This window comes from Hymenobacter latericoloratus, from assembly GCF_014199535.1.
GTDB classification, from domain to species: domain Bacteria; phylum Bacteroidota; class Bacteroidia; order Cytophagales; family Hymenobacteraceae; genus Hymenobacter; species Hymenobacter latericoloratus.
Genome location: NZ_JACHNV010000002.1, coordinates 1,029,882 through 1,086,598, shown reverse-complemented (window position 1 = coordinate 1,086,598; position 56,717 = coordinate 1,029,882). Strand labels below are relative to the sequence as shown.

Sequence of the window (56,717 nt, the reverse complement as noted above, 5' to 3'; positions counted from 1 at the left end):
GGGCTGCTGGTGCTTATCGTAGCCGGTGGCGTAACGCTGGTGCTCGGTGGCCGACAGAACGCGTTTCGTGTCCGTCATGCCAAACCGAGTCCGGACGTACTTGGTCACGAGCTGCTCATAGGGTTGCTGGTACACGCGCTCCAGCAGCAACTGCAGCACCAGCATGGCTACCCCGTTGTAGCGGTAGGTAGTGCCGGGCTTTGTAGCGAGTTGAAACTGATGCATATCACGCAGCAGGCTGTCGGCGGAATACTGGTTGTAGTAGGCCGTTCTTTCTACTAGGCTCAGCTTGCTTTGCCACTCCTTTCGGGCTGGGCTGTACACCTGGGCCGTGGTGGGCATGCCGGAGGTGTGGTTGGCCAGGTGCAGCACCCGGATAGGCTCACCTTCGAAGGCCAGGTTGGGGTAGGAACCCGGCAGGTACTTCCGGATATCATCCTCGAGCTTCAGCTTTTTATCCAGCACGGCCTGCGCCAGCAGCGTCCCCACAAAGGTTTTCGCCACGGAACCCAGGTCGTAGTAGGTAGCGGCGGTAGGCCGGCGGCCCGAGCCTTTCTCTACCTCGCCGTAGTTGTAAACCGACATCTTGCCTCCCTGATAGATACCAATGGAAAGGCCGGCCGCATCGGGGTGCTGCATGTAGAGCGTGGCGGCGCGGTGCACCACTTGGTCCAAGGGGCTTTGCTGGCGGTTATCCGTCAGGGCCGGGGTAGCACGGGCAGTGGGCTGGGCAATAAAATCTGAAATAATATAGTCATCCAGCACGCCGGGGGTCGAGGACACCAGCATTACGCGCAGGTTTTGCTTTTCGCCCTTCCACTCAAACTCATGGTGCTTGCCTTGGTCACTCAGGGCCGCGGTGGACGTAACTCGGCCGGTTTTGGCTTTTAGATCCGTCAGGAACTTGGTCATGCTGCCAGCAGCCTCTAGTTGGCGTAGGGCCGCGCTGCTGTAGGCTTCGCTGGCCTTAAAATCGCCCCGGTTAAACTGGGCAATCAGCGAGTCGTTGAACTGTTGGTAAGAAGTAAAAGCGGGCGCCTGCGCCTGAGCAGACCAGCCGCATAGAGCAGAAACAGAGAAAGCCAGGGCGGTTGTCAGGGAGCGAAGGGGTAGCATGGGATAGAAAGGAGTATGAGTTTGGATGGATCGGCTGGGCGGAAGAATTAGTCGTGAATGGCCAGCTCGGGAGTCTCGGCGTGGTCCTTCATATCGGACACAATGATTTCCTCCCCGGCCCCGAGGCCCCCGGTTATCTGCACGTAGTCGAAGTTGCTTTCCCCGAACTGCACGGTGCGGCGCACAGCCTTGCCGTCCTGCACCACAAACACGGGCTGCTCTTTGCCGCCCTGATAAAAGGGGCCATTCTTGACGCGCACCACGTTGTGCAGGGACTTGGTCACCACAAATACATCGGCCCGCAGGTTGGCGCGCAGGGCAGGGTGGTGGTCCTGGGTTAGGGTAGCGTAGAACGTGACTACCCCCTTCTCCACGGCCGGGCTGATGGTGCTGATGACGCCGCGCAAATCGGTGCCGTTCACCCGAATGACTACCGGGTCCTGGAGGTGGAGGGCGTCGGCGTAGGTATCGGAAATGGTGGCCCGCACCCGGAAGCGGCTCAGGTCGGCCACGCGGGCCAGGGGGTCGCCGGCCTGCACGGTGGTGCCCAGGTCCTCGTTTACCCAGGTGAGCACGCCGGGCTGCTGGCTGCTGATGTTGGCCTGCTGCAGCTTGCCGGCCAGCTCGGCAATGCTACGGTCCTGAATCTGCATCGTGAAGCCCAGCTCGCGCACATCGGCGGCGTTGGCGGCGCGCTGGTTCCGGATTTGTTCCCCAAGGCGCTGCAGCTCCAACTGGGCCACCCGCAGGTTTAGCTCGGCCTGGCGCACGCTCTCGGCGGTGCCGCCCCCAATCTTGAGCAGGTATTGCTCGTCGCGCAGGGCCGACTGCAGGCTGCGCACTTTCACTTGCTGCACCTGCTCCTGGGAGCGAAGGTCGTTGAGGGCTTTTTCGAGGCTGAGCTGGAGTTGGCCGTTTTTGTTGCGGTTCTGCTGCTGCTCGTCCTGGAGCTTGGCCAGCGCCGTGTTGGTCAGCTCCTTGTCCAGCTCCAGAATGGTTTGGCCCGGCTCCACCTTGCTGCCCACCGGCACCGCCACCCGCCGGATGGTGCTTTGAATAGGGCTGGTAATGACCGCCTCATGAGCCGGGATAATGATGCCGGCGGCCGTGAGCGAGGCTTCCACGTCGCCGGTTTCAGTGCGGGCCGTCAGGATGCTGCTGCGGTTCAGGCTGGGCTTGAGTACGCTGCGAAAAGCCAGCAGGCTGGTTGCCAGCGCCACCAGAATACCTATCCCCACCAACCAGCGGCGGCGCTGGTGGCGAGACTGAGTAGTAGAAGATATAGCTCTGTCCATTTTCGTACAGGAAGGAAAGGAGTTCCTGTACTGTCAGCCAAGGGCCGTGCCATTTACATATATTTCTTATTATCAACTATTTACATCACAAACAATTATCTATCCCTTCAAGAAATATGTCCATAAATGGACACGCTGTTCGGAAACGCTTTGAGAGCAGGAAACCGGCGAACAAACAATGCCGTAGCGGGAAGCCCTTATCAAGTCGCTTGGAGGTATCCCGTGTGCTGTAGCTGAACTTCATCTCGGCCTTCTCTTATTGGAGAGGGGTAGCAAATCAGGTGGCAAGGTCAGCAGGTTAAATGTTCCGGCAAGCCCGCCCGGCTGGTATAGACTCCTACCCCCTCTGCGCCACCGGAAGGGGTAGCAAAAGAGCAGGAACAGAACGTATTGATAGGAGAAAATTGCGCGCGGCGGTCTTAGGAAATGGCCGTTTCAGCACCCCATCTGCTTAGCCCCCTAAGCACCTCGAAAAGCTACCCAAGTTTGTCTTCTATCCGGTTTCGAAAATCAAGGACTCATTATCTTCGCCTACATTGGTTTCCTGAGGGAAATAGCAATGATTTTCGGTTACACCCGCGCCCTTTCCTTCTACCTGCACCTGCAAACCGCCGCCGGGCAGGCCTACGGATGCGCAGAGGTAACCCAGGCAAAGTATCGTCCGTGAAGGAACGCCCCGCCCTCTTCTTCCTGGTCAGGTTGGTAACGGGATTCCAGGATAAAGACCTCGCCAAGGAAGTTCTTTCCGGAGCGCAGGCGGCGAAGACCTTTTGCTTGCAACTGAATAAAATGGTAGCCGAAATAGGCCCGCCGCTCGGATTAGGCCCACTGGCGGCCTTGCTACGCTTACCTGAACTGTCGGTAGAGAATTATTTTCAATAATAGAGCCACCGCCAGAGCATCTTTGTGCAACAACATCCCGGCTGACCGGTCTCATGCCTAGATGAGCAACCTGCCTACCTCCCCCGCAACCGACCAGCAGCTTGTGGCGCAAGTGCTGGGAGGAAACACTGCGGCTTTTGGGCGACTTGTGCAGCGCACGGAAGGGCTCGTCACGCAGATGGTATTCAAAATGATTCGACATTCCGCTGACCGCCCGGATGTCGCGCAGGAGATTTACCTGAAGGTTTTTAAAAATTTAGCAGGGTTCAAATTTCAGGCGAAGCTCTCAACGTGGGTGGGACAAATTGCCTACAATACCTGCCTGCACTACCTAGAGAAGAAAAAGCTGGTGCTGGTGGACTTGTCGGAACAACGACCGGACGATTTATCGGAAGAAGGCCGCAGCCCTCCCGTCAGCCTGGTAGCCGGGTCGGGCTACGACCCAGAAACGGCCTTGTTTGACCAGGACCTGGCCGCTATTCTGAGCACCGCCATCGAGCAACTGCCGCCCCTCTACCGCACCTTAATTGCCTTGTACCATCAGCAGGAACTGAGCTACGAGGAAATTGCCCAGATAACCTCCCTGCCGGACGGAACCGTGAAAAACTACCTTTTCCGGGCGCGCAAACGGTTAAAGGAATACCTACTGGCCAGCTATCAACGCGACGACTTATGACGAGCCCCCATCTTTCCGAGCGCGCCCAGCAAGAGGCCGCCGAATCGACTTCCCTACTACCCCTTGCCCAAGCAACCCACCTGCGCGGCTGCCCCCTGTGCCAGAGCCGGGTAGCTACCTACCGGCACCTACTGACGGCCGTGGCGCACCAGGCACACCCCACCTTTGCATTCGACTTGTCGGCGAGCGTTCTGGCGCAGCTGCCCCGGGCCAAACCCGGTTTTCCTTGGGTGCTGGCGGGCGTGGCCACACTTGTACTGGGGGTAGTTATCTCATTTCTAGCCTTGTTTGGTAGCCTGCTGACACCAATTTTCTACAGCTTATCGACTGGCCTGGGAGCTGGGCTGCTAACCGTGGCGGGCCTGTTCGTGGCCGGGCAGTGCCTGGAGCTGCTGGCCCAGCATCGTCGGCAGATGCGCCAGCTCGCTTTTTCTTAAAAACTTTTGCAACATGATGGGCGGTGGCCGGTCTCATCCGGCACCGTCCCTCCCCCGGCTCAACTTATGAAACGTTTTTGGCTGCTCCTGCTTTTTTGCCTCGCTACTTGGGAGGCTTCAGCCCAAGGTCCTGATGCGTTGGCTCCCGTCCTGGATGGTAGTGCATTGGAATTGGCCCGCCGGGTGTTTATGCCTCTGGCAGGACTTTTCCTGCTCTGCAATTTCGTGTTGGCCGCCGTCAGAATGGTGTTGAACTACCTGCTGAAAAAGCAGATTGTGACAGCCGCTACTTCGGAAAGCATTGTCGAGCGCCTGCTGCCCCGCCCGCAGGATGAGCAAAACAAGGTGGTGAAGTGGGTCGTGTTGCTGCTGAGTACGGGCACGGGGCTCGCGCTTTGCAACCGGTACTTGCCTTGGGGCCTGCACTCGGTCATCATTCTGCTCTTCAGCACCGCCGTTGGCTTCCTGGCCTACTACCTCTTCCTGCGCCGCCAAACAAAGTAAGCCCTCTTCCATCCAGCACAATTCCCTTTCTTCCTGCTACCCCAAAGGTAGTTAGCCGACCCCCTTATGCTCTTTGTATGTCCTCCCTGACCGTCCTTTTTCGCGTCCTTTCCGTGGCAGCCCTGTGCGCTGGCGCCACCTTCGCCCGGGCCCAAACAACCGGGGCCATTAGTCTTACCCAAGTAGCCCCCGCCGCCCTGCGCCTGCGCATCGAAAATCCTGGCGCCCAGGCCGGAAGCGTACAGGTCGTGCGCCTGCGTAGCGGGCAAACTCTCTTTACTGAAACCTACACCATTCCGGCATACGGCCATCGGTTTGACTTCAGCCAAGTGCCCAGTGGCCGCTACCTCGTGTGGGTGCAGGCGAGTGGCACTGTGCACCGCGGCCTGGTGCGGGTACATACCTGGAACTATGGCTCATCCATCCGGAGGATTAAGCTGATTTCCTCCACGATGCCAGCCTTCGGCAGTAAGGCTACAGCATCCGCTACGGCCCTTGGCTCAACCAATTTACTTCAGGTTCCACAGCAGGGTTCACCGAACCAGTAATCATTCCGCACGCAACCAGCTTCCCTAACTGTTTCCGTAAAGCGTCATGAAAAAGCCCGCTTCTTGCATACTAACTAGCATGTATTACAAGGTAACATGCATTGCAAACAATTTTACTAATCAAGTTCTTGCGTCATTATGGCCCCGAGTTGCTGGCTGCCTCCGGGGGCTAAGATGCCTCGGCTGGTTTGGGCTGGTGGCGGCGGGACTGTTGCCCGGTAGGTTGTTGGCCCAGGGGCTGGGGGAAGTGTCGGGTACCCTGCTGGACCAGCGCACGCGCCAGCCCCTGCCCTTCGCCAACGTGGTATTGTTGCGCCTGTCTGACTCGACCCTGGTCGCCCACACCCAAACCGCGGAGAATGGCAGCTTCGCCCTGAACAACCTCGCGCTGGGCCGATACGTCGTGCGGGCCGAGGCGTTGGGCTACCAGGTCGTCCGCCGCTCGGCCACGCTGGAGGCTGCCGCTCCGGTTGTTCGCGTGGGCGAGTGGCTGGCACTCCCAACCGTCGTGCAGCTCGGCAGCGTGGTTGTGCAGGGCGAAAAAGCGGCCGTAGTCAACGAACTGGGTAAAATCACTCTCCACGTGGACAAGGACCTTACCAGCGCGGGCGGTACGGCGGCGGATGTACTCCAGAAAGTACCTTCGGTGGCTGTGGATGACAACGGGCAAATCAGCCTGCGGGGCAATGCAAGCGTCACGCTCTACCTGGACGGCCGACCCGCCCCCCCTAACCTGCGCCTAGACCAGCTACCTGCCAGCCGCCTCGAAACCATTGAGGTTATCACCAATCCCGGCGCTCAGTACGCGGCCCAGGGCACCGGAGGTATCATCAACTTGGTGCAGAAAAAGCAGGATAAACCCGGCTGGAACGGCGACGCCCTGGTTACCATAGGCACTCGGGATAAATACACTGCGTCGCTCAGCGGCAACCGGCAGGTCGGCAAACTCAATGTTTCTGGCAGTGCCGACGGGTTGAGCAACCGATTCTACGGCAGTTCGTCCCTGCGGCAAGTTGCTACGGTGAATGGCCGCACCATTCGTACCGACCAGACGGGAGCCAGCACCCGCCTTCAAACCAGTCACAGCCTGCGCCTGGGCGTTGAGTACACCTTCAGCGATGAGCAGCGCGTTGGCCTGACAGCCCAGTACTATGCCCAAGACTTTCGCACCACGCAGGACTTTGCTACCCGGCTTGCCCAGGACTCCTACCCCTCGTATCTGCTGCGCAACCAAAACGCGGAGGCCGATAACCTGTACGGCAGTCGTTTCTCGGGTACGTACCGGCGCACTTGGGCGGCGGCCCCGGGCCGGGCGTTAACCGCCAGTGCCTCGTATTACCTGGATGGCGGCACCGTCATGCCCCAGCAGCGCGTTCTGGAGGGGCCGGCGGGCTACCCGCTTGGCGCCCGTCAGCAATTGCTCGACGTTACTATTCAGATGCCTTCGGTGCAGGTAGACTACGTGCATCCCCTGGACAAGCAGCGGCGCTGGGAGGCGGGCGTCAAGACCGACGCCCTGGTAACGGCTGGTACGAGCGACTATGCGGTGCAATCGACCCCGGGGGGTGAATTTTTCCGGCAGGACGCGGGCTCGTACCGCTATACCTACCGGCAACTTATTCCGCAGGCCTACGGGGCCTACCAACATAAATCGGAAATGTGGGAATATCAGGCCGGATTGCGGGCCGAGTTCACGGGGCTCTCCGCCCAGGTGCTGCCCACGGGCTCGGCACGCCAACGGATACTCAACGTCTTTCCCTCAGCCACCGTAGCCCGTACGCTACCCCACGACCAGCGCCTGCAGCTTAGCTACTCGCGCCGCGTGAACCGCCCCAATTTTTTGCAGATCATTCCGCTGCCTATCTACTCTGATGCCCGCAACTACGTAGTGGGCAACACTAACTTACGACCCGAGTACGTGCACGTTGGGGAGTTGGGACATCAGTTGACCTGGCGCGCCATGACGCTCAGCACAACTTTGTTTGGACGCTTGGCCAGCCAGTCCATCCAGAGCCTGCGCACCATCGATACGGTGGCGACCCGCCGCAGCGGCCAGCCTGGTTTTATTACCCGCACCAGCTACGCCAATTTCGGCCGCACGGCCAGCTACGGGGTGGAGCTCTCGTTGACTCAGCCCGTGACCAAGTGGTGGAAACTGACGGCCAACGGCTCCTGCTACCGCAATCAAGTAGCCAGCTTTACCGGCAGCGGCACCCGCGCCGGCTTCACTGGCTCGGCCTACCTGCTCAACCAGTTTAGCCCGACCAAGACCCTGGCTTTGCAGCTTAGCGGTCACTACCGAGCCCCACTGGTGGTGCCCCAGGGCCGAATTCTGGCCGTGTACGGGGTGGACGTAGCCCTGCGCCAGCGCCTGTTTCACGACCGGGCGGCGCTGACCCTGCGCGTGAGCGACGTATTCAATACACGCCGCCAGTACACGCAGCTCGCGGCCGACGGACTTGTCACCGACATTCGAACCAAATACGAAACGCACGTGGGCTACTTAGGATTCTCCTGGTTTTTGGGGACCAGAAAGGCCGCCAGCACCATCGAGGACCAGCCGCAGGGCGATAAGGGTGGTATCGGTGGCTAGCCCTTTCAGTTCCCATTTAGCGGATCTTTCCGACCACGGTTTGGGCGCTGCAGTAAGGAAGATGGTTACAGTTTTCTCAGCAAATTAAGCCGGCCCGTCGTCAGCACCCGGCTCATTAGCAACCATTGGGAGGATATGCTGCGGCGGAGTGGCTCCCTCAAACTGGGCCGGGTGAATAAAGCGCTCTACTGCTAGCCTACGTCCACGACGAGGACTATCGGCGGCGCATTCTGGACCAGCTTAACTGCGGCGCGGGCCCCTATGCGCGGGCCCGCGCCGTTTTTCTATAGTACCAAAAGAGAACTGCGCCAGCATCACCGCGAGAGCAGAAAGGATCAACCAAGAGCGTTGGGTAGCACTTGGTGAATTGGCTTGCGATGTTGCTTGCCCCTACCCCTGTGCTGCCCCTGAAAGTGCCTGTAGCTATCGGTTCCCTACCCCCTGCTACCTGCCAAAGCGGCCAGCTTTAAAGCCCTTTGCAGCTATATATCAGATTGATAAGATATTTTCTGCTTCTCAGGCAACGGGTGTTTCCTACTCTGCATCTATTCCCCTGACAGCTAGTTAGTACTGCAGGTCGCCCCCTCCTACCCCTGGTTAGCAGGCGGAGCCCCGACAGCCTAATTCCTGCAGAACACAACGTTTTCATCGAATTGAAAAATAAATTCTGCTAGTACCTTGCGTTGCATAGTACCTTCGCTTACCTTTGGACCATTGATTAGCTGAACTCTTTGCCGCGGCGCTCCTCCTGACCCGAGCCGCCCGCGGCAGATGCCAGACACCACCGCAGGCCAGTCGGGCCGGGTGCTGGGCAGCCTGCCGGAAACGCTGTTTCCCGCCGCTGCGCTCGTGTTCTGGCCGCTTGGCAGCCCGCATTTAGTGCGGCGCGTGTCCCTGCTTTTCGTGTCTGAATTTCTGGCAACCATGCCAGCCCAGCGGAACCGCGGCCGCCGGGCACGGCCTCTCCTTGCCTGATTCGTCCTCCAACCACTCCCTTTTATGACTTCCTCCCTGTCTTCCGGCCGGGCCCTGCGGGGCCTGGGGTTCCTTGCTATGCTCTTTCCGCTGGCCGCCGCGGCCCAGCAGCAACCCGCCGGTTCCGTCAGCGGCACCCTGCTCGACCAGGCCAATGGTCAGCCCCTGCCTTTCACCAACGTAGTCCTGCTCCGCGCCCAGGATTCCAGCTTTGTGGCCGGCGCCGAAACCCTGGAAAACGGCCGTTTTGAGCTGGAAAAGCTGGGGTTGGGCAACTACCTGCTGAAGGCTTCGGCCGTGGGCTATAAGGGTTTCCGGCGTTCCGTGAGCCTGACCAGCGCTACCCCTTCGCTGCAACTGGGCACTATGAAGCTAACGCCCACTGCCACCCAGCTGGCCGGCGTAACGGTGCAGGGCGAGCGGGCCGCCGTGCAGGAAAGCCTGGATAAGAAAGTCATTAACGTAGAAAAAGACCTGAGCAGCGTGGGCGGCACGGCCGTGAATGTGCTCCAGAACGTGCCCTCCGTAACGGTAGCCGCCGATGGCACCGTGAGCATGCGGGGTTCCTCCAACATCACCATTTTGATTGACGGCAAGCCCAGCAACTCCGCTAACAGTGGGGCCGGCGGCAACCGCCTGGAGCAGATTCCGGCCAGCGCCATTGAGCGGGTAGAAGTAGTAACCAACCCCTCGGCCCGCTACGACGCGGCCGGGGCCGGCGGGGTGCTCAACATCATCCTGAAAAAGCAGAAAAAAGACGGCTGGAACGGCCAGGCGGTGCTGAACGTGGGCACCCGCGACAAATACAACACCAGCCTGAGCCTGAACCGCCGCACGGGCAAGCTCAACGCGTTTGGCTCGTTTGACCTGCGCGACGACCACTACCGCAGCCGCATGTGGAGCGACCAGTTCACGACCCGGGAGGGCCGGGAGCTGCGCACTTATCAGCAGGGCAACAACCTGCGCCACCAGCAAAACTACAGCGGCCGCCTGGGCTTCGACTACACCCTACCCGCAGGCCAGACGCTGACCTTCACGGTGGAGCCCAACTTCAACCGGGGCAATAACACCGGCACCCAGCTGGCCACCCTCTCGGGGGCCACCGATGCCCGCATTGGCAGCACCTTCGGGGTCACGGAAAAGGTAGATAACATTGATAACTCGGTGGACTACCGCCGCACCTGGGAGGCCCACAAGGGTCGGGAGCTGACGGCCAGCGCCGGCTACACCTACCTGAACGCCGATGTGATAGTGGCCCAGCGCAACACCGAAGGCACCGAGGATTTGCGCGAGTGGAAGCAGGACCTGCACGTGAATCTGCACGCCCTGAACGGCCAGGTGGATTACGTGCACCCCCTGGGTGAAAAGGCCCGCCTGGATGCCGGCCTCAAAACCCAGTACCAAACCAACGAGGGCACCGACGACTTCCTGCGCCAGCAAACCGATGGCCCCGGCTTCGACCGCCTCGCGGACCGCTCGTACCAGTACACGTTCCAGGAGTACCAGCAGGCCGGCTACCTCACCTATCAGCAGGAAATAGGCAAGTGGCGCATGCAGGGCGGCCTGCGGGCCGAGTACACCAACACCAGCGGCGAGGTACTCAACGGCAACGGCCCCTTCCGGCTCAGCTACCTCAACCTGTTCCCATCGGCCACCGTGGAGCGCACCCTCCCTACCGCCGACCAGCGCGTGAAGGTGAGCTACTCGCGCCGCCTGAACCGGCCCAACTTCATGCAGCTGCTGGCTTTCCCGCTTTACCAGGACCAGCGCACCTACCGCATCGGCGACCCTTCCTTGCGGCCGGAGTACATCAACGCCTTTGAATTGGGCCACCAGATTACCATGGGCCAGGCCTCACTGACCTCGACCCTGTTCTTCCGCCACACCGACAACACCATTCAGCGCCTGGTCCGGGTTGATGAGGAAGCCACCCGCCTGTACGGGGCCGGCGCGGTGATTACGGCTCAGTACGTCGATAACTTTGGGCAGGCCACGAGCTACGGGGCCGAGGTTTCGCTGAATCAGCCCCTGGCGAAGTGGTGGCGCCTGACGGCCAGCGGCTCGCTGTTCCAGAACACCGTAACGGCCGCCACGGGCAACGAGGCCAACCGCCGGGTGGTATCGGGCACGGCCCGCGTGATGAATTCCTTCACGCCTACCCCCAAGCTCGACCTGCAGCTGACGGGCAACTACCGCGCCGCCGCCGTCACGGCCCAGGGCCGCATTGCTCCGGTGGGCTCCGTGGATATTGCGCTGCGCCAGCGCCTGCTCCACGACCGCGCCGCCCTCACCCTACGCGTTTCGGACATCTTTAACACCCAGCGCAACCGCACCGAGTCGTACACCGAGAAATTCCGGGCTGAGTACTACAACAAGTGGGAGTCGCGGGTGGGCTACCTGGGCCTGAGCTGGTACCTGGGCTCCAACAAGCCGCCCAAGAAGATTGAAAACCAGCCCCAGGGCGGGGGCGGGGGCTTCGGGGGTTAATGCAGGCTGGCTCCTGAAAATAAATTGTTGAATTGCTGTAACGCCCGGGCACACGGTCAGTTTCCACAACAGCAGCTACCGCTCAGGCCATCATTCCAATCTCGCACTCCCCACCCACCTTATCATCTGATATACAAGTATTTATTGTTGATCAGGCATCCTCCCTGCTTAGTTTATCATCTATTCATCAGTTGCGCATCTTACCGGCAGACAGGTAGCTACTTCTGCTGATTTTCGCTCCTGCCTCGGTCCGCGGCGACTTGCCTCCGCCAAGTCATGGCCACCCGCCCACCGAAGCTGCTCTGCCCCCGGGCGGGGCGTTGTCCTCCACCGTGCCGCAGTAGTTGCTGAAGCGCACCTCGGGGACCTACTGCTCACATTTTCTTCTTGCTGCTCTTGATTTCTCGGCCGGCCCGCGGGTGTGGGTAGCCGGAGAGTGGCTTCTTACATCCCTTTCTTTCCTGCAAAAATCATGAAAACCTCCCTGCTTTCCCGCCTCAGCCTGCTCGGCCTGACCCTGGCCCTCTCTTCTACCCTGGCCCAGGCCCAGACTACCTTCTACAGCGAAGCGCCCATCATCGCCAAATCGGGCTACTGGACCCTGGAAACTAACCCCAGACAGCAGGATTATACCATCATCCGCTTCTACAACGACGACCACTCGGTGCTGTACGAGGAGCGGCTGAACGGCATCTGCCTGAACCCCTTGAAGAACCAGGCTACCCACCGCCGCATGGCCCGAATGCTGGGCACCGCCCTGGACCAGGTGCAGCGCCTGCAGGCTAACTCCGTGGTAGCTACCAATGTGCTGGCCCTGAACCGCCGCTACACCCAGCGCGCCTACGCCTCGCTCCAGTAAGCTGCCCTGCTCTGCCAGGTAGTAGCGCCTTTATCCTTATTGGTATTCTTACTAGCCCGGCTACCTGCTTCTGTAGCAGTCCCCCCGCTGCCCCGCCTTGCGCTGGGGCGCCGCCCCACTGGTGCCTGGCCCACTGCCACCCACCGCGCTGGGCTCGATGCTACCCTCTCGTTTCCTGCCGACGTGTTTCCGCTCCGGAATGGCTTACGCCCTTCCCCGGCCCTGCGCATGCCGGCACCCCCTTCTTTTCCACTGTATCTGCCATGAAAACTTCCTTTGCTTCCGCTGCCCTGGTGGCTATGTCCGTTCTGGTTGCCGCTCCTCAACTGCCCGCCCAGGCTACCCCTCCCCCCGCCCGCGGCACCGTATCGGGGCGCCTGTTCGATGGGCAAACCCAGGAGCCCATTCCCCATTCTTACGTAGTGGTGCTGCGCGCCTCCGACGGGCGGTTTATGAAAGCCGTGGAAACCGACGCCAACGGCCGGTTCCGGGCCTCCGGGCTGCCGCTGGGCCGCTACACGGTGCGCACTACAGTGCTGGGCTACCACGGCCTGCAGGCGGGGGTGGCCCTGCACCCGGCCCGGCCCCAGCACGCGCTGGGTACCGTAGTGATGGTGCCCCTGGGCATGCAGGTAGCCAGCGCCGACAAGCAGGCCTGGGCGGCCCGCAGCAAAGCCATAGCCGCCGTGGAGCCCCGCCGGCCCGTGGTGCGCGTCCGGTCCTAGCTGCTCCGAGGCCGCGCTGAAGCGCCGGTATTTCTGCCGCCCGTTAGCTTTCCTGGGAGAGTTAGCGGGGGGCAGTGGCGTTAGCCAGCTAGTCAGGCACGGATCAGAAAACTGCCCGCATGGCAGGGGTTACGCCCGCGCAGAATCCGGTATCAATGTCCAGCCTTACCGCTTGCCGCGCCTGATGCCCCTACCTTCGCTACGTTTTGTTATCCACCTGCTTATGTCGGCCCTTGCTGCCCTTCTCCTGTTTCTGCTGACCGGCACGCTGGTGCCCGTAAACCACAGGTTTCAGCAAACTCCCGGCGGAATACCTGTTTACGTGGTATCCAATGGATTTCATACGGATGTAGTCCTACCCCTGCGCGACGCCCAAACCGGCCAGGACTGGCTCCGGACGTTACACCAGCCGGCCCTGACGGCCCGTTTTGCGCGCTACTCCTACGTGGCGTTCGGGTGGGGCAACGAAGGGTTTTACCTGGGCTCCATGGGCGGCAAATTTCCAGGTCCGAAGGCCGTGGCCGGCGCTTTGTTTCCGTCCCGTACCCTCATGCACGTCGATTTCTACCGGGCCGCGCCCGACTCCGGAGCGCGGGTGGTGCCCCTGCGCATTTCGCCCGCGCAGTACCGCCGGCTCACGGCCTACGTGCAGCAGTCTTTCCGCCCCGACAGCCTGGGCCGGCTGCAGCTGCGGCAGCCCGCAGGCTACACGCCCGAGGATTTTTTCTTTGTGGGCCAGGGCCGCTACCACGCCCTGCGCACCTGCAACGACTGGACCAACCGGGGCCTGCGCCGGGCGGGGCTGCGGGCCGCCCTCAAGGCGCCGCTGGCCGGCTCGGTGCTCTTTCAGGTCCGGCGGGCCCGCTGAGGCCTTCGCGGCCACTGGTTGAGCTTAAGTACAATCCGCTCCGCAGTTAACCCAAATTAAACGCAGTAGAGGCGGTTTTTCGGTCACAAAGTTCTATTTATTCCCCTTTTCTCGCAGAACTTTCCACCGTTCTATCGCGCTAATAGAGGATACGTTAACTATGCAATGCTGCGTTTTGGCTATGCTGGATGTCCACCGCGAGCTGTTACCCAACGGTTTCCTGCTTATTCTTTCGCCTGATACGTCTTCTCCCGACGAAGTAAAACTTACCCGGGCCCTGCACCGGGCCAGCCGTAGCGACAAAGGCGCTATTCTGGTGGACCTGAGCCTGGTGGATTCCCTTTCCGATGAGGCCATTGAGTTACTGCTGGCGTATGCCTTCATGCTGCACGCCCAGGAGCGGCGCCTGATTTTGTGCCACGTTCCTCAGCACGCCCAGCATCATTTCCTCTACCTCGACGCGGCTTCTCAGCCGCTGCTGGTTCCTTCTCTGCTAGATGCCATGCAGGAAATAGATTTTACCGCGGGCTTTGACCACGCACAGGGTAGGCGTAGCAGCCATAACCTGCAGTAGCGCGCCCTCTTTCCGAAGGCTTCAGGAAATACGGCCGCGAAATTCGATGTAAACCCCGAATTTCGCGGCCGTATTTCCGCATCCCGATTTTCCTGATGAGCGCTCAGAAACCCAGCATCCCCCGCGGCACCCGCGACTTTGGCCCCGCCGTAGTAGCGCGCCGTACCTACATTTTCGGCGTTATTCGCCGCGTGTTCGAGAAGTTCGGCTACGCTCCGCTCGAAACCCCTACCCTCGAAAACCTATCGGTACTGACGGGCAAGTACGGCGAGGAAGGCGACCAGCTGCTGTTCAAAGTGCTGAACTCCGGCGACTTTGCCAAGGACGTAACGCCCGAGGACCTGGCGGCGGAAAACCGCAGCAAGCGCCTGCTGCCCAAAGTAGCCGAGAAAGGCCTGCGCTACGACCTGACGGTGCCCTTCGCCCGCTACGTGGTCATGAACCGCAACACGCTCACCTTCCCCTTCAAACGCTACCAGATTCAGCCGGTGTGGCGCGCCGACCGGCCCCAGCGTGGCCGCTACCGCGAGTTTTACCAGTGCGACGCCGATGTGGTGGGGACTGATTCTTTGCTCTGCGAGGCGGAAATTGTGCTGATGATGTCGGAGGTACTCACCACGCTGGGCCTGACGGAGCACACCATTAAAATCAACCACCGCCGCGTGCTGGGCGCCTTTTACCAGGCCCTGGGCGGCGAAGGCACCGAGGTAGATCTGTTCACGGCCATTGATAAGCTCGACAAGATTGGGCGCGAGGGCGTGGAGAAAGAGCTGGCGGAGCGCGGCTTCTCGGCAGCGGCCATTGAGCGGCTGTTTGATCTGCTGGGGGTAGGCGGCGACTTCGAGGAGAAGCTGGAGCGCCTGCTGGCGGCTTTTGCCACGGCCGGCGTGGAGCCCGATAACACCGACGGCTACAAAGGCCTGCAGGACCTGGCGCGGGTGCTGGAGTACCTGCGCAGCTTCGGTTTTGAGCAATGGCAGAACCTGGAGTTCGACGTGACCCTGGCCCGCGGGCTGAGCTACTACACGGGTTGCATCTTCGAAATCAAGATCAACAACGTGAATATGGGCAGCGTGTCGGGCGGCGGCCGCTACGATAACCTCACCGGCGCCTTCGGGTTGCCGGGGGTGTCGGGGGTAGGCTTTTCCTTCGGGGTGGACCGCCTGTACGACTGCCTGGAGGAGCTGCAGCTGTTCCCGGAAGCCGTGGCCACCACCACCCGCTGCCTGGTGGCCAACTTCGATGCCGAAAGCGAAGCCTCCGTGCTGCCCGTGCTGCGCCAGCTGCGCGCGGCCGGCATCCCAAGTGAGCTGTTCCCGGAGTTCGGCAAGCTGGGCAAGCAGTTCAAATACGCCGATGCCAAGGGCATTCCTTACGTGTTGATTCAAGGCTCGGAAGAACGAGCGGCCGGTCAGTTCAAGCTCAAGACCCTGGCCACCGGCGCGGAACAAGCGTTGTTTTTGGAAGAAGTGCTGACGGAACTGGCGAAGTAGCCCCGCTCGGGTGGCAGGCCCCTGGCGGCAGACTTCTGGCCGCCGGCCAGGCGTCTGCCGCCAGCCAGTAAGGCAAGTCTCCCGACTTGCGGCTGCCGCAGGCGGCCAGCTCGCGCGAGGCTCGTCCGCGCCGCCTGCACCGTTTGCTACCCCTCTTCTGAAGCCAAAAGGCCGCCAGTATGAGCCTCTTGTACTGGCGGCACCTTAGCAAAATCTACAAAGCGAAAACCGCCCAAACGGCGCAGACGCAAGTTGGCCGCTACGTGGCCGCAAGTCGGGAGACTTGCGTTATTTGCCGCCTAAGTCTGCTGCCAGGTATCTTCCCTACCCCCTTCTGACCCGCATGGCCCAGGATTTCGCCCTTACACCTTCTACTTTTCTTGACCTTACCAGCCTGGAGGAGCTGCTGCGCTCCAAAGCCCGCGTGGTGCTCAGCCCCGAAGCCCGCCAGCGCGTGGAAGACTGCCACCACTACCTGCACGGGCGGTTGGAGCGCACTCCGGACGAGGCCATTTACGGCATCAACACCGGGTTTGGCGCCCTCTGCAACCAGGTTATCCCGACGGAGCAGCGCCAGCAGCTACAGGTGAACCTGGTCATGTCGCACGCCTGCGGAACCGGGGAGGAAGTGCCGGCCGAGCTGGTGCGGCTGATGCTGCTGCTGAAGGCCCAGAGCCTGAGCTACGGCCACAGCGGGGTGCAGGTCAGCACCGTGCAGCGCCTGCTCGACTTGTATAACCGGGGCATGCTGCCGGTGGTGTACCAGCAGGGCTCCCTGGGGGCCAGCGGCGACCTGGCCCCGCTGGCTCATCTGTGCCTGCCGCTGCTGGGCTTGGGCGAAGTCAACTATGAAGGCTACCGCCTGGCCGCTGCCGATGCCATGAGCCTATTCAGCTGGCAGCCCCTGACTCTGGAAGCCAAGGAAGGCCTGGCCCTGCTCAACGGCACCCAGTTTATGCTGGCCTACGCCGTGCACGCCCTGCTGCGCACCCGCCGCCTGCTGGCCGCCGCCGACGTCATCGGGGCCTTGTCGTTGGAGGCGTTTGATGGCCGTCCCGAGCCGTTTGATGAGCGCCTGCACCGCCTGCGGCCGCACGCCGGGCAGCTCACCGTGGCGGCGCGGGTTCGGGAGCTGCTGGGGGGTAGCGAACTGCAGCAGCAGCCCAAAACCGCCGTGCAGGACCCCTACTCCTTCCGGTGCTTGCCCCAGGTGCACGGCGCCTCCCGCGATGCGCTGGCCTACGTTGAGCGAGTAGTAGAAACCGAGTGCAACGCCGTCACCGACAACCCCAACATCTTCCCCGAAGGCGACGTCATCCTGAGCGGGGGCAACTTCCACGGTCAGCCCCTGGCCCTGGCCCTCGACATGCTGGCTATTGCCACAGCCGAGCTGGGTAGCATCTCACAGCAGCGCACCACCCAGCTCATTAGCGGGCAGCGCGGCCTGCCGCCCTTTTTGGTAGCCGAGCCGGGCCTGAACTCGGGCCTGATGATTCCGCAGTACACGGCCGCCGGCATTGTCAGCCAGAACAAGCAGCTGTGCACGCCCGCCTCCGTGGACAGCCTGGTGAGCAGCAACGGGCAGGAGGACCACGTAAGCATGGGGGCCAACGCCGCTACCAAGGCCCTGCGCGTGGTCCAGAACGTGGAGCAGCTCTTAGGCATTGAGCTACTCAACGCCACCCAGGCCCTGGAATTTCGCCGGCCCGCCCGCACCTCCGCGGCGCTGGAGCAGGTAGTAGCCGCCTTCCGGGAAAAAACGGCCTTCGTGGCTCAGGACCGGGTGCTGTACCCCGATTTGCACGCCGCCGCCGCTTTTGTACGGGACTACGGGTGGGCGTAAGCAGGCAGCAGGCCGGAAGGCCAAGGACGTACGGCGCCCCCGCCCAGGTTACCAGAGTTACGAGCCGCAACGCCCGCACCACGCGAAACGTGCTACTTTAGCCCGGCGCGGGTACGCAAGCGCGCAGCTGCTTCGTTATGGGCATGGTGAACCATCTACTTGTCTTTCTGCTGATACTGAGCGCCGGGCTGCTGGGCTGGCAGGTGCCGGTCCAGGGGCAGTGTGCTCCTACCCCCAACTCCGGCGCCTGTTTCAAGGCCTACGACGCCGCCACGGGCCAGGAGCTGCCGTTTTACCTGTGCGCTAACCGCCCCGTGCGCCTGCGCGACTGTAGTGGCAAAAACCTCGACCCAGCCCAGATTTACTACCAGCGCGGCGCGGCCATTACCTGCAGCGGCTTCACGGATACCGCCACCACCTTTACGCCCACAGTGGCGGGCGTGCTGGTTATCACCCAAAACACCCAGGGCCCCCAGGGCGGCAGCCAGGGCATTATCTACTCCCGGAATTTCGAAGTAAAGACCACCCCGGAGCCTACTTTTACGCTGACGGCCTGCGCCCCGGGCTTTGTGGAAGTAACCGTTACGGACACCCACTACGATCAGTACGTGGTGCAGGTGGGTGCTGGCCCGCCGGTACCCGCCCCGCGCAATGCCCCGGTTATTTACCCCACCAATGGCGCCAGTACAGTCACTGTTACCGGGCGCTATGCCATTGCCAGCCTGTGCGCCGGCGTCAGCACCCGCACGTTCACGCCCCTGCCCGCGCCCCGGCAACCCGTCCTGACCCGGCTGAGCGTGGAGGGTAGCACGGCGCAGTTTCAGTTTGGGCCGCTGCAGCCCGAGTACCAGTACCGCCTGCAGGTAGCCGATGCCGCCGGCGGCTACCGCACGGTGGCTACCGTGCCGGGTACGGCTGCTTCGTTTGCACTTTCTAACGCTACGCTTCCGGGCTGCTACCGCCTGCTGCTCCAGGATGCCTGCCAGCCCGCGGTGGCCAGCAGCCCGTCGGCTACGGTATGCTCCGTCAGCCTCACGGGCACTTCCCTGAGCGGGCGCAACCAGCTGAGCTGGAGCACCGGCAGCACCGGCACGTTCACCCTGACCCGGACGGACGGATCGAACACGGTGCAGCTGCCGCTGCCGGCCGGGGCTACCCGCTACGAGGACCCGGACGTAGCCTGCGGCACTACCTACCGCTACCGCCTGAGTTTGGCAACCGGCGCGGCCACCTCGGTTTCCAACGAGGTGGCGGTAACGGCCACCGCGGGTCCGGCCCCGGTAGCCCCCCGCCTGACGGCTTCCTTCACTTTGCGCAACCAGGTCGAGCTGCGGGTTACCGCGCCAGGCACCGGGCCGCTCACCTACCTGCGCAACGGCAGCCCACTAGCTACCACGGCCGCCCGCTCCTTCCTCGACTCCCTCATCAGCCCTACCCTTGGCGCCGAGCTGTGCTACACTGTGCGCCAGCAGGATGCCTGCGGCAACCGCTCGGACGAAAGCGCCTCCGTGTGTCCGGTGGTGCTGGAGGCCCGCCCCGAAGCCGCCGACGCCAGCACCATCCGGCTGAACTGGACCGCCCTGCGGGGTCCCGATGCCACGGCCCCGGTAAGTTACCGGGTGCTGGTTTTGTCAGCGACGAATACGGTACTCAGCAGTCGGCCCGTAGCCAGCGGCCTTACCTACCTCGATCTGCAGCCCCCCCCGGATCAGCAGGTGGTGCGCTACCGTATTGAGGCCACTGCGGGCGCGTTCATCAGCTACTCCAACGTGGCGGCCGTGGCCCGGCGGGTGCAGGTGTTTGTTCCCACGGCTTTCACCCCCAACGGCGACGGGCTGAATGATGTGCTGGAGTTGAAGGGCCGCTACCTCGATAACTTCCGCTTTACCATCATTGACCGCAACGGGCAGCCGGTGTTCAAGGCTACTTCCCGCACCCAGACCTGGGACGGCCGCATCGGTACGGCGGCTCCGGTGCCGGGCGCTTACGTGTGGCGCTTCGAATCCACCGACCAGCTGGGCAACCGCGTGGTCCAGAGTGGCACCATCACGCTGCTGCGCTAGCCGAAAACACCACTGCGCCGCCCGGGCGGGTCACTTGCTGGTGGCTCGTACGCGGGCTATTGGGCAGGCAGCACCAGCACCGGAACCTCGCTGTGGAGCAGCACCCGGGCCGTGACGCTGCGGTGGAACAGATTACCCAGGAAGCTGCGCCGCCGGGCAATCAGCACCACCGCATCGTATTCGGCGGGGCGGGCGGCCCGCAGGATGCCCTCGGCCGGATCGACCCCGCTCACCACCCGAATATCAGTTACCGGCAGATCGGGCCCCAGGCTGGCTAGCAGGGCGGCTTCCGGACCGGGCGCGGCTCCTTCGGCATCACGCACGTGTACCACGGTTATCTGGGCTTGCAGAGCCGCCAGCAGCTCGCCCACCGGGCCGGCGTGCTGCCCCAGGTCGAAGGCCTCTCCGTCGAGGGCCAGCAGCAGGCGCCGGGGCGGGCTGCTGCTTTCCACGTGATGGGGCACCACCAGCATGGGGTAGGGTGAGGCCCGCAGAATATCCAGGGAAGTGGTCTGCACCAGCGCGTCGGGGGTGGCACTGTAGTCGGGGCGCCCGAGCACCACCAGGGCCGGCTGATGGCGGCTGATGGCATCGGCCACGGCGAAGGCCACCCGCCCGTGCCCTACCTCGGCCACCACTGGCACCCGCAGCTGCCGCGTCACGCTCTGCAAGGCCAGGGCAATGGCTTCGCGGCTGAGGTTGGAAAGCTGCCCGCTGAACATTTCGGGGTCCAGCACGGAGTCGCGGCGCACATGCAGCAGTACCAGGCGCGCCTGCAGGGGCTCGGCCAGGTTGGTGGCGTAAGCCAGGGCCCGACCGGCGGCCTGAAAGAAATCAGTGAGCAGAAGCAGGGAGGTTGCCATGAGCTGCGCTAAACAATGGAAGAAGAAAACGCGAAAAAGCCAGCCCCGGGCCGGGGCCACGGGCCGGATGGGAACAGTGGCTTACCCAGCCGACTTAACCCAGTCGGGGGCTACCTTGGCCAGCACCAGGGGCACTACCTCATCGGCGTGGGGCAGGCCCTGCTGCCGCCACAGTTCCCGGCCCTCGTGCACCAGCACGTAGGCCGGCAGCTGCAGGGGGGCGAAGCTGCGCACCACGGCGGGGTAGTTGGCTTCGTCGATGGTGAGGACCTGCACGGCCGCGCCCAGTTGCCGCTGCAGGGCAGCCTGGTCGGCGGCCGAGAAGAACTGAGCAGGGGCCCCACCCCGGCGGGCAAGCGGCGGCACCATCACCAGCAGCATGGCCGCAATGGGTGGGTCGGTGGCGGAAAGAGGCAGAAGACCGGACATGGCGAGCAGAGTAATTGATCCTAGCCCAAAACTACCGGCCGGCCCCGGCCTGCGGCATGACAGGCATCAGCCCCGCCAACTGATATTGATCATCTGCCGTTCTTTGCGGAAGTTGCCCCGTTGTCTTCTCTTTGTGGTGTCTTTCGCCTATGCCCCTATCCTTGTCTCCCGGCTCGCTCACTGATATTCTTTTCGCGCAGGCCAAAGACTTTATTGGCGTTTATGATCTGGAGCTGGGCTGGTTTACCCAGGTAAATCCGGCTGGCTACCAGCTGCTGGGCTACCCCTCGGCCGCCGCCCTGTACGCCGATCCGGCCCGTAGCCTCCGCTCCCGGCAGCTCATGCCCCCGGAGTGGGACCAGCTGCGCGAAAAAGTGCTGAGAAGCGGCTACCAGGAGCTGGAGGTAGAGCTGCGGCGGCAGGATGGCGGCACGTTCTGGGCCAGCCTGGAGCTGCACAGCCTCCGCCTGGAGGACCGGCCCCATCTTCTGGTTCGGATTACCGACACCGACCGCCTGCGGGCCACCGAGCGCCGCCTGAGCCAGAGCGTGGGCCGCTTCGAGGCCGTGTTTGCCCATGCCACCATCGGCATTATTGTGTGCAACCGGCAGGGCGACATCGTACTGGCCAACGAGAAAGCCCAGGAGCTGTTCGACTACCCCACCGGCACGCTGCTGGGCCAGCGCATTGATGTGCTGGTGCCCGAAGCCGTGAGCCACCGCCACGAGCAGCTGCGGGCCTCCTTCAACGCCAACCCCCAGGTGCGGGCCATGGGTCACAACCGCGACCTGCAGGCCCGCCGCCGCGACGGCTCGGTGTTTCCGGTGGAAGTCAGCCTGAGCTACTTTCACCTCGAAGACGAGCTGTTTGTGGTTTCCTACGTCATCGACATCACCTTCAAGAAAGAAGCCGAGCGCGAGCTGATTGCCCAGCGCCAGCGCGTGGAGCGCCTCAACGCCGAGCTGGAGCAGAAAGTAACCGACCGCACCCACGCCCTGCTGACCACGCTGGCCCAGCTGGAAAAGCGCACCGAGGAGCTCGGCCAGGCCCTGCGGGCCGAGCAGGAGTTGGGCGAGCTGAAGTCGCGCTTCGTGAGCATGGCTTCCCACGAGTTCCGGACCCCGCTCACGGCCGTGCTGACCTCCACGGCCCTGATTGAAAAGTACCCCGGCGCCGACCAGCAGGACAAGCGCGTGAAGCACCTGCAGCGCATCCGGGCCTCCGTGAACCACCTCAACGACATTCTGGAGGAGTTTCTGTCGGTGGGCCGCATTGAGGAAGGCCGCATTGAGGCCCGGCCCGTGCAGCTCGATTTGCCGGCCCTGCTCCACGAAACCATTGCCGACCTGCAGGGCCTGCGCAAAGCCGGCCAAACCATTGTGCCCGAGCTGGAATGTGCCAACTCCGTGTGGCTGGACCCTTCCCTGCTGCGTAAAATTCTGGTCAACCTGCTTTCTAACGCCCTGAAATACTCGGGCGAGGGCTCCGAGGTGCGGGTGCGCGCCGAGTGCCGCCCCCACCAGGTGCTGATTCAGGTGCGGGACCAGGGCGTGGGCATCTCCCCGGAAGACCAGCAGCATTTGTTTGAGCGGTTTTTCCGGGCCCGCAACGTGGCCAACGTGCCCGGCACCGGCCTGGGCCTCTACATTATTGCCAAGTACCTGGAGCTGATGGGCGGCACCATTGCCCTGGAAAGCGAGGTGGGCGTCGGCACCACCGTCACTGTTACCATTCCCCTATGAAGACCATTCTGCTGATTGAAGATAACGACCTGATTCGGGAAAATACGGCCGAGCTGCTGGAGCTGGCCGGCTACGCGGTGCTGACGGCCGAAAACGGCAAAGTGGGCGTGGAACAGGCCCTGGCCCAGCGCCCCGATCTGGTAATTTGCGACATTATGATGCCCGTACTGGATGGCTACGGCGTGCTGCAGATTTTCAACCAGAACCCCCAGCTCGCGGGCGTGCCGTTCATCTTCCTGACGGCCAAAACCGAGCGCACCGACCAGCGCCGGGGCATGGAGCTGGGCGCCGACGACTACCTGACCAAGCCCTTCGACGAAACCGAGCTGCTAAGTGCCATTACGGGCCGCCTCAACCGCTTCCGCCACCTCCGGCCCGAGTATGACCTGCAGCAGCCCGGCGTCCTGACCGAGTTTCTGGACGATGCCGCCGCCGTGGGTAAGCTCACGGACCTGGTGGCCGACCGGCGGCCCCATGCCCTGCGCAAAAAGCAGGAAGTGTACGTGGAGGGCGACGAGCCTACGCGGCTTTACTTCGTGCAGGAGGGGAGGGTAAAAACCGTGCGCCGCACCGCCGGCGGCAAGGAGCTGATTACGGGCGTGTACGGCCCCGGCGAGTTTTTCGGCTACCTCCCCCTGCTGCAGCAAACCCCGCACGACGACACGGCCGTGGTTCTGGACGACGCGACCCTGCTCTACATCCCGCGCGAGGATTTCACCCAGCTCGTGCACCGCAACCCCGCCGTGGGGCAGCAGTTTATCCGGCTGCTGGCCGGCCGCGTGAGCGAGCGGGAGCAGCAGCTGGTGGGCATGGCCTACAACTCCCTGCGCCGCCGGGTAGCCGATACGCTCCTGCGCATGCACCAGGAAGCCGGCGCTACCCCGGAAACCCTCATCCAGCTCTCCCGCGACGACATGGCCGCCGTAGTTGGCACCGCCCCCGAGTCCTTGATCCGGACGCTGAGTGAGTTCAAGCAGGATGGCCTGGTGGAGCTGACGCCCAAAGGAATCCGGGTGCTGCAGCCCCAGAAGCTGCGCCAGCCGAACTGGTAACCAGCTGGCTTACCCCGGTCCGACGGGCCGGTCGGGGGTGAGTTTTGTCATGGTAGATGAGAAACGCAGGGCCGTACTTCGGGCCGGCAAGCCGGAACGGAAGTCACCGTTCGGCTCAGCCGCTACTGCTCATGTTCCCCTCCCTGAAAACCGGCAGCCTGCTGAACGGCCAGCACGCGCCCGCCGGCCCCCAGAAAGCCCTGGTCTTGCTCGACAAGGCCGGTCAGAAAATCATCTACAAAACCTTTGCGGCCGGCGAGATAATGCCTACCCACCACGCCAGCGCAGAGGTGCTGGTGGTGGTGCTGGCGGGGCGCCTGCTCATCACCCAGGAAAGTACGCCCGTGGAAGTAACCGCCGGCGACTACGTGCTTATTGCCAGCGGCGCGCCCCACTCCCTGCACTGCCTCGACGACGCCCGCATTCTGATTTACCGCTAACCCTGGCAGAGCACCGTGTCAGGGGCCGGTACTACCTCCTGATTTCATGGGAAGGCCCGCTTCCATCTCTGGGATAGAAGCGGGCCTTCCCGCGAAAGGCAGCCGGAAAACTACAGCACGGACAGCGGCCCACGCTGGCGCAGCCGGTACTCGAACATGGTGGCAATGTTGAGGGCGCGCACCTTGGCTTCTTCCGCCTTCGGGCCGGCGAAGAGCATGTCCACGGTGGCCTCGAACAGCTCCAGCCAGCGCTGAAAGTGCGTGGCATCAATGGGAAGGGGCAGGTGCTTGGGGAAGGGCCGGCCATGGTAGCGCCCGGTGCCCAGCAGGATGCTGCTCCAGAAATCGTACATGATGGGCAGGTGACGCGGCCACTGCACATGGGCCACTTCGTTGAACACGGGCGCCAGCAGCGGGTCGTGGTTTACCTGCTCATAGAAAGTATCCACCAGCAGGCGGATGTCTGCTTCCGAAGCAATATCGGGCATAGAGGGAGGCGTAAGGGGTAGGGAAAATACGGAAGATCAGACAGCCTGAGCCGTGGTGGGGCGGGGTTGCTGGTGGGCTGCCCGTAGGGCCCAGCGGTGCACCCAGCAGCCGGTCAGCAGCAGGGTCAGCAGCTTTACTACTTCCAGCCCGATGTACACCGTGTGCAGGGAGCTGGGCGGGGCCGGGTGGCCGGCTAGGAGCGCCAGGGCCCGCACATCGAGGGCCGGCAGCAGCCACAGGGTTTGCAGGGCCAGGATAGTTACGACTACTCCAAGCGTCCCGCCCATGCGCGTGGGTACCCGCAGGTAGATGCCACTCGCCACGGCCACTGCCGCCAGCCCCAGCTCTACCTTGTTGAGGGCCGCAAACACAATGCGGCCAATGCCCAGTCCGAGCGGGATGGTGATGCGAGGCGCGGTAAATTTGAGCGGCGCTTCCAGAAAGGAGATGCCGGCCACCATGCCGGCCCACACAAACAGGGCCAGCACCAGCAGCAAGGAAGCCGTAGCACGGGAGTGAAACATAGTAAACATTTCGGTAAAGACAGTTCTGCCGACCAGAACACTACCCCAAAGATGGGGGTTCGGGCTGGCGGCTGGGGGTAGGGATACGCTGAGATAAATCAACGAGCGGGCTGATTTTCGTCAGGGAACGGGCGCGCGAACCGGAAGAGCTTTGGGTTTACATCAGCTCTCTGAACCTGTGCCGACTCTTGCCCCCGCTCCTACCCCCATTCGCGTGGCCTGCTCCCACTGTGGCGACGCCTGCCCCGACCAGCCCATTCGGCTGGCGGCCCGGCCCGAGCTGCGCTTCTGCTGTCAGGGCTGCCAGGCCGTGTACGAGCTACTCGACCAAAGCAACCTCTGCACCTACTACCGCCTCGACGACAAACCCGGTCAGAAAGTAAAGAACGTGGAGCTGCCCGGCCGCTTCGACTACCTCGACGTGGAATCGGTGCAAAGCCAGCTGCTGGCGTTTCGGTCGGAGGCGCTCAACCGCCTCACCCTGAGTATTCCGCAGATGCACTGCGCCTCCTGCATCTGGCTCCTGGAAAACCTGTTCAAGCTCAACCCCGGCATCACGGCCTCGCGGGTTAATTTCCTACGCAAAGAACTTACCGTCAGCTACAACCCCACGGCCACTACCCTCAAAGAGGTAGTAAAACTACTGGCCTCCGTGGGCTACGAACCCCAGATTACCCTGGCCGAGCTGGGCGCCCAACCCCACCACGCGGGCCGCACGCTCACTTACCAGTTGGGCCTGGCCGCCTTTGCCTTTGGTAACGTGATGCTGATGGCCTTCCCCGACTACTTTTCCTTCACGGAGCAGCTGCAGGCTTCGTTCGGGCGGTTTTTCGGGTGGCTGAGTTTGCTGCTGAGCGTGCCGGTGCTGCTGGTGAGTGCCCGGGACTTTTACCGCTCGGCCTGGCAGGGGCTGCGTCAGCGCTACATCAACCTCGATTTTCCCATCAGCCTGGGCCTGACGGCCCTGTTCCTGACCAGCCTCTACGACATTGCCACCGGGCGCGGCCCCGGCTACCTCGATTCGTTTACGGGCCTGGTATTTTTCATGCTGATTGGCAAGTGGGTGCAGCAGCGCACCTACGACGCCCTGCGCTTCGACCGGGACTTCACCTCTTACTTTCCCGTGGCCGTTACCCTGCTCGGGCCGGGCGGGCAGGAGCAGTCGGTGCCGGTGCGGGAGCTGCGGGCGGGCCAGCGGATTCGGGTGCGCCACCAGGAAATAATTCCGGCCGACGCGGTGCTGCTGCGGGGCCAGGGGCAGATTGACTACAGCTTCGTGACGGGCGAAAGTGTGCCGGTGGCGCGCACCTCGGGCGAGGTGGTGTACGCCGGCGGCCGGCAAACCGGCGAGGCCCTGGAGCTGGAAGTGGTGCGCGAGGTGTCGCAGGGCTACCTCACCCAGCTCTGGAACAACCCCGCCTTCCAGAAGGAAGAAAAGGCTACCCTGGAAACCTACGCCAACCGCGTCGGCCGCTATTTCGTGGCCGTGACCCTGGTGCTGGCCCTGGGCGCGGTGGCCTACTGGCAGTTGCAGGGCCAGCCCGATATGGCCCTGCGGGCCTTTACCTCGGTGCTGGTTATTGCCTGCCCGTGCGCCCTCTCACTGGCCACGCCCTTTGCCCTGGGCGCCGCCCTGCGGGCGCTGGGCCGCCGCCAGCTCTACCTCAAAAACTCGGGGGTAGTGGAAACCCTGGGCCGCGCCGATACCATCGTGTTCGACAAAACCGGTACCCTGACGGACGTAAAACGCTCGGCAGTAGAATACCGCGGTCCGGCCCTGAGCCCGCACCAGCAGCAGGCCCTGGCCGCCGTGGTAGGGCAGTCAACCCACCCCCTGAGCCAGCGCCTGGCCGCCGAGCTACCCCCGGCCCTGGGGCCGGTAGAGAGCTTCCGCGAAGTGCCCGGCCAGGGCCTGACGGGCACCGTGGCCGGACTAGAAGTGCGGGTCGGGTCGGCGGCGTTTGTGGGGATGGAAGGTTCCGCCCCGGCCCCTGAAGCACCCACCACGGAGTCAGCCGCTACCACCGATGGGCTGCAGTCCCGGGTGTATGTGCGCGTGGCGGGGGCGCAAGGCTGCTACCTGCTGCGCAACGTGTACCGCGCGGAGCTGCGCCCGGTGCTGGCCGAGCTGAGCCGGCACTACCGCCTGGCCGTGCTTTCCGGCGACAACGACACGGAGCAAGACCGCCTGCGGGAGTTATTCGGGCCCCAGGCCGAGCTGCACTTCCGCCAGTCGCCCCAGCAAAAGCTCGACTACATTGCCCGGCTCCGGCAGCAGGGCCGCACTGTCATCATGGTCGGCGACGGGCTGAACGACGCCGGGGCCCTGCAGCAGGCCGACGCCGGCATTGCCCTCACCGATACGCTCACCAACTTCTCCCCCGCCTGCGACGCCATTCTGGACGCCGGCAGCTTCGGCCAGCTCAGCACGTTTCTGAAGTTTTCGCAGGATTGCCTGCAAGTGGTGCTGGGCACGTTTGTGCTCTCGTTCTGCTACAACGGCATTGGGCTGGGCCTGGCCGTGCAGGGCAAGTTCACCCCCATCGTGTCGGCCATCCTGATGCCCATCAGCTCCCTGAGCGTGATGGTAGTTGCTACCCTGCTGGTGCGCTATGCCGCCCACCGGTGCCGCCTCTAACCCGCTCCCGCTCATGAACATTATTTTTCTGCTTATCGGTATCAGCCTGGTGGTGGCCTTGCTCTTTCTGGGCGGCTTTTTCTGGGCCGTGCGCTCGGGCCAGTACGAAGACGACTACACGCCCTCGGTGCGCATGCTGTTTGAGGACGAAGATCCTGAGTAAACCGCTGGCTTGTAGTGCAGGGCTCCCGCCTCACGTATTGTTACCCCATGCATGTTGCAGGCGGCCGTGCCACAGCAGCAACCATCGGGCACCGATACGTGAGGCGGGAGCTGCGCGCTTTTGCGGCGGCCCCACCGCCTACCTACCTGACATCAATCAACCCCCGCACCTGACTTTCGTCATCCTTTCCGCAGTGACCTTGCAGGACCTTTGGAGTACTAAATCACTCACTCCAACAGGCTATGCAAGTCGAAGCCCTACCGCCGGTTGCGGCGCCCCAGTCGCCGGCCCGCCCCCACACTCCCCCGCGGGCGGTTGATACCTTTTTCTACGATAACAAAATTGTCCGCGACTTTGGCATTGCCACGGTAGTGTGGGGCATTATTGGGATGCTGGTGGGCATTCTGGCCGCTTTCCAGCTGGCCCGGCCCGAGGTAAACCTGGGCACGGCCTACACCACCTTCGGCCGCATCCGGCCCCTGCACACCAACGCCGTGATTTTCGCCTTCGTGGGCAACGGCATTTTCATGGGTGTGTACTACTCCCTGCAGCGCCTGTGCAAGGCCCGGATGTTTTCCAGCATCCTAAGTAAAATCCACTTCTGGGGCTGGCAGCTCATCATCGTTTCGGCGGTGGCTACCCTGCCCCTGGGCATTACCACCTCCAAGGAATACGCCGAGCTGGAGTGGCCCATTGACATTGCCATTACGCTGGTGTGGGTGGTGTTCGGCTGGAACATGTTCGGGACCATTGCCCGCCGCCGCGAGCGGCACCTGTACGTGGGCATCTGGTTCTACATTGCCACCTTCCTGACCGTGGCTGTGCTGCACATCGTCAACTCGATGGCCCTGCCGGTGAGCTTCCTGAAAAGCTACTCTATGTACGCCGGCGTGCAGGATGCCCTGGTGCAGTGGTGGTACGGCCACAACGCGGTGGCCTTCTTCCTGACCACGCCCTACCTGGGCATGATGTACTACTTCCTGCCCAAGGCCGCCGAGCGCCCCGTGTACTCCTACCGCCTGAGCATCATCCACTTCTGGTCCCTGATTTTCATTTACATCTGGGCCGGACCCCACCACTTGCTCTACACCGCCCTGCCCGACTGGGCCCAGAGCCTGGGCGTGGCCTTCTCCGTCATGCTGATTGCGCCCAGCTGGGGCGGCATGATCAACGGCCTGCTGACCCTGCGCGGGGCCTGGGACAAGGTGCGCGAGGAGCCCGTACTCAAGTTTATGGTGGTGGCCGTAACGGCCTACGGCATGGCCACCTTCGAGGGGCCGATGCTGAGCCTCAAGAACGTAAACGCCATTGCCCACTTCACCGACTGGATTGTCGCCCACGTCCACGTAGGCGCCCTGGGCTGGAACGGCTTCCTGACCTTCGCCATTCTGTACTGGCTGTGGCCCCGCCTCTACCGCACGCCCCTGCACTCTAAAAAGCTCGCCAACACCCACTTCTGGCTGGGCACCCTGGGCATCCTGTTCTACGCCCTGCCCCTGTACTGGGCCGGCTTCACCCAGGGCCTGATGTGGAAGCAGTTCAACGGTGAGGGCATGCTGCAGTACAGCAACTTCCTCGAAACCGTGCTCCAGATTGTGCCCATGTACTACCTGCGCGGCATTGGCGGGGTACTCTACCTGAGCGGGGTGTTCTGCATGGTGTACAACCTGGTGAAAACGGCCCAGGCCGGCACCCTGCTGGCCGAAGAAAAAGCCCAGGCCCCGGCCCTGGTACCGGCCCTGCTGGTAGAAGAGCACCAGGGCGGCCACTGGCACCGCTGGATTGAGCGCCGCCCCGTGCAGCTGAGCATTGCCGCCACCGTGGCCATCCTCATCGGGGGCGCCATTGAGATGGTGCCGACGTTCCTGGTGCGCAGCAACGTGCCCACCATTGCCTCCGTGAAGCCCTACACGGCCCTGGAGCTGCAGGGCCGCGACATCTACATCAAGGAAGGCTGCTCGAACTGCCACACCCAGATGGTGCGCCCCTTCCGCTCGGAAACCGAGCGCTACGGCGAGTACAGCAAGGCGGGCGAGTTTGTGTACGACCGGCCCTTCCTGTGGGGCTCCAAGCGCACCGGCCCCGATTTGCACCGCGTAGGCGGCAAGTACCCGCACTCCTGGCACTACAACCACATGCTCGACCCCACCAGCATGTCGCCGGGCTCGATTATGCCGGCCTACCCCTGGCTGTTTGAGGAAGACATCGACTACAAGATTCTGCCCGCCAAAATCAAGGCCCTGCGCAACCTGGGCACCCCCTACGCCCAGGACTACGACCAAGTGGCCGTGGACGACGCCCGCCGCCAGGCCCAGGGCATTGTGCAGGAGCTGAAGAAGGAGGACATCGAGGTGAAAACCGACAAGGAAATCGTGGCCCTGATTGCCTACCTCCAGCGCCTGGGCACCGACATCAAAGTGAAACCCGAGCCCGCCGCCACGGCCGCCGTGCAGTAGCCCCCGGCCCTTCGTTCCTACGCCCCATGGAAAAGAAAGTCTTGCAATCCATCGCCGGCATTGAGCTGTATCCGCTCATTTCCCTGGCCATTTTCTTCCTCTTCTTTCTGGGTTTGCTGGTGTACGTGCTCCTGACCAGCCGCCAGCACCTGCAGGCCATGAGTGAGCTGCCCCTGGCCGCCGCCCCCGAAGAAGCTACCCCCGACCAAACCCTAGAGTACCACCTTAACCACGACGTGTTATGCTAACCAAGCGCACCTCTCTCCTGACTGTTATGGGCCTGCTGACCTCTTATCTGGCTACGGCGCAAACCCCAGCCGCCACGGGCCCGCAGCCCACCGATATTCTCAGCTGGCTGGCCGGCGCCCTGGCCGTGGTGGTACTGCTGATGGGCCTGATGACGGGCGTATCGTTGGCCACGGCCGCCGCCCAATCCGACGAGCAGGCCGCCCCCGCGGAAGCAGAAGCGGCTACCTCCCTGACGGCCGTAGCCGCAGAGCCCCAGCCCGCCGCGGCCACGCCGGTTCTTACGGCCGCCCCGGCCCTCACCCCCGAGCAGGTACTTGCCGCATGAGACGCCTACCCTACCTTTTGACCGGAGCCGGAGCCCTGCTGCTACACGCGGGCCCGGCCCTGGCCCGGGCCGCCGACGCGGCGGCCCCTACCCCCACCCCGGCCGCCGAGCCCAAGCTGCTGCTGTTCTGGTTTCTGGTGGGCGTGCTGGGCCTGGTGCTGCTGGTGTTTCTGGTGCTGTTCGTGGCCATTGTGGCCCAGATGCGGCCCCAGCTGCGCCGGGTGTACGAGCTGCCCTCGGTGCGCCGCTCCTGGAGTGGCAAGGTGCTGGGCCTGCTGGTAGGCGACCCGACTTTGGTGCGGGGCGAGGTGCGCGACGAAATTCTGGACCACGACTACGACGGCATCCACGAGTTCGACAACGACCTGCCGCCCTGGTGGAAGTACAGCTTCTACGTAACCATCCTGTTTGCCTTTGGGTACCTGGGCTACTACCACGTAGCGCAGGCCGGGCAGCTCAGCCACGCCGAGTACGAAACCGAAATGCAGCAGGCCGCCCTGCTCGTTTCGCCCGACGCCGACGACCCCACCAAGCTGACTACCTACGAGGCCCTGGCTTCGGCGGCCGATATCAGCAGCGGCAAAACCCTGTTTGCCAGCAACTGCGCCGCCTGCCACGGCCAGAACGCCGAGGGCAAAGTAGGCCCCAACCTCACGGACGAGTACTGGCTGCACGGCGGCGAGGTCAACCACGTCTATAAAACCATCAAGTTCGGGGTGCAGGGCAAGGGCATGGTGGCCTGGAAAGGCAAGCTCTCGGGCAAGCAGATTCTGCAGGTCAGCTCCTATATCCTGAGCCTGCAGGGCACCAAACCCGCCGGCGCCAAAGAGCCCCAGGGCGAAAAGGAAGCCGCGGCCAAGCCCGTAGCCAAGCTCTAGCCCCACCCGGCCCGATGGGTTCCGCCCGTCCGGCCGGTTGCCGCCCGCGCCCCTCGCGCCACCCAAACATTCGCCTACCCCCGGTTGACGCCCGAACCTGATTGTTCGGGCGTCAGCAGGCCTTAACCGGCCAGGCGCCTCCGGCGTCGGACCGGGCCGGGGGCCGCCTCTTTACCTTCATCAGTACCCAGACTTATGTCCGTTACCCAGTTCAAACCCGACGACTCGTACCGCGACTCCATTGCGACGGTAGATGCGGAAGGCCGCCGGGTGTGGCTCTACCCCAAGCAGCCCATCGGGCGGCTCTACGATCTGCGCAAGTGGCTGAGCTACGGGCTACTGGCCTTGCTGTTTGCGGGCCCCTGGCTACGTATTAATGGCCTGCCGGTACTGATGCTGAACCTGCCGGCGCGGCGCTTTATCATCTTCGGGCAAATTTTCTGGCCCCAGGATTTCTTTATTCTGCTGCTCGTGTCGCTCACGTTCCTGGTATTCATCATCCTGTTTACGGTGGTGTACGGGCGGGCTTTCTGCGGCTGGGTCTGCCCCCAGACCATCTTCCTGGAAATGGTGTTCCGGCGCATTGAATACTGGCTGGAAGGCGACGCGCCCCAGCAGAAAGCCCTGGACCGCGCTGCCTGGACCTGGAACAAAATCTGGCGCAAAACCACCAAGCACGCGCTTTTTTTGGTCATCTCGTTTCTGATTGCCAACACCTTCCTGGCCTACATCATTGGCACCGAGGAGCTGATCAGCATCATCACCGACTCGCCCACTGAGCACCTGGGCGGGCTGAGCTCCATGGTCTTGTTCACGGGGGTGTTTTACGCCGTGTTTGCCCGGTTTCGGGAGCAGGTGTGCACCATTGCCTGCCCCTACGGCCGTTTGCAGGGCGTGCTGCTGGATAAAGACAGCCTGGTAGTGGCCTATGATTACCGCCGGGGCGAGCGGCGCGAGAAGCTGCGCAAAAACCAGGTACGCACCGCCGGCGACTGTATTGACTGCCACCAGTGCGTGCAGGTCTGCCCCACCGGCATCGACATCCGCAACGGCGCTACCCAGCTGGAGTGCGTGAACTGCACGGCCTGTATTGATGCCTGCAACCGCATGATGGATTTGGCCGGTCTGCCCCAGGGCCTGATCCGGCACGCCTCCGTGAACAACATTGCCGAGGGCACCCGCTTCCGCCTTACGGGCCGGGTGAAGGCCTACTCCGGAGTGCTGGTGGTGCTGCTGGCCGTGCTGACGGGCCTGCTGGCCACGCGCTCCAACGTGCAGGCCACGGTGCTGCGCACGCCGGGGCAGCTGTTCCAGAAAACGGGCCACGGCACCATCACCAACCTCTACAACATCTCCGTCATCAACAAAACCAACGCCCCCTACCCCCTCACGCTGCGGGTATTGGAGCCGGCCCAGGGCCGAATTTCCCTGGTAGGCGGCCAGGGCCTGAAGCTGCCGGCCCAGGGCATTGTGGAGGGTGTATTCTTCGCCGAGCTGCCCCGCACGGCCCTGCGCCGCACCAACCAGCCGCTGCGCATTGGCCTCTACAGCGGCAACCAGTTGATTGCCGAAACCAGCACCAAGTTCCTGGGCCCGGTGCAGTAGCCCGCTCCGGTCCGACGGGCTCCCCCCACCGGGCCGGTTGCCGCCCGCGCCGCCCGCGCCGCCCGCGCCGCCTAGTTCCCCTGGCGGCAGACTTCTGGCCGGAGGCCAGGCGTCTGCCCGCCGGGAAGTGAGGCAAGTCTCCCGACTTGCGGCCGCGCAGCGGCCATCCCGCGTCTGCGCCGCCAAGAGCCACCCGGGCTGCCCGCACCGCCATTGCCTACCCTCTCCCGAACTCCAAACCTCAGCACGAAGCCAACCGGTCGGACGGGCTCCGCCCGTCGGACCGGAGGCCGGGCTTACTGTACTATAAGATGACGACCATGACTTCTCCCACTAAGCGCACGTTCTGGCCCTACGCCATTGTGGCGGCGTTCGTGTTGTTTGCCGGCTTTATCGGCTACCTCGTGCAGCAGGCCATGCGCACCAGCGTGGACCTGGTCAGCCCCAACTACTACCAGCAGGAGCTGGCCTATCAGCAGCGCATGGAAACCGTGGCCCGCACGGCGGCCCTGCCGGCCCCGGTGGAAATTGAGCACGATGCCGCCGCCCGGCGCCTCACCCTGCGGCTGCCCGCCGCCATGGCCGGGCAGCAGGTGCGGGGGCAGGTGCATCTGTTCCGCCCCTCCGATCAGCACCTGGATTTTTCCCTACCCCTGCAACCTTCCGCAACCCTTCAGCAGCAGATCAGCACGGCCCGCATGCAATCCGGCTACTGGCGCGTACGCCTGGATTTCACGGCCGATGGGCAAGCCTATTTCGTGGAGAGAAATATCACCCTCTAGGGCTGATTTTCGTCATGCCCGGCCCGGCCGCAGCGGCCGTACTTGCCTCCTGATTCAAGTACGCTTCACTTCTTCCGCTGATGTTCTGGGCCGGTTTTGTTTTTGGGTTACTAGGGAGCTTCCACTGCGTAGGCATGTGTGGCGCCATTGCCCTGGCCCTGCCCGGCCGGCCCGGAGCAGCCTCTTCTTCGGGGCGCTACGTGGCCGGCCGGCTGCTCTATAACCTGGGCCGCGTTACCACCTACGCTACCTTGGGCGCCCTGGCCGGCCTGGTAGGCCAGAGCCTGCGCCTGGCCGGCCTGCAGCAAGGGCTGTCCGTCGCTTCGGGCTGCCTGATTCTGCTGCTGGTGGCCGTACCCGAGCGCCACACGGCCCGCCTGGCTGGCCTGCTCGGCCTCGCGCGGCCTTTGGGCTGGGTGAAAACCACGCTGGCCACGCTGTTTCAAAAGACTTCCGGCGGGGCGCTCTACGGGGCGGGCCTGCTTAACGGCCTGCTGCCCTGCGGCTTGGTGTACCTGGCTCTGGCCGGGGCCCTGAGTGCCCCGGGCATAGCGGGCGCGGCCGCCTACATGGCCTGCTTCGGGCTGGGCACGCTGCCCCTGATGCTGGGCCTCTCCCTGACGGGGCAACTGGTACCGCTGCACTGGCGGCGGCGCCTGCGCCTGGCCGTGCCCTACGCGGCCACGGGGCTGGCGGTGCTCTTTATCGTGCGCGGCCTGGGCCTGGGCATCCCTTACCTCAGCCCCCGCCTCGGCCCGGCTCCCACGGCCGCCGCGCCCCACGCCCAGCCGCCGCGCAGCGTGCACTACTGCCACTAATTTTCTCCTCTAAGTCCTTCCCTCTACGCCCAGCCCCGCGCATGAAAACCATCCTCGTCCCTCTTGACCACACGGCTGCCGCCGAGTACACCCTGGCCTACGCCAACAAGCTGGCCGTGCGCTGGCCCGCCGAAATCGTGCTGCTCTACTGCCACCCCGGCGCCGGTCCCGGCCAGCCGCCCACCAACCTGCCCGAGCAGGAGCAGCGCCTGCGCAGCCTGGTGGAGCGCCTGCGCTACCAGCAGCTTACCCGCCAGGACGGGCGCCGCATCCGCTACCACTACCGGGTGCTGGCCGGCTGCCTCCACGACCACGCCCGGGCCGAGGCCGCCCGCTGCGCCGCCGACCTGGTGGTGATGGGCCTGGAGCACGTTGACTGCAACCGGCAGGCGCCCCCCGGCAACCACGCCGCCGCCATCACGGAGCTGGTGAGCTGCCCGGTGCTGGTGGTGCCGCCGGGCCGCCGCCCCCTGCCCAACCGCCTGGCCCTGGCCGCCGATTTTACCTCCCTCGGGCTGAACGTATTGCCCCGCCTCTCGGCCCTGCGGGAGGCATTCCCGGCTCCCCTGGACCTGGTGCAATTCTACTCCCCGGCCCAGCGGCCCCAGCGCCGCCAGCTCAAGCAGGCCCTGAATCAGGCCGCCGCCCAGCTGACCTGGTCCCTGATTACCCCGCATTTGCTGGAAGACGATGCTCCCTTGGAGGGCGGCAGCGAGTTCTGCGCCCGCACCCAAACCCAGCTGCTCATCATTGCGCCCGGCAGCGCGGGGCAGCTGCTGCAGTATTTCGACAGGTGCTACACCACCACCCGGGCCTACCACACCCAGATTCCGGTGCTGGTGCTGCGTGCCGCCGAGCGCCCGGCGGCTACTGAAGCCTGCTGTGAGAAGTGCGCCGAGCGGCTTGCCCCGCCGTCGGCCCGCCGCCTGCTCCCCGATTACGCGGCCATGCACTGGGCCTGATTTCTTGTTTTTCCTTCTTCTATGATGTCTTCTCCGATGAATATACCTGCTTCTATCCCCGTTCCCGCCAACCGCGTAGTGGTGGAAGACTGGATGCGCCAGTTTCAGGACTGGCTGTGCCAGCAGCTGGAAGCCGCCGATGGGGGCGAGGCCCGCTTTACCGAGGACGCCTGGCGCCACGAAGGCGGGGGCGGCGGCCGCACCCGCGTCATTCAGCAAGGGCGGGTGCTGGAAAAAGGCGGGGTAGCCTTTTCGGCCGTGTGGGGTACCATGAGCGAGCAGGCCGCCCGCCAGCTGCTCATGCCCGACCCTGGCTACTTCGCCACCGGCGTGTCGGTGGTGCAGCACCCGCGCAGCCCCTTGGTGCCGATTTCGCACATGAACGTGCGCTACTTCGAGGCGGCCAACGGCGAGGCCTGGTTTGGGGGCGGACTGGATTTGACTCCGATTTACGTGGATGTGGCGCAGGCCCGCTGGTTTCACAAGCAAATTGAGGCCATGTGTGCCCAGCACGACGCTACCTATTACCCCCGCTTCAAGCAGTGGGCCGATGAATACTTCTTCCTGCCCCACCGCCAGGAAACCCGCGGCATTGGGGGCCTATTCTTCGACCGCCTGACGGTGGGCAAGGACGGTTCCTTTGCCGAGCTGTTCGCCTTCGTGCGGGCCGTGGGTGAGGTGTACGGGCGCGCTTATTCCACCATTGTGCGCCAGAACGCGGCCCTCCCCTACACCGACCGCCAGAAGCAGTGGCAGCTGGTGCGCCGCGGCCGCTACGCCGAGTTCAACCTGGCCATTGACCGAGGTACCAAGTTCGGGCTGGAAACGGGCGGCCGCACCGAAAGCATCCTGATGAGCTTGCCCCCGCAGTGCGAGTGGCACTACAACCTGCAACCCCAGCCCGGCTCGCCCGAAGCGGCTACCCAGCAGTGGCTTCAAAAGGGCATCGACTGGCTAACTGCTGATGCCGCTGCCCCCGAGGCGCTAGAGCTTCAGGAGGCGGCGCAAGCTTAGGGGCCTGCTCCGGCCCCGTATTGGCAAGGTTACCCCGGCAACTGCCTGATATATCAGGCAGTTGCCGTTTTTTATGTTCGGGCGCGGCTATCCGAGCTGGGCACCCTCTCCTGCTCATGGACAGCTTTCCTACCCCCTGCTCCCGCTTCAACCTGGCCGCTTCCGGCGGTTTGCCGTAAATTGCCGGGCGTTCGTTTGGGCTTTCCCGCCGGAGCAGAAGTGGCTACGGTAGCCACTCGGCCTAGCAGGAAACACCACCCAACGTTCCGCTTACCTTTTGGTGTTCCACCCCGTCCGGTCCGCCGGACTTAGCACGACCTCCCTATGTTTGATATGATGGGCATGATGGGCAAAATGAAAGAGCTTCAGGACAAGATGAAGCAGGCCCAGGACCAACTGCAGTACCTCACGGCCACCGCCGAGTCGGGTGGGGGGCTGGTAAAAGCCACGGCCAACGGGCAGCGCCGCCTCCTGAAGTTGGAAATTGACGAAAGCCTGCTCCAGCCCCAGGACCGCGACATGCTGGCCGACCTGGTGGTGGCTGCCGTGAACAAAGTGATGGACGAAGCCGGCGAGAAAGCCAAAGAGGAAATCAAAACCAAAACCGCGGGCCTTATCCCCAACATTCCTGGCCTCGACCTCGGCGGCTTTGGCCTCTGATTCGGTGGCAGCGCCACCTGCCTCTTGTGCCGATGTAGCGGTAGTAATTCTGAACTGGAATGGCCGGGACTTTCTCCGAAGGTTCCTGCCTTCTGTGTTAGCGCACTCTGATGGCGCCACGATTTTCGTGGCCGATAACGCCTCCTCCGACGACTCGGTGGCGCTGCTGGCCCAGGAGTTTCCGCAGGTGCGGCTTATTCAGTTAGCCGATAATCTGGGGTTTTGCCGAGGCTACAACGCGGCCTTGGATGACGTACGCTGGGAGGGTTCACTGGTTAATCAGCTTCAGCAGAAGCGCACCCCAAAAGAGCGCGGCCTTGACTGGGTTGATACGTTTGGCTTTGCGTACTACGTGCTGCTGAATTCTGATGTGGAAGTAACACCCGGCTGGCTTCGGCCCCAGCGCGAGCTGCTGGAAAGCAACCCGCGCATTGCCGCCTGCCAGCCCAAAATCCGTCAGTACAGCGAGAATCCGGAAGAGCGCCAGCAGTTTGAGTACGCCGGCGCTGGTGGCGGCTACCTCGATGAGCTGGGCTACCCCTTCTGCCGCGGCCGCCTCTTTGACACGCTGGAAACCGATGCCGGCCAGTACGACGACCAGCGCCCGGTGGCCTGGGCCACGGGCGCCTGCCTGCTGGTGCGCGCTACCGCCTGGCACGAGCTAGGCGGGCTGGAATCCACCTTTTTCGCGCACATGGAGGAAATTGACCTGTGCTGGCGGCTGCAGAACGCGGGCTACGAGGTGTGGTACCACGGCGGCACTACGGTGTTTCACGTGGGTGGCGGCACGCTGCACAAGTCGAATCCGCGCAAAACCTACCTCAACTTTCGCAACGGGCTGGCCCTGGTATACAAAAACACCCACCCCGCCGAGCTGCCGGCCGTGCTCATCAGCCGGGTAGCCTTGGACTGGGTAGCGGCCCTGCGCCTGCTGCTGCAAGGTGCTACCCCCGATTTTCGGGCCATCCTGCGGGCGCATTGGCATTTCCTGAAGCGGCTTTCCTACTGGCGCGCCCGGCGCCGGCAGTTTCCGCCGCGCCTGCGGGCCGCCGAGCGGGCGGGTGTGTACCAGGGCAGCTTGGTATGGGCCTATTTTGCGCAGGGCCGCCGCCGGTTTTCGGAGCTGCCCGACCACCTGCTGCGCTAAAAAAAGCCTACCTCTGCTGCTTCCAGCAGAGGTAGGCTTTTGAGTTAAGTTCAGTAAATCGGGGCGTGCCCTGGGTTACAGGTCCCAGACAGTGCTGCGCTGCCGCCGCAGGGCCCGGCGCACGTTTATCCAGAAGGCCAGGGCAAAGTACAGCACAATGGGCGAGCCGAACGTGAAAAATGACGCGTACACAAACGACAACCGGACGCTGCTGGTTGAGAAACCCACCCGCTTGCCGATGGCATCGCAGACGCCGAAGCTCTGCTTTTCAATAAAGTCGGTTAGTCGTTTCATAACTCCTGCTATTCCAGTTGCCGGCAGTGGCTAACCTGATGTAAAATACAATGATTTGTAGCCTGTGTCAAGCACTTACGCGGAAAGCTCGCCGCAAGATACGTCTGTCGGCTGCCTTTTTCCGTTTGTTGTCTGAATTTCGCGCTACCCCTGCCTGTTGCCCATGAGAATTTCGTTGTTACGCCTAGTACCCGGTACCCTGCTCAGCGCGTCTTTTCTATCTGCCTGCTCTCCTCTGGCCAAGGTGCTGAAGAATGCTCAGGCCGGCCAGGAAATTACGGTGCAGCCCACGGTACTGGAAAGTAACGGCGAAAACGTGCTGTTTGAGGTAACGGCCAAAGTATCTGCCAGCCACTTGCGCAAAGGGGCCGCCTACAACCTGGGCCTGAGCTACCGCTACAACAACGGCCTGCGCGAAGACACGGTGGGCCGCCTCACGTTTATCTCCGGTGAATACCTCTACGATGAGGAGCAGAAAAATAAGCTGGTCATCCGGAAGCAGTTCTCTTTCCCTTACGCTCCCCAGAAAAGCCCCGGCGAGCTGCTGGCCCTCCCCGATGCCCGCGAAACCAAGCCCAACGGCAAGCGGGTGAAGGGCAAGGAAATCCGGCTGACGCGCGGCATCGTCACTACCTCCCGCTTGGTGGTGCGCCAGGATACGACCATTGCCCTGCTGCCCGAAACGGCCAGCAACAACATGAGCGGCACCCGGGTGATGCCCTTTTTCTTTGATGCCGGCAAGGCCGAAATCCGCAACTACCTGGGCACGAACGTGGCGGCCCTGGAAGATTTCATCGAGGCCAACCAGCACACCGACAAGGTGATGATTGTGGCCGGCCACTCGCCCGACTCCCTGGACCGCCACGACCCACGCCTGGCCGATAAACGGGTGCGCGCCCTGCTGAACTACTACAAAAAGCGGGTTGATACGGATTCCTACCTCAACAAAGTCAGCAACATCGACTTCGAGACGGAGGCCTACCACCGCCGCTGGGATTTGTTTCTGAACAAGGTGCAGGAGTCGGCTCTGAAGCCGGCCCAGGTCGATTCGGTGCTGCTGCTCATCAACGATACACCCGGATCCTACGCCACCAAGGAGCAGAGCCTGCGCCGGCTTACCTTCTACGACTACCTGGAGCAGTACATTTACCCGGTGATGCGCTTCGGCACCATTGCCGTGCGCTACACCGCCCCCAAACGCTACGACTCCGAAATCTATCTGCTCTCCAAAAAGATTGTGGAGAAGCAAACCGAGGCCGACGCCCTCACGCCCGAGGAGCTGCGCTACTCCGCTACCCTTACCCCCCTGCTGGCCGAAAAGCAGCGCATCTACGAAACCTCGGTGGCTACTACCGGCCTCTGGCAGGCCTACCACAACCTGGCCGTGGTGCTGCTGCTGCGCTCCGAAAAAGAAGTAAACCCGAAGGTGCAGCGCGCCTACCTGCGGCGCTCGGCCGTGAACTTCACCCTGGCCGCCCACCGCAACCCCACCGCCGAGCTGTTCTACCGCGTGGGCAGCGCCTACCACCGCGCCGGTGACAAGCTGGAAGCCCTGCAGAACTACGACTACGCCATCAAGCTGGGCGGCCCGCGGGCCGTACTCAGCAAGATTTTCTCCGATAAGGCCGCTCTGGAAATTGAGGTAGGCCAGCTCGACGACGCCCTGCGCAGCCTCAGCTACAGCTCCAAAACCTACCAGAACATCATGAACCGCGCCCTCATCTACGTGTTGAAGGGTAACTACCAGGGGGCGGCCAACATCTACGCCGAAGCCATTGCCCTGCGCCCTCAGGACCCGCTGCTGTACTACTGCCTGGCCATTGTGGCCGCCCGCCAGCAGAACGAGCCCGCCATGGCCATGCACCTGCGCCGCGCCGTGCAACTCAGCCGCACCTACGCCAACCGCGCCGTGGAAGACCTGGAGTTCCGCGACTTTGCCAAAGGCAAGCAGTTTTTAGAGGCGCTGCGGTAACTACTGGCTGAACCGTTTAGATCTATTCAGGCAATGACAACTCTAAATTCAATCTTACTCAACGAAACCGCCATACTTAGTTTGGCAGGCTATATTATAGCGGCGGCAGCCATTCTCTTTGGTGTAATTATAGGTGGTGTAGGTGTAGTATTTTGGGTGAGCAAAGGAGAATCAAAGGCAGTAAGGGTTGTTCGTGTTTTTTTGCCACTGGTGGCGCTGTGCTGCTTTTGCTTTGCTTACTCACTATTCGGGTAATACCGTGGATACTGCGCAGATGCATTGTTTGTCCGTCCCAGTTACTCGTCGTAGCTTTACGCGCCGGTTTAGAGCCGGCTTTTTCTTTCTGATCTGACAAGCACCTGACAAGTATGCGGACCATCCAATTCCGGGAAGCCCTGCGTGAAGCCATGTCTGAAGAAATGCGCCGCGACCCGCGCGTGTTTCTGATGGGCGAAGAAGTAGCCGAGTACAACGGCGCCTACAAAGTAAGCCAGGGCATGCTCGACGAATTCGGGCCGGAGCGCGTGATTGACACGCCCATTGCCGAGTTGGGCTTCGCCGGCATCGGGGTGGGTGCCGCCGCCAATGGCCTGCTACCCATCATCGAGTTCATGACCTTCAACTTCTCGTTGGTAGCCATTGACCAGGTGATTAACTCGGCCGCCAAAATCTACTCCATGTCGGGTGGGCAGTACTCCTGCCCCATTGTGTTCCGCGGCCCCACCGGCAACGCCGGCATGCTGTCCTCGCAGCACTCCCAGAACTTCGAGAACTGGTACGCCAACACCCCCGGCCTGAAAGTGGTGGTACCCTCTACCCCCTACGACGCCAAAGGCCTGCTGAAGTCGGCTATCCGCGACGCCGACCCAGTGATTTTCATGGAGTCGGAGCTGATGTACGGCGACAAGGGCGAGGTGCCCGAGGAAGAGTACCTGATTCCGATTGGTAAGGCCAATGTGGTGCGCGAAGGCGAGTCGGTTACCATCGTGAGCTTCGGCAAAATGATGAAGGTAGCCCTGGCCGCCGCCGACGAGCTGGCCAAGGAAGGCATCAAGGCCGAAGTAATCGACCTGCGCTCCGTACGTCCTATCGACTACGATACGCTGGTAGAATCGGTGAAGAAAACCAACCGCATGGTGGTAGTGGAAGAAGCCTGGCCGCTGGCCAGCATCAGCTCGGAGCTGGCGTACATGGTGCAGCGCCGCGCCTTCGACTACCTTGACGCGCCCGTGCTGCGCATCACCTGCATGGACGTACCCCTGCCCTACGCCCCTACCCTCATTGAAGCCTCCCTACCCAACGTGGAGCGCACAGTGAAAGCCGTAAAAGAAGTGCTCTACGTAAACCGGTAGTCACGCCCCCTCGGCAACCCGGGTTGCCCTCGTCTGTAATACCAAAAAGCCCGCTGCACGCGGGCTTTTTGCGTTTTTGACGCCCCGGCATCCGAGCGGCCTCTATATTTGCCCGGGCCCAGGGGGAGTTAGGCGGCTCCGGGAGTGTAGGCGAATACAGAGGCTGCCGGGCCCGGAAAGGACCGGAAATCTGGCCACCAAAGCCCCCCTGGCTGTTGAGTAGCTAAACAGGACGGGCATAATTTATGTACCTTTTGCCCAACGCTACGCTTGCCCCTACCCCATGAATCATCGGTTACACCTTCGCTTCGAGCAACTCGAACACGCTACCGCCCGCTTACTGCAGTCGGTTGCCGCCCTGGGCAACAAAGCCCAGCAGGCCCCGGGGCCGGGCCAGTGGTCGGCGGTGCAGGTAGTGCAGCATTTGGTTGTTGCCGAAACGGGGATTGGCCAGTACATGGAGAAAAAGCTGCTGCAAGCCGATGCGCTGGCCAAAGCCGGGGTAGGCTCCACCCTGAAATCGTGGCTGCTGCGGGCCCTGCTGCGGCTGCCATTTACACGCTTTAAGGCCCCCGCCCACCTCGCCAAGCTAACGCCGACGGAAGTACCGCCGCTGCCGGAGCTGCGAGCCGAGTGGGAGGCCGTGCGCCGCCGCCTGGAGCGCCTGCTCAACGAATATCCCGGCACCCTCCTCGACCGCGCCATTTTCAAGCATCCGCGCTCGGGCATGCTCACCATCTACCAGACCCTGGATTTCATGCTCGACCACGTGCTTCATCACCAAAAGCAGGTAGAGCGCATTGCAAAAGCCGTACGGTAAGCCGACGCCCACCGAAGCCCGGCCCGCTACGGCAGGCATTGGCCGGCGCCGGCTGTCTGCTGCTAGCTGGACTTCCGAACGATATCAGTGTACGATTCGTGCCGGGGCAATTCCTGCATAAGAGCCGTTATTTCGGCGGGCGGCACCAGCAGTTTACGGGCCCGCAGGTCGAGCCAGGCGCCCTCTACCGCCACCGTGGCCGCCGGGCGCCCGTCGGCCTTGTGCAGGGTATGAATGATGTTCCAGCGCGAGCCATCTTCGCTCAGGCCCGAGAGCTCCCCGGTTACGCGCAGAACTTCATTGAGGTGCAGCTCCTTCAGAAAGCGGGTGTCCTCCCGAAACAGAATGGGCCCAAGGCTGAGTTGAGCGAAGCGCTGCAGCGTGAAGCCATGCTGAGCGAGATACTCAATGCGGTGCTGGGCGGCATAGTCGGCGTAGGCCGAGTGACGCATGTGGCCATTGGGGTCCATATCGGCCCAGCGCACGGTGTACATACGTTCAAAAACAGCAGACATACGAAAGAAATTATATGTGGTAAGCTACCTCAGCCGGACGGCTACCCGGTAGCTGGCAGCTCCAGTGAACTGCCAATGATTTAGCGCACCGTCAGCCGAACGAGGTACTGCTGCTGGTCGTCTTCTTCCAGGAATTCTACCTCGTAGCCAGCGGCCTCGGCGTAGTCCTGCAGCAAGGCCGGATCGGTGAAAATCCAGTGGAAAGCCGACCCCGTTTCGTTGGCGTACTGCATGGTGTATTCTACTTCACCGTAATACGGCCCATTCAGGTCAAACACCAGGGCCCCTTCCTCATCTTCGTAGAGGTAGCTGATGTCGGAGGAAGTAGCCAGAATCTGGCCGCCGGGTGCCAGCAGGTGCTTGGCGTGAGCCAGAAACCGCTCCAGGCCCTCCAGCGTACCCACCAGCCCGATGCCGTTCATGAGCATCAGTATGGTATCGAACTTCTCGCCCTGGGTGAGAGCCGCATCGAAAATATCGTGGTGAGCCACTTCCTGCACGCCGCGCTGCTGCATTACCTGTACGGCCCCCACGGATGCATCCACGGCCTTTACGGCAAATCCGCGCTGCTGCAGCTCCAGCGCGTGACAGCCGGCCCCGGCGCCCAGGTCGAGCACCCGGCCGCGGCATTCCTCCAGCGCCGTGCGCTCCATTTCGGGCATTTCCCAGAGGGAGCGGAAAAAGTAGGCGGCGGGCAGCACCTCCTCATCGGCCACGGAGCTGTGCACGGCTATGGTAGCGCTCAGGTGGCCTTGCTGATAAGCGAGCAGCGCCTGGCCGATGGGGTCAGGGGTAGGGGTAGCAGTAGGTGTAGGCATGGAGACAAAGATACGCGGCCCGGCCCGGCCCGCCGACGCCCGCCGCGAACTTCCCCGTCGCGGGGCCGTTACAGAGCTTTCCCTCTGCTGCTCTTCCATGCCATCTTCTCCCCTGCCCAAGCGCTTGATTAAGGGCAATTTGCCCACCAAAATATGCCTTACCTGCGGGCGCCCGTTTGAGTATCGTAAAAAGTGGCGCGCCTGCTGGGACGAGGTAAAGTACTGCGGCGAGAAGTGCCAGCGCAACAAGAAAAGACTGTTTACAGCTAATGGAGAGGGTTTTTGAGTATCAGAATCAGTTATGTATCAATTCTAGCTTTTCAAGTTGATTTACGACTGTCTATGAAGTGATTTTCGAGTTGGTTTCTGAAATTGCATTTAACAGTGATAAGGCTTTGTAGCTTACACAAACAACAGAGCATGAAAAGAAAGATTAAGAGGTACAATGGTTTCCTTTTACTTAAATCTCAAAGAAGCTCTACAATCAATTCAATAGTGTTAGGTGGATAGATGACCTCTATTTTACAGAAAGATTCAGCAGAAGCCTTTTTCTCTACCAATATGAGTATATTTTAAGAAACTGCCTACTTCTGAAAGATAGTTTAACCACAAAAGTCTCCCCGGTACCAGACTCTCAAAGATTAGTTGGGGCCTGTTTCTGATGTAATCTCAAGGGTTTATATATACTTAAAAAATAAAATTTAAAGCTATATAATTGAGAGAGTGTCTTTAGCTTATTACGCAAGAAAACGAATCTTCTAGCCCTACGCATAGTTTAGCATTTGAACTCTCTCAATTATTTATATATAGTCATTATCATCACCCTCTACTCCTTCTTCTTTTGTTGTAATACTATTTGTGTAGGTCTTCTTAAAAAACAAGCTAAGCGCACTTTTTATATTAATTTTCCTTTTACTTTCTTCAAACAATTCAATATCATCTTTAGAAGCATTTATATTCGTAAGCATGGACAGAGCATTATCTATGTCTTTGATTGCCAAATCGTAATCTCTACTATTAGAGTAGCATAATGCTCTTACCCGAAGCAAATAAGGCATAATAGATGATTCTTCTATGTCAAGTCCTTTATTAGCTAAGTCAGTAGCTAATGTGTATTCTTTAGAACTTAGAGCTTCTTCGGCTTCATTCAAATACCTTTGAGCATTCATAGCAAATCTATTGGCCTGCTCTATAATATACATCATAAATTCGGTATTGTTATTTCCGAATTCAATAATCATATTTCTATCTTCGGAACAATAAACTTGTTTGAATTCAGGATTAATAGCAAAAATATCTTCAAACATATCATCCTTCTTAATCCATCTCTTAGTATATAGTTTATCATCTAAATACTCTTTCATCCATTCAGCCTTAATAGCAGAAGGAGTATCAGCAGGGTCAAAGTTAAGTTTCGATGATTCTGCATAAGTGTTCTGCCTCAATGTCTTAATATATTTCTGAGCTGCATTAACTGACACTTTAAGCTCAACTATACTTTGAATGAAAATATCCTTAACATTATCTATACTACATTGATGATATTCTGCTAAAGCTTTAATAGAAACATTCCTGTGTACTTGGTTTGATTCACTATGAGTTGCAAAATCCAACAGGTTGTTTCTTTCCAATCTAGCCGCTGACTCTGGGTTATTCCTGGAATATCTATCCCAATCTTGCTTAGTTTTACCAGTTACATAAGTATCCCAAAGGAACTTACCAAAAATCAAAAGTGCAATGAATCCAATGAATGAAAGCATGAAAAGAAAGATTAACATTGAAAAAAAGAACTTGAAGGTCAGGCAATTAAAGGCGATATAATATGATGGCGATGTTTTAATTATACTATAATTTGAGTATCTTTGCATCAATACGAAAGAGGCAGACAACTGCTTTTATTTTTCTCATTTCTGTAATCGAAATGTCAGAATTATAGCCTATACAAGAGTGTAAAAACAGGATTTCAGTTACAATGTAACCATTATTTAAATTTATAAACAACTTAAAATCAATGTATTATGAAGAAAAATGTCATCAACATCCCAAGAGTTAGAGCCAATGGCAAACCTCTATTGTACCTATCTCAGATTGAGGGATTTGAATTGCCTAAAGGCATACTAGCCAAAGGAGGTACAGGGGTAGGAGGGAGTACCTTAGCTATCGACAGTAAGCACCCCTATATCATTGCTGTTCCCACTACTGCTCTGATTGAGAATAAAATGGAGAAGCACCCAGATGTTTTCGGTGTATACTACCAGAAAGGTGCCTCTGTTAATCCGATGTCACTTAGTTTCTATTTAGAAATAGTTGCAGTCCCTGTTATAATGGTTACTTATGATAGCTTACATAAAGTAACAAAAGAATTACAAGATTTAGGGATAGATGTATATAATCACTTTAGACTTCTAGTAGATGAATACACAGAGCTATTAAAAGCTTACAGTTACCGTAACAAGGCTATTAATTCACTGGTTAAAGAAGCTAGTAAATTTAATTATACAACTTACATGAGTGCCACCCCAATAGATGAACAATACACTCCTAAAGTTTTTAAAGAATTAGAGTATACTGAATTGCTTTGGGAAGATGTGTCAGTAATCAAACCTGTTACACTCAAGACTGCTAAACCATATCATAGTGTAAGCAATATTATCAAACGATTTAAGGCTAATGGTTATGCGGAAAAGATTGGTCCTAATATTACTAATGAGTTATTTGTATATGTAAACTCAGTAATAGCAATTAAAGACATTATAGATAACACTAATCTTGTTCCTAGTGAGGTAAAAATTATATGTGCCGATACTCTAGCTCATAGAGATTTATTAGGTGAATATTCAATAGCAAAGCCTATTGGAGATAACAAGCCAATTAATTTCCTTACTAGTAAAGCATTTAGTGGATGTGATATATATAGTAATAACGGATTGGCTATTGTTGTTTCTAACGTACAGAAAAAGCACACATTAGTAGATATTGCTACAGATGTATATCAGATTGCAGGAAGGATAAGGACGATTGATAACCCCTTTAAAGATACTATTATTCATATTTATAATACAGGTGCTATTGAGATGAACAAAAAAGACTTTGAAGATTGGGTTAATAATAAAAAAATCTCTACTAAGCTTCAATTAAGTGTATTTAATAAATTCTCTAGTATTGAGAAGGAAGCATTCAAGAAGAGAATGGAAATGAGCTTAGAAGATGATTATTTATTTTATAATGAAGAAACAAATCAACTGGAATATGATGACTTAAAAGAAATGAGTGAGGCATTCGAGTTTTCAATCACTAACGAAATATATTCCAACGGCCTATCTGTGAGAAATGCTTATCTTAAACAAGGGTATGATGTTGTTTCATCTGAGCAGAGAGTGGATTATGAAGAAGCCTTTGTTAATGCAGCTACTAAGTTGTCATTCAAAGAAATAATGAAAGAATATATTAGTCTTATGAAATATGACGCTTCTAATGAAAGAATACCTATACTAGAGAATCTTGAGCCTGAAATAAAGAAAATGTATGAAGTTTTAGGGGCAAAGAAAATAGAAACCAGTAGATACTCGCAGAAGGCAATAAAGGAGCTTATGTATTCAGAAAGCAGAGAGGCAAAAGATGCAGTTAAACATTCTGTTTACACACGATTAAAGAAAGGCGGCTTTTATTCTTCTAATGAGATTATAGATGTTTTAGAAGAAGCTTATAAAAGACATAAGATTATTAAAAAGGCAAAAAGTAAGGATATAACAGAATTTCTACCTGCCAAGAAAAAGCAACAGAGAGATAGTAAAACTGGCAAACCAATTACAGGTTACATAATAGATATAGAGTAGATATTATACCCAATATGTTATAAATTAAAATATATTTCATTATAAAATATAATATCAAATCACTAAACATACACACAACAATTTTCATTAAAAAAAGCACAGAGATAGAAACTCATTCCTACCTTCTGTGCTTTCTTATTTTATGCATCAATCTATACAAATACTTTAGCTATCTCCTCATTCTGGTTTGCTGTCAGGTGAGCATAATGCTCCATAATCATCTTAATATCTGAGTGGCCTACCCAGCCCTTAATCACTGCTGGATTAACTCCATTCTGTAAACAGAGATTAATAAAAGTCTTTCTACCTGCATGAGCACTAATTAGTTTTGCCTTAGGCATTACTTGTCTTACTCTATTAGTGCCTGTATAATGTATTATTTCCTCTAAACCACACAATGAAGGAATCATAGCACATACTACTTTTATTTGAGTATTGAATTCACTTTGTGCTATTCGTTGTAATGCATAGTTATTACGTTCCAAAATCTCAACAGCTTGAGAAGACAAAGGAAGTGTAATAGTAGTAGCTGTTTTATTGGTGGTTAAGCTAAGCACGTTACTTTTAACATTAGCCTCACTAAAGAATACATCAGACCATCTTAAACCAGTAAGACACATTATGCCAAATATATCTCTAACTCTTTGATATCTTGGATTATCTAGCTTGATAGTGAGTAAATCCCCTAACTCCTCTTTCGTTAGATATATCAAATTCTTATTCTTTATCTTCTTAACATTCACAAACTTACGCAACTCTTTAGTGTTTAGGCCAAGAGGTTCAGAGAAGTGGTTTATAACAGCTTTAAATTTGATTAATATAGACCGAATAGTTAGATTACGTAGTCCTCTATCTACTAACCAATCTCTAAAACTATTCATTACTGTAAGTGTAATATCATCAATTCTAAGACACGATTTAAACTCATTTACCAGATTCCTGAGATTAGTATATAACTTCAAAGTTTTTGTATTTATTAAATTCTTCTTTTCATCTGTATATCTATCTATAAAATGCACAAATAAAGCACCTTCATATATTCCAAGCTTCAACTCAGCATTTTGAATCTCTTGCTTCTTACTTGATACGGCAGCTTCCAATGCTTCTAATTCCTGATATAGCCTCTCAATAAGAGTGGTAGCCTCTTTAACCTGCAAAGGCTCTTGCCCCTCCCCTACCCTTCTTTGGGCAACAATAGCAGCATATTCATCTGCCATAGTTTGAGTAGTCGGTTCACCGCCTTTTCCTAATATGTTTCTGGCTGATGCTTCTATGTCTGCATATACCTGTGCTATACAAGCATTCCACTCAGGAGCCATAGGCAACTTATTACTTACTTTACCTGTAATCTGATTAAAGTATTTGGCTTGTACTGCTACACCTGTAGCCTTGACAAATGGACTGCCATCATGGGTATGTTTTATACTAATTGGGTGCTCTCCTTTCTTGTTTTCAGGCCGAAGAATGAAAGTGATTTTGGACATTTTGAACTTGGGTTTTGGTTTTCAAAGGCCCGATAACACATGATTTCATGTATCAATCTGTGTATCAAAGCATGTGTCAATGAGAACTCAAAAACCTTGTTTCCTTCAACTGAGAGCCTTTCTGGGACGAGGTAAAGTACTGCGGCGAGAAGTGCCAGCGCAACCGTCGGCCTACCCCTGCCACCCCCTGAAAGGCCAAGCACCGGGCTGGCCGCGTGCATCCTTTCCGGTGGCCGCTGCGTTGTGAAGCTCAGCAACCATTCTCTTCGCTTTCCCACTCATGGCAACCAATCTCGACTACCTCGACCCCACGCTGCAGCCGCTGGCCGATAAGCTACAAGCGTACCTGCAAACCGAAAAGGAGCTGCAGCGGGCCGAAGTAAAAGCTACCGACCTTACGCACCGGCACCAGCCATCTGCTCCCCCCACCGACTACGAGCAGCGCTCGGCAGCGGGAAGCTACGATCAGCCCCACGAAGAAATTCGCCTCAGCCTTGAGCATCTGCGCGACGAGTTAGACCGGCTGCGGCAGGAAGTTATTGCCTTGCTGCCGGTGCGCGATGAGTGGATTAAAGTGAACCTGGGGTACGGCCCCAGCCGGGTGGGAGCATTCAGCACTACGCCCGCTACGGCCTCGCCCGGCGCGAATGCTGCCTATGAGCTACGCGTAGTGGTGTAGAACCGCCAGCAACAAAAAGACTACCCCATGGGCACCGCCTGGGCGGCGCCTATGGGGTAGTCTTTTATATTTTCTGCATGTCAGCTCCAGACTACCCGCGCAGCAACCCTGGGAAAGCAGGTGGCAGATACCGCTAACAGCCTGTGTAACAGCATAAAAAAAGGCGGACTAACAGCCCGCCCCTTTTCCACAACCAAAACAGGTTGAAACTCAAAACCTGTTTTATTTGGCTAAAAACGCAGATTATTAATAACTGGACTGACCAATTTTAGATTCTGGACTGACCATTTTTCAGGGAACATGTACTACCTTGGCTTCACCTTAACGCCCTGATGTACACGTTACCCCTACCCGAATGGCTACCGTATCAACACTGGTAAGAGTCAAGAACAAGAAGAAAGCAGAGAACCCACTTTGGGTTATTCTCAGACACAAGAACAGTGACGGTACTCGCTTGGAAGTAGCTATCAGCACCGGGGAGAACATTGACCCCTCGGAGCTGAAACGGGGGAAGGTAGTAGGCGACAAATCGATTGCCCTGAACGAGCTGGTCACTACCATCAGCGGGGAGCTGTATAAGGCGTTCGAAATCGTACTCAAGCGAGGGGAAGCGGTAACCGCTGCTTTAGTCCGAACTGAGTATGACCGAATCGTTGCTGACAGGCTTCTGGAAGAAAAACGTAGGCTGTTCTTTCGGAAGAGTGACGAGTACGCGAAGAACCAGAAAATCTACAACACCAAGAAATACCTCAGACGGATTGACGAGGAAATCCAGGAACGGCTACAGTGGAAGGAAAACAATCAGCGTAGGCTTGACGAACTCGAAGGCAACATCAGCACCTTGGAGAGCACCAAGAAAGACCTACTGGTTACCTACTTCCAACGCTTTCTCGATGAGAAGAGAAACAACCTGAAGCGTAATTCCTCCGCTGGGTATGTATCCATCATGAAGATGGTGGAAGGCTACAGCAAGACCCTACGGATTCAGGACGTGAACCGTACCATCATGTATGAGCTGGAAGACTACATGATTCAGAAGAAACTCTCGAATACCAGCATCGAGAACTACACGAGCAAAATCAAGGGTATCCTGAACTACTTCGTGGACGAACTGAATCTGGGTACCAGCTATAAGGGCTACACCTTCAAACTACCCATCTACGCGAACGATGTGGTGTACCTGAGCCTCGAACAGCTTCAAGACTTCTGGAAGTACGAGAAGGCAATGAAGTCGTACGAGAAGCAACCCAACCGCACTACCCCCAAGGGTTACCAGCGGGTGAAGGACTTGTTCATGTTCATGTGTGGAACCAGCCTAAGGTTCGTCGACATCTTCGTGAACTTCCGGGAACTAATACAGGTGGATACCGACAGGCACGGTAACACTACGGAATACATCGTCATGACTCCGCAGAAGACCCAGAAGAAACAAATCCGGGTGAAGATTCCGGTTACCCCGTTGGTCAAGTCAATCCTTGTTCGGAACGACTATCAGTTCAAACCGATGCGGGACGACTACTTCCGGGATTTGCTCCGGGAGTTCTGCGAAGACATACCCTCGTTCCAGCAGGAAGTAACATGGTTCGACTTCCAAGGCCAAGAAAAGGTACCATATCTTGACCCTAAGACACGCAGGAAGCCGTTGGTATGGCAAGAACTGGGTTCACACACCGGACGCCGTACGTGGATTAATATGGCTATCCAGAGTGGCTACACCATCCCGGAAGTCATGGGGGTAACAGGCCATACGGAAATGAACACATTAGCCCTGTACTTCAGTAAAGCGAAGGTTACCCGAGACAAGCCCCTGAACTTCTTCAATAACGTTGAACAGAAAGGATGAAGCCTTCGAATCCGGGGGCTTTTTTGTTTTCTACCATGCTTGATTTGTAGGCGAGCTTATCTTTGAAGGTCTAATTTTCAAACTTCCCTATATGCGTACACGAGTACTCGTTCTTATCATCTGCCTGATTGCCCTATCATCTGGCTTCTGTAAGGCTCAACAAGCTCTCACCTTGGATAACCTCATTGCTATGCAGCAAGGCGGTCCAAGTGGTGTAAACCGCCTACTCCTACCTAAAGGCTGGATATTCAAGGGGGTTGATGAAGGTCATGTGAATTGCGATTTCACCGATGTGTTTTGGGCTTACCAACCATTATCATATTCCAGTGGGAAAGCGGTTGCCTTTTTAACATTGGGAAAAGACGAAGACTGTATGTATGCAGTAACGTATCAAACCCCGAATCTTGCTGTATATAATATGATAATAGCAGCTATAAAACGCTATAACATGACACAAACAAAGTCAGATGTTGTAACTAATGCTGAAGGCAAAACCACTATTGTTGAATATTATTCCGGAACAAATTACTTAGTAAAAGTTGCAGTAGGCTCTGGCGAAAATGATATGGGTGAAATAAAAAATAAGTATATGGTTACCCTTTGGCACAAATGATTGATTTGAAAACAGTGTTTCTTCATTTCCCATGATTCGTACTGAGGGTATATTGGGGTTGACATACCGCATACCTGATAGCCTTAGGGGTAAGGCTTACTACATGGTAAGATTCTTCCAGCTCCCATACTGGCTTACCTACTGAACCAGATTGACGAAGGCTCTCCTACGGGGGAGCTTTCTTCGTTTACGGGGGCTTCCCCGTTATTTCCCCGTTCGTTACTACCCTATGTTCAACGATTTTTAAATGGTTTATTTGGTAGATTATCAGTTACTTACAAAATGTTCGTACGCATTCCCATATAACCAACTCCCATTCCTTATCCCTTTATGTATACCCTTCCACTACCGAACATCTACTACCTTTAGTATATATCCTTTACTACCGCTTCGTTGAACAGTATATAGTGATAAAAGGAGAATAAAGATACAAAGTATCTAATCGTTGAACTTATGTATAACACGTACGTGTAAACGCGGGTACCGAGTTGAAATAACGATTCGTTCATCAATCCAATACTTCCTCTTCGATTGAAGGAAAGTTGAAGGATTGTCTTTCGCGGAAGCTACAATTGAGGGTATGTTTGGTGCAGTCACAGTATTTACATGTGACCGGGGGAAGGGAGAGTCTTGGTTCTATGCTCTCCCTTCCGTTCTAACCCGCACCATACGAACCCCCAGTTTTAGAACACTGGTACTACCTAACTCAGAGTACGTACATAGAACCTAAGTGCCAACAACGAAAGTATCGACAGGGAAGCCTTATGAAATCAGTCTTTTCCTTCCCCCAAACCTTAACACCAATGACCTTAACGTTTGCCTAACGGGTGAACGTGGTACCGGCAAGCTCCTACAGGGAGTCTTGTTCCTCTACACCTACCTCTATACGGAAAAGCTTACCCTACTCAGGGAAAAGCAGGATGAAGACCCTGACTTCCCCGGTTACGTTCAGATATCCCGTTCTATCCAACGTTCCTTCCTCGGGGATGACTACTCGGAAGTAATGAAGCTCCTACTGGATAATGACTTCCTGACAATGTTACGCCACAACCGGGAAGGGGAATACTTCCAGGATGGCTTCTACTTCAAGGGAGACTATACAGGCCGCTGTAAGTCGTTCAAAATCCCGGAGCATCTTCAGGGTACAGAGAAACTTTACAAAGTCCTGAGGGAACACGTAGGTCAACGGGAATTACTCAAGCTGAACACGGTTAGCCCGGAACGCCAAGCCTACGAGGAACGCTATCGTCAAATCATTGCGCAGAACATGAAGAATGTGATTCTACTCGATACCCCGGAATCCCGGCAGAAGATTGAAGATATCCTCGCAGCGCAGAACAAGAGGGTAACACCTCAGGACTTCATTACCCTCTTCAATACCACCCCCATCAAGGAAAACCCTATCTGTGAGTTCGGACATCGGGTTCATTCCAATATTGTAAATACCCATAAGGTGGTACGGCCTTGGTACCGCTTCCGGGGTGATGAAGATTCTCCCTTGGTAGAAATCGACCTGGTTAACAGCCAACCCGCAATCCTGGCAAGTATTACCCCCAAGCTAATCATGAAGTTCGCTCCTGAGTGCACAGAGGCCGCACCCTTGTACGCGAAGGTTGCCAATGACACGAACTATCAGCACTACCAAGAACTGTGCGCTACGGGCGACATCTACGAGCAACTACGGGATAGATTCAATGAAACCTACGGCAGCAAGCTTCTAACTTCCCTGACTCGCAACGATGCTAAGGGAGTCTACTACCGGGGTGCATATTCCGATTATGAAGTGATGGAACGATATGACCTCGCGGAAGCAGAAATGGAAGTCCTGACGCTAATCCTTCAGGGAGCACCTCAAGCCGAAATCGACAAGAAGGAAGGGTATCTGTTCACCCTAAGAAGCTACCTCCTCTTCAAGGACATGTTCCCCAGCGTACATGAATTGTTCCGAAAGATTAAGCTATTCGACTGGAAAGGAATAAACCCCGGAAATAAGCATTCTAACAACTGTCTACTGGCACAACGTATTGAAAGTGGTATCATATATACCCGAGTAGTCAAAGCTTTGATAGACGCAGGAATTGAACGAACCAAGATTATTACCCTTCACGATGCCTTGATGGTGCGAGAGCAAGACGAAAAGAAAGCCCGTACCATCTTCGCTAAAGAATTGAAGAAACTTCACTTGAATATCAAATTAAAGAATAAGTAAACCCTGCGGTAGGTTATCTGGTAAATGAATGTATCATTACCGAATCTTCATCCTTCACCCCAGATAACCTACTACTATGCCCCGGAAATCCGCAACTGTCGAAGAACAAATGTTAGCTCTGCTGAGTAAAGTCAAAAACGAAGGCAAGCCAGAGAAAATCGCCAAACAGAAAGACATCAGCAAAGCCTTACAACTGTTCCGGAAGGGACATGCAATGATTGAAGAAGCTATTGCTATGTTGGAAGGTGGGGATGAACCCGCTAACGATTCTCCCGAGTATCAAGCCAACGTAACCAAGTACCCCCAGGCCCCCTACGGTAGAAAGGCTGATGGAACTCCTAAACTGGCTTCCGGCAAAGGTGCCCTTAGCGCGGAAGCAATGGCCTTCCGGATGCAGTATCCCGAGCTATTTGATAAGAAGGTTTCCGACCCCGGCCACGGTGGCAGCAACGTAGCCGAGGACACTGATACCGATTCTGACCGTCCCGGCCACGGTGGCAGTACCAAAGGAAGAAAGAAGAATAAGTAATTCCCCTGCCCTCTTCGGGATGATGAAGGCTACTCCTTAACTGGGGTAGCCTTTTTTCATTCTACGATTCTTGGTACCCTACTTGAACCCCGTATTCAGGTACATGTACCAACTAACATTCCGGGGCAGATGGTTATCCATTAACGCAGCCTACAACAAACATTACCAGCAGAGGAACAAGGTCAAGAACGAGTACAAGGAATTATTCCGGCCCTTACTCCTACAGGCCCAGATTCCACCCCTACTGGCCTTCAGACTCCATATCGAATACAATAGCCGGATGGACTGTGATAACCTCACTGCTGGTAGCAAGGTGTTTTATGACCTAATTAGGGAAATGAAGATTATCAAAGAAGATAACAAGCATATCTACCGAGGAATTACCATCGTACCCAACCTCCTACTACCGCATAACACCTACCAGATAACGATTCTACCAGTTGAAGAAACTATATCGTAATGAAACCCTAATAGATGGTTACCACAACGTACAACTACTGCTGATAGTAGATGAAGTACCCGTTACTCAGGTTAGAATCGACCTGAGTACCCGCGAAGAAGAACATGAATGCGAGTTCC

The 56,717-nt window shown here is 58.5% G+C and carries 52 protein-coding genes and 2 pseudogenes (2 of these 54 cut by a window edge); 43 read left to right on the top strand and 11 right to left on the bottom strand.

The window, feature by feature from the left end; translation table 11 throughout:
* Window positions 1–1,116, bottom strand: the 5' portion of a protein-coding gene (locus tag GGU46_RS10210) for a serine hydrolase domain-containing protein (RefSeq protein ID WP_183403406.1). The gene continues 390 nt to the left of window position 1, outside the view; only the first 1,116 of its 1,506 coding nucleotides appear in the window; its start codon is at window positions 1,114–1,116; the stop codon falls past the left edge of the window.
* A gap of 47 nt (window positions 1,117–1,163) precedes the next feature.
* Window positions 1,164–2,411, bottom strand: a complete 1,248-nt coding sequence (locus GGU46_RS10205; RefSeq protein WP_183403405.1) for an efflux RND transporter periplasmic adaptor subunit — start codon at window positions 2,409–2,411, stop codon at window positions 1,164–1,166.
* Between the two features lie 663 nt (window positions 2,412–3,074).
* Between GGU46_RS10205 and GGU46_RS10200 the strand changes: the two genes are divergently transcribed.
* The 15 genes and pseudogenes from GGU46_RS10200 to GGU46_RS10130 all read left to right on the top strand — a co-directional run bounded on the left by GGU46_RS10200 (window position 3,075) and on the right by GGU46_RS10130 (window position 19,938).
* Complete coding sequence (locus tag GGU46_RS10200; protein ID WP_183403404.1) at window positions 3,075–3,293, top strand: hypothetical protein; 219 nt, start codon at window positions 3,075–3,077, stop codon at window positions 3,291–3,293.
* A 61-nt stretch (window positions 3,294–3,354) separates the two neighbouring features.
* Window positions 3,355–3,969 carry an RNA polymerase sigma factor gene (locus GGU46_RS10195; protein WP_183403403.1) on the top strand — a complete coding sequence of 205 codons (615 nt, stop codon included), beginning with the start codon at window positions 3,355–3,357 and terminating at the stop codon, window positions 3,967–3,969.
* Window positions 3,966–4,406: a cupin domain-containing protein gene (locus tag GGU46_RS10190; RefSeq protein ID WP_183403402.1), complete on the top strand. Its 441-nt coding sequence runs from the start codon at window positions 3,966–3,968 to the stop codon at window positions 4,404–4,406. Before GGU46_RS10195 ends, GGU46_RS10190 begins: the two co-directional genes overlap by 4 nt.
* Before the next feature lie 66 nt (window positions 4,407–4,472).
* Window positions 4,473–4,910 carry a hypothetical protein gene (locus GGU46_RS10185; RefSeq protein ID WP_183403401.1) on the top strand — a complete coding sequence of 146 codons (438 nt, stop codon included), beginning with the start codon at window positions 4,473–4,475 and terminating at the stop codon, window positions 4,908–4,910.
* Window positions 4,911–4,987: 77 nt separating this feature from the next.
* Entirely contained in the window at window positions 4,988–5,458 is a 471-nt protein-coding gene (locus GGU46_RS10180) for a hypothetical protein (RefSeq protein WP_183403400.1), read from the top strand.
* 226 nt (window positions 5,459–5,684) lie between these two features.
* A complete protein-coding gene (locus GGU46_RS10175) occupies window positions 5,685–8,051 on the top strand; it encodes an outer membrane beta-barrel protein (protein WP_183403399.1) in 2,367 nt (788 codons plus the stop codon).
* Between the two features lie 48 nt (window positions 8,052–8,099).
* A pseudogene (locus GGU46_RS22595) lies at window positions 8,100–8,246 on the top strand (Tn3 family transposase); the annotation flags it as partial.
* A gap of 804 nt (window positions 8,247–9,050) precedes the next feature.
* Window positions 9,051–11,513 carry a TonB-dependent receptor domain-containing protein gene (locus GGU46_RS10165; RefSeq protein ID WP_183403398.1) on the top strand — a complete coding sequence of 821 codons (2,463 nt, stop codon included), beginning with the start codon at window positions 9,051–9,053 and terminating at the stop codon, window positions 11,511–11,513.
* Window positions 11,514–11,985: 472 nt separating this feature from the next.
* Window positions 11,986–12,372, top strand: coding sequence for a hypothetical protein (locus GGU46_RS10160; RefSeq protein WP_183403397.1), 387 nt, complete (start codon window positions 11,986–11,988; stop codon window positions 12,370–12,372).
* Between the two features lie 263 nt (window positions 12,373–12,635).
* The gene (locus GGU46_RS10155; protein ID WP_183403396.1) at window positions 12,636–13,097 is read left to right on the top strand and encodes a carboxypeptidase-like regulatory domain-containing protein; all 462 of its coding nucleotides are present in this window, start codon (window positions 12,636–12,638) and stop codon (window positions 13,095–13,097) included.
* 223 nt (window positions 13,098–13,320) lie between these two features.
* Complete coding sequence (locus GGU46_RS10150; protein ID WP_183403395.1) at window positions 13,321–13,965, top strand: TIGR02117 family protein; 645 nt, start codon at window positions 13,321–13,323, stop codon at window positions 13,963–13,965.
* 160 nt (window positions 13,966–14,125) lie between these two features.
* Window positions 14,126–14,539, top strand: a complete 414-nt coding sequence (locus tag GGU46_RS10145) for a hypothetical protein (protein ID WP_215906307.1) — start codon at window positions 14,126–14,128, stop codon at window positions 14,537–14,539.
* Between the two features lie 95 nt (window positions 14,540–14,634).
* On the top strand, window positions 14,635–16,032 hold the full coding sequence (gene hisS, locus GGU46_RS10140; RefSeq protein WP_183403393.1) for a histidine--tRNA ligase: 1,398 nt from the start codon (window positions 14,635–14,637) through the stop codon (window positions 16,030–16,032).
* Window positions 16,033–16,375: 343 nt separating this feature from the next.
* Window positions 16,376–17,875 carry a histidine ammonia-lyase gene (hutH, locus tag GGU46_RS10135; RefSeq protein ID WP_183403392.1) on the top strand — a complete coding sequence of 500 codons (1,500 nt, stop codon included), beginning with the start codon at window positions 16,376–16,378 and terminating at the stop codon, window positions 17,873–17,875.
* A 143-nt stretch (window positions 17,876–18,018) separates the two neighbouring features.
* Complete coding sequence (locus tag GGU46_RS10130) at window positions 18,019–19,938, top strand: T9SS type B sorting domain-containing protein (protein WP_183403391.1); 1,920 nt, start codon at window positions 18,019–18,021, stop codon at window positions 19,936–19,938.
* Window positions 19,939–19,994: 56 nt separating this feature from the next.
* Here GGU46_RS10130 and GGU46_RS10125 read toward each other — a convergent pair whose 3' ends face one another.
* Together GGU46_RS10125 and GGU46_RS10120 are read right to left on the bottom strand one after the other, a co-directional pair.
* Window positions 19,995–20,801, bottom strand: a complete 807-nt coding sequence (locus tag GGU46_RS10125) for a universal stress protein (RefSeq protein WP_183403390.1) — start codon at window positions 20,799–20,801, stop codon at window positions 19,995–19,997.
* Between the two features lie 81 nt (window positions 20,802–20,882).
* Complete coding sequence (locus GGU46_RS10120; protein WP_183403389.1) at window positions 20,883–21,230, bottom strand: hypothetical protein; 348 nt, start codon at window positions 21,228–21,230, stop codon at window positions 20,883–20,885.
* Window positions 21,231–21,379: 149 nt separating this feature from the next.
* Here GGU46_RS10120 and GGU46_RS10115 point away from each other — a divergent pair, with 149 nt between their 5' ends.
* The 3 genes from GGU46_RS10115 (at window position 21,380) to GGU46_RS10105 (ending at window position 24,464) form a co-directional block, all read left to right on the top strand.
* Complete coding sequence (locus GGU46_RS10115) at window positions 21,380–22,972, top strand: sensor histidine kinase (RefSeq protein WP_183403388.1); 1,593 nt, start codon at window positions 21,380–21,382, stop codon at window positions 22,970–22,972.
* Complete coding sequence (locus GGU46_RS10110) at window positions 22,969–24,024, top strand: response regulator (protein WP_183403387.1); 1,056 nt, start codon at window positions 22,969–22,971, stop codon at window positions 24,022–24,024. The genes GGU46_RS10115 and GGU46_RS10110 overlap by 4 nt, the downstream gene beginning before the upstream one ends.
* A 131-nt stretch (window positions 24,025–24,155) precedes the next feature.
* Window positions 24,156–24,464 carry a cupin domain-containing protein gene (locus GGU46_RS10105; protein WP_183403386.1) on the top strand — a complete coding sequence of 103 codons (309 nt, stop codon included), beginning with the start codon at window positions 24,156–24,158 and terminating at the stop codon, window positions 24,462–24,464.
* A 110-nt stretch (window positions 24,465–24,574) separates the two neighbouring features.
* On the opposite strand, the gene GGU46_RS10100 is transcribed toward GGU46_RS10105, so the two are convergent.
* Together GGU46_RS10100 and GGU46_RS10095 are read right to left on the bottom strand one after the other, a co-directional pair.
* On the bottom strand, window positions 24,575–24,952 hold the full coding sequence (locus tag GGU46_RS10100; protein WP_183403385.1) for a group III truncated hemoglobin: 378 nt from the start codon (window positions 24,950–24,952) through the stop codon (window positions 24,575–24,577).
* Between the two features lie 36 nt (window positions 24,953–24,988).
* Window positions 24,989–25,477, bottom strand: a complete 489-nt coding sequence (locus tag GGU46_RS10095) for a hypothetical protein (protein WP_215906306.1) — start codon at window positions 25,475–25,477, stop codon at window positions 24,989–24,991.
* A 178-nt stretch (window positions 25,478–25,655) separates the two neighbouring features.
* Here GGU46_RS10095 and GGU46_RS10090 point away from each other — a divergent pair, with 178 nt between their 5' ends.
* The 13 genes from GGU46_RS10090 (at window position 25,656) to GGU46_RS10030 (ending at window position 39,174) form a co-directional block, all read left to right on the top strand.
* Window positions 25,656–28,115, top strand: a complete 2,460-nt coding sequence (locus GGU46_RS10090) for a heavy metal translocating P-type ATPase metal-binding domain-containing protein (protein ID WP_183403384.1) — start codon at window positions 25,656–25,658, stop codon at window positions 28,113–28,115.
* A 13-nt stretch (window positions 28,116–28,128) separates the two neighbouring features.
* Window positions 28,129–28,278, top strand: a complete 150-nt coding sequence (gene ccoS / locus GGU46_RS10085) for a cbb3-type cytochrome oxidase assembly protein CcoS (protein ID WP_183403383.1) — start codon at window positions 28,129–28,131, stop codon at window positions 28,276–28,278.
* A 242-nt stretch (window positions 28,279–28,520) separates the two neighbouring features.
* A complete protein-coding gene (ccoN, locus tag GGU46_RS10080) occupies window positions 28,521–30,734 on the top strand; it encodes a cytochrome-c oxidase, cbb3-type subunit I (protein ID WP_183403382.1) in 2,214 nt (737 codons plus the stop codon).
* 26 nt (window positions 30,735–30,760) lie between these two features.
* Window positions 30,761–30,982, top strand: a complete 222-nt coding sequence (locus GGU46_RS10075) for a hypothetical protein (RefSeq protein ID WP_183403513.1) — start codon at window positions 30,761–30,763, stop codon at window positions 30,980–30,982.
* Entirely contained in the window at window positions 30,976–31,308 is a 333-nt protein-coding gene (locus tag GGU46_RS10070; RefSeq protein WP_183403381.1) for a hypothetical protein, read from the top strand. The genes GGU46_RS10075 and GGU46_RS10070 overlap by 7 nt, the downstream gene beginning before the upstream one ends.
* Window positions 31,305–32,186: a cbb3-type cytochrome c oxidase N-terminal domain-containing protein gene (locus GGU46_RS10065; RefSeq protein WP_183403380.1), complete on the top strand. Its 882-nt coding sequence runs from the start codon at window positions 31,305–31,307 to the stop codon at window positions 32,184–32,186. The genes GGU46_RS10070 and GGU46_RS10065 overlap by 4 nt, the downstream gene beginning before the upstream one ends.
* Before the next feature lie 195 nt (window positions 32,187–32,381).
* Window positions 32,382–33,791, top strand: a complete 1,410-nt coding sequence (ccoG, locus tag GGU46_RS10060) for a cytochrome c oxidase accessory protein CcoG (RefSeq protein ID WP_183403379.1) — start codon at window positions 32,382–32,384, stop codon at window positions 33,789–33,791.
* 311 nt (window positions 33,792–34,102) lie between these two features.
* Window positions 34,103–34,573, top strand: a complete 471-nt coding sequence (locus GGU46_RS10055; protein ID WP_215906304.1) for a FixH family protein — start codon at window positions 34,103–34,105, stop codon at window positions 34,571–34,573.
* Between the two features lie 80 nt (window positions 34,574–34,653).
* Window positions 34,654–35,391, top strand: a complete 738-nt coding sequence (locus tag GGU46_RS10050) for a sulfite exporter TauE/SafE family protein (RefSeq protein WP_183403377.1) — start codon at window positions 34,654–34,656, stop codon at window positions 35,389–35,391.
* A 41-nt stretch (window positions 35,392–35,432) separates the two neighbouring features.
* On the top strand, window positions 35,433–36,353 hold the full coding sequence (locus tag GGU46_RS22305) for a universal stress protein (protein ID WP_183403376.1): 921 nt from the start codon (window positions 35,433–35,435) through the stop codon (window positions 36,351–36,353).
* Window positions 36,354–36,374: 21 nt separating this feature from the next.
* A complete protein-coding gene (gene hemF, locus GGU46_RS10040) occupies window positions 36,375–37,367 on the top strand; it encodes an oxygen-dependent coproporphyrinogen oxidase (protein WP_246417628.1) in 993 nt (330 codons plus the stop codon).
* A gap of 324 nt (window positions 37,368–37,691) precedes the next feature.
* Entirely contained in the window at window positions 37,692–38,027 is a 336-nt protein-coding gene (locus tag GGU46_RS10035; protein WP_183403374.1) for a YbaB/EbfC family nucleoid-associated protein, read from the top strand.
* A gap of 4 nt (window positions 38,028–38,031) precedes the next feature.
* Window positions 38,032–39,174, top strand: a complete 1,143-nt coding sequence (locus tag GGU46_RS10030) for a glycosyltransferase family 2 protein (protein WP_183403507.1) — start codon at window positions 38,032–38,034, stop codon at window positions 39,172–39,174.
* A 75-nt stretch (window positions 39,175–39,249) separates the two neighbouring features.
* On the opposite strand, the gene GGU46_RS10025 is transcribed toward GGU46_RS10030, so the two are convergent.
* Window positions 39,250–39,468, bottom strand: coding sequence for a PspC domain-containing protein (locus GGU46_RS10025; protein WP_139922866.1), 219 nt, complete (start codon window positions 39,466–39,468; stop codon window positions 39,250–39,252).
* 244 nt (window positions 39,469–39,712) lie between these two features.
* Here GGU46_RS10025 and GGU46_RS10020 point away from each other — a divergent pair, with 244 nt between their 5' ends.
* The 3 genes from GGU46_RS10020 (at window position 39,713) to GGU46_RS10010 (ending at window position 43,612) form a co-directional block, all read left to right on the top strand.
* Window positions 39,713–41,440, top strand: coding sequence for a tetratricopeptide repeat protein (locus GGU46_RS10020; protein WP_215906302.1), 1,728 nt, complete (start codon window positions 39,713–39,715; stop codon window positions 41,438–41,440).
* Between the two features lie 368 nt (window positions 41,441–41,808).
* Window positions 41,809–42,792: a pyruvate dehydrogenase complex E1 component subunit beta gene (locus tag GGU46_RS10015; RefSeq protein WP_183403372.1), complete on the top strand. Its 984-nt coding sequence runs from the start codon at window positions 41,809–41,811 to the stop codon at window positions 42,790–42,792.
* A 283-nt stretch (window positions 42,793–43,075) separates the two neighbouring features.
* Complete coding sequence (locus GGU46_RS10010; protein ID WP_183403371.1) at window positions 43,076–43,612, top strand: DinB family protein; 537 nt, start codon at window positions 43,076–43,078, stop codon at window positions 43,610–43,612.
* A 62-nt stretch (window positions 43,613–43,674) separates the two neighbouring features.
* On the opposite strand, the gene GGU46_RS10005 is transcribed toward GGU46_RS10010, so the two are convergent.
* On the bottom strand, window positions 43,675–44,127 hold the full coding sequence (locus GGU46_RS10005; RefSeq protein ID WP_246398816.1) for an acyl-CoA thioesterase: 453 nt from the start codon (window positions 44,125–44,127) through the stop codon (window positions 43,675–43,677).
* 80 nt (window positions 44,128–44,207) lie between these two features.
* Window positions 44,208–44,945, bottom strand: a complete 738-nt coding sequence (locus GGU46_RS10000; RefSeq protein WP_183403370.1) for a class I SAM-dependent methyltransferase — start codon at window positions 44,943–44,945, stop codon at window positions 44,208–44,210.
* On the opposite strand from GGU46_RS10000, the gene GGU46_RS22445 reads away from it, so the two are divergent.
* A complete protein-coding gene (locus GGU46_RS22445) occupies window positions 44,908–45,231 on the top strand; it encodes a DUF2256 domain-containing protein (RefSeq protein ID WP_317171894.1) in 324 nt (107 codons plus the stop codon). The two genes, GGU46_RS10000 and GGU46_RS22445, sit on opposite strands and share 38 nt — an antisense overlap.
* 514 nt (window positions 45,232–45,745) lie before the next feature.
* Here the strand turns inward: GGU46_RS22445 and GGU46_RS09990 are convergent.
* Complete coding sequence (locus tag GGU46_RS09990) at window positions 45,746–46,705, bottom strand: hypothetical protein (RefSeq protein WP_183403368.1); 960 nt, start codon at window positions 46,703–46,705, stop codon at window positions 45,746–45,748.
* A gap of 258 nt (window positions 46,706–46,963) precedes the next feature.
* On the opposite strand from GGU46_RS09990, the gene GGU46_RS09985 reads away from it, so the two are divergent.
* Window positions 46,964–48,781 (top strand): hypothetical protein, encoded by a 1,818-nt coding sequence (locus tag GGU46_RS09985; protein ID WP_183403367.1) that lies wholly within the window; start codon window positions 46,964–46,966, stop codon window positions 48,779–48,781.
* A gap of 152 nt (window positions 48,782–48,933) precedes the next feature.
* Here GGU46_RS09985 and GGU46_RS09980 read toward each other — a convergent pair whose 3' ends face one another.
* On the bottom strand, window positions 48,934–50,265 hold the full coding sequence (locus GGU46_RS09980) for a tyrosine-type recombinase/integrase (protein WP_183403366.1): 1,332 nt from the start codon (window positions 50,263–50,265) through the stop codon (window positions 48,934–48,936).
* Window positions 50,266–50,384: 119 nt separating this feature from the next.
* Here GGU46_RS09980 and GGU46_RS22590 point away from each other — a divergent pair.
* The 7 genes and pseudogenes from GGU46_RS22590 to GGU46_RS22585 all read left to right on the top strand — a co-directional run.
* Window positions 50,385–50,456, top strand: a pseudogene (locus tag GGU46_RS22590) (DUF2256 domain-containing protein); the annotation flags it as partial.
* Between the two features lie 89 nt (window positions 50,457–50,545).
* Entirely contained in the window at window positions 50,546–50,944 is a 399-nt protein-coding gene (locus GGU46_RS09975) for a hypothetical protein (protein ID WP_183403365.1), read from the top strand.
* 355 nt (window positions 50,945–51,299) lie between these two features.
* A complete protein-coding gene (locus GGU46_RS09970) occupies window positions 51,300–52,787 on the top strand; it encodes a phage integrase SAM-like domain-containing protein (RefSeq protein WP_183403364.1) in 1,488 nt (495 codons plus the stop codon).
* 91 nt (window positions 52,788–52,878) lie between these two features.
* On the top strand, window positions 52,879–53,400 hold the full coding sequence (locus GGU46_RS09965; RefSeq protein WP_183403363.1) for a hypothetical protein: 522 nt from the start codon (window positions 52,879–52,881) through the stop codon (window positions 53,398–53,400).
* Window positions 53,401–54,262: 862 nt separating this feature from the next.
* Window positions 54,263–55,609 carry a hypothetical protein gene (locus GGU46_RS09960; RefSeq protein WP_183403362.1) on the top strand — a complete coding sequence of 449 codons (1,347 nt, stop codon included), beginning with the start codon at window positions 54,263–54,265 and terminating at the stop codon, window positions 55,607–55,609.
* Window positions 55,610–55,685: 76 nt separating this feature from the next.
* A complete protein-coding gene (locus GGU46_RS09955) occupies window positions 55,686–56,138 on the top strand; it encodes a hypothetical protein (RefSeq protein WP_183403361.1) in 453 nt (150 codons plus the stop codon).
* Between the two features lie 440 nt (window positions 56,139–56,578).
* Window positions 56,579–56,717, top strand: partial view of a GNAT family N-acetyltransferase gene (locus tag GGU46_RS22585; protein WP_183403360.1) — the 5' portion only. 119 nt of this gene lie beyond the right edge of the window; the window shows 139 of its 258 coding nt (coding positions 1–139); its start codon is at window positions 56,579–56,581; its stop codon lies off the right edge, out of view.

Excerpts from the sequence above, each read along its gene's own strand:
- GGU46_RS10005 (WP_246398816.1), bottom strand. The coding sequence starts at position 44,127 with ATGTCTGCTGTTTTTGAACGTATGTACACCGTGCGCTGGGCCGATATG.
- GGU46_RS10105 (WP_183403386.1), top strand. The coding sequence starts at position 24,156 with ATGTTCCCCTCCCTGAAAACCGGCAGCCTGCTGAACGGCCAGCACGCG.
- GGU46_RS10130 (WP_183403391.1), top strand. The coding sequence starts at position 18,019 with ATGGTGAACCATCTACTTGTCTTTCTGCTGATACTGAGCGCCGGGCTG.
- GGU46_RS10180 (WP_183403400.1), top strand. The coding sequence starts at position 4,988 with ATGTCCTCCCTGACCGTCCTTTTTCGCGTCCTTTCCGTGGCAGCCCTG.
- GGU46_RS10055 (WP_215906304.1), top strand. The coding sequence starts at position 34,103 with ATGACGACCATGACTTCTCCCACTAAGCGCACGTTCTGGCCCTACGCC.
- GGU46_RS10095 (WP_215906306.1), bottom strand. The coding sequence starts at position 25,477 with ATGTTTCACTCCCGTGCTACGGCTTCCTTGCTGCTGGTGCTGGCCCTG.
- GGU46_RS10070 (WP_183403381.1), top strand. The coding sequence starts at position 30,976 with ATGCTAACCAAGCGCACCTCTCTCCTGACTGTTATGGGCCTGCTGACC.
- GGU46_RS10050 (WP_183403377.1), top strand. The coding sequence starts at position 34,654 with ATGTTCTGGGCCGGTTTTGTTTTTGGGTTACTAGGGAGCTTCCACTGC.
- ccoN (WP_183403382.1), top strand. The coding sequence starts at position 28,521 with ATGCAAGTCGAAGCCCTACCGCCGGTTGCGGCGCCCCAGTCGCCGGCC.
- GGU46_RS10015 (WP_183403372.1), top strand. The coding sequence starts at position 41,809 with ATGCGGACCATCCAATTCCGGGAAGCCCTGCGTGAAGCCATGTCTGAA.
- GGU46_RS22305 (WP_183403376.1), top strand. The coding sequence starts at position 35,433 with ATGAAAACCATCCTCGTCCCTCTTGACCACACGGCTGCCGCCGAGTAC.
- GGU46_RS10065 (WP_183403380.1), top strand. The coding sequence starts at position 31,305 with ATGAGACGCCTACCCTACCTTTTGACCGGAGCCGGAGCCCTGCTGCTA.
- GGU46_RS10160 (WP_183403397.1), top strand. The coding sequence starts at position 11,986 with ATGAAAACCTCCCTGCTTTCCCGCCTCAGCCTGCTCGGCCTGACCCTG.
- GGU46_RS10115 (WP_183403388.1), top strand. The coding sequence starts at position 21,380 with ATGCCCCTATCCTTGTCTCCCGGCTCGCTCACTGATATTCTTTTCGCG.
- hisS (WP_183403393.1), top strand. The coding sequence starts at position 14,635 with ATGAGCGCTCAGAAACCCAGCATCCCCCGCGGCACCCGCGACTTTGGC.
- GGU46_RS09980 (WP_183403366.1), bottom strand. The coding sequence starts at position 50,265 with ATGTCCAAAATCACTTTCATTCTTCGGCCTGAAAACAAGAAAGGAGAG.
- GGU46_RS10120 (WP_183403389.1), bottom strand. The coding sequence starts at position 21,230 with ATGTCCGGTCTTCTGCCTCTTTCCGCCACCGACCCACCCATTGCGGCC.
- GGU46_RS09990 (WP_183403368.1), bottom strand. The coding sequence starts at position 46,705 with ATGCTTTCATTCATTGGATTCATTGCACTTTTGATTTTTGGTAAGTTC.
- GGU46_RS10010 (WP_183403371.1), top strand. The coding sequence starts at position 43,076 with ATGAATCATCGGTTACACCTTCGCTTCGAGCAACTCGAACACGCTACC.
- GGU46_RS10185 (WP_183403401.1), top strand. The coding sequence starts at position 4,473 with ATGAAACGTTTTTGGCTGCTCCTGCTTTTTTGCCTCGCTACTTGGGAG.
- GGU46_RS10145 (WP_215906307.1), top strand. The coding sequence starts at position 14,126 with ATGCAATGCTGCGTTTTGGCTATGCTGGATGTCCACCGCGAGCTGTTA.
- hutH (WP_183403392.1), top strand. The coding sequence starts at position 16,376 with ATGGCCCAGGATTTCGCCCTTACACCTTCTACTTTTCTTGACCTTACC.
- GGU46_RS09985 (WP_183403367.1), top strand. The coding sequence starts at position 46,964 with ATGAAGAAAAATGTCATCAACATCCCAAGAGTTAGAGCCAATGGCAAA.
- GGU46_RS10110 (WP_183403387.1), top strand. The coding sequence starts at position 22,969 with ATGAAGACCATTCTGCTGATTGAAGATAACGACCTGATTCGGGAAAAT.
- GGU46_RS10000 (WP_183403370.1), bottom strand. The coding sequence starts at position 44,945 with ATGCCTACACCTACTGCTACCCCTACCCCTGACCCCATCGGCCAGGCG.
- ccoS (WP_183403383.1), top strand. The coding sequence starts at position 28,129 with ATGAACATTATTTTTCTGCTTATCGGTATCAGCCTGGTGGTGGCCTTG.
- GGU46_RS10100 (WP_183403385.1), bottom strand. The coding sequence starts at position 24,952 with ATGCCCGATATTGCTTCGGAAGCAGACATCCGCCTGCTGGTGGATACT.
- GGU46_RS10190 (WP_183403402.1), top strand. The coding sequence starts at position 3,966 with ATGACGAGCCCCCATCTTTCCGAGCGCGCCCAGCAAGAGGCCGCCGAA.
- GGU46_RS09965 (WP_183403363.1), top strand. The coding sequence starts at position 52,879 with ATGCGTACACGAGTACTCGTTCTTATCATCTGCCTGATTGCCCTATCA.
- GGU46_RS22445 (WP_317171894.1), top strand. The coding sequence starts at position 44,908 with ATGGGGTCAGGGGTAGGGGTAGCAGTAGGTGTAGGCATGGAGACAAAG.
- GGU46_RS09955 (WP_183403361.1), top strand. The coding sequence starts at position 55,686 with ATGCCCCGGAAATCCGCAACTGTCGAAGAACAAATGTTAGCTCTGCTG.
- GGU46_RS09975 (WP_183403365.1), top strand. The coding sequence starts at position 50,546 with ATGGCAACCAATCTCGACTACCTCGACCCCACGCTGCAGCCGCTGGCC.
- GGU46_RS10195 (WP_183403403.1), top strand. The coding sequence starts at position 3,355 with ATGAGCAACCTGCCTACCTCCCCCGCAACCGACCAGCAGCTTGTGGCG.
- GGU46_RS10125 (WP_183403390.1), bottom strand. The coding sequence starts at position 20,801 with ATGGCAACCTCCCTGCTTCTGCTCACTGATTTCTTTCAGGCCGCCGGT.
- ccoG (WP_183403379.1), top strand. The coding sequence starts at position 32,382 with ATGTCCGTTACCCAGTTCAAACCCGACGACTCGTACCGCGACTCCATT.
- GGU46_RS10165 (WP_183403398.1), top strand. The coding sequence starts at position 9,051 with ATGACTTCCTCCCTGTCTTCCGGCCGGGCCCTGCGGGGCCTGGGGTTC.
- GGU46_RS10075 (WP_183403513.1), top strand. The coding sequence starts at position 30,761 with ATGGAAAAGAAAGTCTTGCAATCCATCGCCGGCATTGAGCTGTATCCG.
- GGU46_RS10150 (WP_183403395.1), top strand. The coding sequence starts at position 13,321 with ATGTCGGCCCTTGCTGCCCTTCTCCTGTTTCTGCTGACCGGCACGCTG.
- GGU46_RS10155 (WP_183403396.1), top strand. The coding sequence starts at position 12,636 with ATGAAAACTTCCTTTGCTTCCGCTGCCCTGGTGGCTATGTCCGTTCTG.
- GGU46_RS10205 (WP_183403405.1), bottom strand. The coding sequence starts at position 2,411 with ATGGACAGAGCTATATCTTCTACTACTCAGTCTCGCCACCAGCGCCGC.
- hemF (WP_246417628.1), top strand. The coding sequence starts at position 36,375 with ATGATGTCTTCTCCGATGAATATACCTGCTTCTATCCCCGTTCCCGCC.
- GGU46_RS10025 (WP_139922866.1), bottom strand. The coding sequence starts at position 39,468 with ATGAAACGACTAACCGACTTTATTGAAAAGCAGAGCTTCGGCGTCTGC.
- GGU46_RS10035 (WP_183403374.1), top strand. The coding sequence starts at position 37,692 with ATGTTTGATATGATGGGCATGATGGGCAAAATGAAAGAGCTTCAGGAC.
- GGU46_RS09970 (WP_183403364.1), top strand. The coding sequence starts at position 51,300 with ATGGCTACCGTATCAACACTGGTAAGAGTCAAGAACAAGAAGAAAGCA.